56 protein-coding genes and 1 riboswitch (2 of these 57 only partly in view) are annotated in these 57671 nt (G+C 40.6%); of the genes, 33 read left to right on the top strand and 23 right to left on the bottom strand.

The features are described 5' to 3' along the window. Together RH061_RS12695 and ppc are read left to right on the top strand one after the other, a co-directional pair. Positions 1–7200 carry the 3' portion of a carboxypeptidase regulatory-like domain-containing protein gene (locus RH061_RS12695; RefSeq protein ID WP_311070643.1) on the top strand. It extends 1881 nt beyond the left edge of the window, so the window shows 7200 of its 9081 coding nt (coding positions 1882–9081); the start codon falls outside the window, past its left edge; it ends in the stop codon at positions 7198–7200. Positions 7201–7460: 260 nt separating this feature from the next. Continuing rightward, on the top strand, positions 7461–10223 hold the full coding sequence (gene ppc / locus RH061_RS12690) for a phosphoenolpyruvate carboxylase (protein WP_311070642.1): 2763 nt from the start codon (positions 7461–7463) through the stop codon (positions 10221–10223). 96 nt (positions 10224–10319) lie between these two features. Here the strand turns inward: ppc and RH061_RS12685 are convergent, their stop codons facing one another. Continuing rightward, positions 10320–10781 (bottom strand): hypothetical protein, encoded by a 462-nt coding sequence (locus RH061_RS12685; protein WP_311070640.1) that lies wholly within the window; start codon positions 10779–10781, stop codon positions 10320–10322. A 112-nt stretch (positions 10782–10893) separates the two neighbouring features. On the opposite strand from RH061_RS12685, the gene RH061_RS12680 reads away from it, so the two are divergent. The 3 genes from RH061_RS12680 (at position 10894) to RH061_RS12670 (ending at position 12235) form a co-directional block, all read left to right on the top strand. Next, on the top strand, positions 10894–11181 hold the full coding sequence (locus tag RH061_RS12680) for a hypothetical protein (RefSeq protein ID WP_311070638.1): 288 nt from the start codon (positions 10894–10896) through the stop codon (positions 11179–11181). A 53-nt stretch (positions 11182–11234) separates the two neighbouring features. Further along, a complete protein-coding gene (locus tag RH061_RS12675) occupies positions 11235–11840 on the top strand; it encodes a CBO0543 family protein (RefSeq protein ID WP_311070637.1) in 606 nt (201 codons plus the stop codon). A gap of 71 nt (positions 11841–11911) precedes the next feature. After that, the gene (locus tag RH061_RS12670) at positions 11912–12235 is read left to right on the top strand and encodes an MGMT family protein (protein ID WP_311070635.1); all 324 of its coding nucleotides are present in this window, start codon (positions 11912–11914) and stop codon (positions 12233–12235) included. 72 nt (positions 12236–12307) lie between these two features. On the opposite strand, the gene RH061_RS12665 is transcribed toward RH061_RS12670, so the two are convergent. Beyond that, a complete protein-coding gene (locus RH061_RS12665) occupies positions 12308–13318 on the bottom strand; it encodes a DUF3231 family protein (protein ID WP_311070633.1) in 1011 nt (336 codons plus the stop codon). A gap of 183 nt (positions 13319–13501) precedes the next feature. Between RH061_RS12665 and RH061_RS12660 the strand changes: the two genes are divergently transcribed. From RH061_RS12660 to RH061_RS12645, 4 genes are all read left to right on the top strand, one after another. Beyond that, positions 13502–14185, top strand: a complete 684-nt coding sequence (locus tag RH061_RS12660) for a Na-translocating system protein MpsC family protein (RefSeq protein ID WP_311070631.1) — start codon at positions 13502–13504, stop codon at positions 14183–14185. 629 nt (positions 14186–14814) lie between these two features. Continuing rightward, positions 14815–15210, top strand: coding sequence for a flavoprotein (locus RH061_RS12655; protein ID WP_311070630.1), 396 nt, complete (start codon positions 14815–14817; stop codon positions 15208–15210). A gap of 89 nt (positions 15211–15299) precedes the next feature. Further along, entirely contained in the window at positions 15300–15668 is a 369-nt protein-coding gene (locus RH061_RS12650) for a YbaN family protein (RefSeq protein ID WP_311070628.1), read from the top strand. A 169-nt stretch (positions 15669–15837) separates the two neighbouring features. Next, positions 15838–16443: an alpha/beta hydrolase gene (locus RH061_RS12645; protein WP_311070627.1), complete on the top strand. Its 606-nt coding sequence runs from the start codon at positions 15838–15840 to the stop codon at positions 16441–16443. A gap of 77 nt (positions 16444–16520) precedes the next feature. Here RH061_RS12645 and RH061_RS12640 read toward each other — a convergent pair whose 3' ends face one another. After that, positions 16521–16886, bottom strand: a complete 366-nt coding sequence (locus RH061_RS12640) for a cyclic-phosphate processing receiver domain-containing protein (RefSeq protein WP_311070625.1) — start codon at positions 16884–16886, stop codon at positions 16521–16523. 219 nt (positions 16887–17105) lie between these two features. Further along, positions 17106–18422: an FAD-dependent oxidoreductase gene (locus tag RH061_RS12635; protein WP_311070624.1), complete on the bottom strand. Its 1317-nt coding sequence runs from the start codon at positions 18420–18422 to the stop codon at positions 17106–17108. A gap of 125 nt (positions 18423–18547) precedes the next feature. Between RH061_RS12635 and RH061_RS12630 the strand changes: the two genes are divergently transcribed. Both RH061_RS12630 and RH061_RS12625 read left to right on the top strand, forming a co-directional pair. Beyond that, positions 18548–18916 carry a MazG nucleotide pyrophosphohydrolase domain-containing protein gene (locus tag RH061_RS12630; protein ID WP_311070622.1) on the top strand — a complete coding sequence of 123 codons (369 nt, stop codon included), beginning with the start codon at positions 18548–18550 and terminating at the stop codon, positions 18914–18916. Positions 18917–19001: 85 nt separating this feature from the next. After that, positions 19002–19607, top strand: a complete 606-nt coding sequence (locus tag RH061_RS12625) for a methyltransferase (protein ID WP_311070621.1) — start codon at positions 19002–19004, stop codon at positions 19605–19607. 45 nt (positions 19608–19652) lie between these two features. Here RH061_RS12625 and RH061_RS12620 read toward each other — a convergent pair whose 3' ends face one another. After that, entirely contained in the window at positions 19653–20570 is a 918-nt protein-coding gene (locus RH061_RS12620; protein ID WP_311070619.1) for an aldo/keto reductase, read from the bottom strand. 177 nt (positions 20571–20747) lie between these two features. Between RH061_RS12620 and RH061_RS12615 the strand changes: the two genes are divergently transcribed. Continuing rightward, positions 20748–21230, top strand: coding sequence for a PaaI family thioesterase (locus tag RH061_RS12615; protein WP_311070618.1), 483 nt, complete (start codon positions 20748–20750; stop codon positions 21228–21230). 524 nt (positions 21231–21754) lie between these two features. Here RH061_RS12615 and RH061_RS12610 read toward each other — a convergent pair. Beyond that, complete coding sequence (locus tag RH061_RS12610; protein ID WP_311070616.1) at positions 21755–22264, bottom strand: hypothetical protein; 510 nt, start codon at positions 22262–22264, stop codon at positions 21755–21757. 139 nt (positions 22265–22403) lie between these two features. On the opposite strand from RH061_RS12610, the gene RH061_RS12605 reads away from it, so the two are divergent. After that, positions 22404–23117 (top strand): nucleotidyltransferase domain-containing protein, encoded by a 714-nt coding sequence (locus RH061_RS12605; RefSeq protein WP_311070614.1) that lies wholly within the window; start codon positions 22404–22406, stop codon positions 23115–23117. Between the two features lie 87 nt (positions 23118–23204). On the opposite strand, the gene RH061_RS12600 is transcribed toward RH061_RS12605, so the two are convergent. Both RH061_RS12600 and RH061_RS12595 read right to left on the bottom strand, forming a co-directional pair. Further along, entirely contained in the window at positions 23205–23666 is a 462-nt protein-coding gene (locus RH061_RS12600; RefSeq protein ID WP_311070613.1) for a hypothetical protein, read from the bottom strand. A 29-nt stretch (positions 23667–23695) separates the two neighbouring features. Beyond that, positions 23696–24112, bottom strand: a complete 417-nt coding sequence (locus tag RH061_RS12595) for a hypothetical protein (RefSeq protein ID WP_311070611.1) — start codon at positions 24110–24112, stop codon at positions 23696–23698. A gap of 133 nt (positions 24113–24245) precedes the next feature. Here RH061_RS12595 and RH061_RS12590 point away from each other — a divergent pair, with 133 nt between their 5' ends. From RH061_RS12590 to RH061_RS12570, 5 genes are all read left to right on the top strand, one after another. After that, positions 24246–25010, top strand: a complete 765-nt coding sequence (locus RH061_RS12590; RefSeq protein ID WP_311070610.1) for a hypothetical protein — start codon at positions 24246–24248, stop codon at positions 25008–25010. 125 nt (positions 25011–25135) lie between these two features. Beyond that, entirely contained in the window at positions 25136–25381 is a 246-nt protein-coding gene (locus RH061_RS12585) for a hypothetical protein (RefSeq protein ID WP_311070608.1), read from the top strand. 28 nt (positions 25382–25409) lie between these two features. Then, the gene (locus RH061_RS12580; RefSeq protein WP_311070607.1) at positions 25410–25703 is read left to right on the top strand and encodes a hypothetical protein; all 294 of its coding nucleotides are present in this window, start codon (positions 25410–25412) and stop codon (positions 25701–25703) included. A gap of 22 nt (positions 25704–25725) precedes the next feature. Further along, the gene (locus RH061_RS12575; protein WP_311070606.1) at positions 25726–29406 is read left to right on the top strand and encodes a multicopper oxidase domain-containing protein; all 3681 of its coding nucleotides are present in this window, start codon (positions 25726–25728) and stop codon (positions 29404–29406) included. Further along, positions 29390–30298 (top strand): hypothetical protein, encoded by a 909-nt coding sequence (locus RH061_RS12570; RefSeq protein ID WP_311070605.1) that lies wholly within the window; start codon positions 29390–29392, stop codon positions 30296–30298. The genes RH061_RS12575 and RH061_RS12570 overlap by 17 nt, the downstream gene beginning before the upstream one ends. Positions 30299–30305: 7 nt before the next feature. Here RH061_RS12570 and RH061_RS12565 read toward each other — a convergent pair whose 3' ends face one another. After that, a complete protein-coding gene (locus RH061_RS12565) occupies positions 30306–30788 on the bottom strand; it encodes a hypothetical protein (RefSeq protein WP_311070604.1) in 483 nt (160 codons plus the stop codon). Between the two features lie 213 nt (positions 30789–31001). After that, a riboswitch (PreQ1 riboswitch) is annotated at positions 31002–31044 on the top strand. Between the two features lie 54 nt (positions 31045–31098). Between RH061_RS12565 and queC the strand changes: the two genes are divergently transcribed. Both queC and RH061_RS12555 read left to right on the top strand, forming a co-directional pair. Continuing rightward, positions 31099–31758, top strand: a complete 660-nt coding sequence (gene queC / locus RH061_RS12560; RefSeq protein ID WP_311070603.1) for a 7-cyano-7-deazaguanine synthase QueC — start codon at positions 31099–31101, stop codon at positions 31756–31758. A 37-nt stretch (positions 31759–31795) separates the two neighbouring features. After that, on the top strand, positions 31796–32335 hold the full coding sequence (locus RH061_RS12555) for a VUT family protein (protein WP_311070602.1): 540 nt from the start codon (positions 31796–31798) through the stop codon (positions 32333–32335). A gap of 16 nt (positions 32336–32351) precedes the next feature. Here RH061_RS12555 and RH061_RS12550 read toward each other — a convergent pair whose 3' ends face one another. The 3 genes from RH061_RS12550 to RH061_RS12540 all read right to left on the bottom strand — a co-directional run bounded on the left by RH061_RS12550 (position 32352) and on the right by RH061_RS12540 (position 35532). After that, the gene (locus tag RH061_RS12550) at positions 32352–33371 is read right to left on the bottom strand and encodes a hypothetical protein (RefSeq protein ID WP_311070599.1); all 1020 of its coding nucleotides are present in this window, start codon (positions 33369–33371) and stop codon (positions 32352–32354) included. After that, positions 33368–34294, bottom strand: coding sequence for an ABC transporter permease subunit (locus tag RH061_RS12545; protein WP_311070597.1), 927 nt, complete (start codon positions 34292–34294; stop codon positions 33368–33370). Before RH061_RS12545 ends, RH061_RS12550 begins: the two co-directional genes overlap by 4 nt. A gap of 404 nt (positions 34295–34698) precedes the next feature. Continuing rightward, entirely contained in the window at positions 34699–35532 is an 834-nt protein-coding gene (locus RH061_RS12540) for an SDR family oxidoreductase (RefSeq protein WP_311076392.1), read from the bottom strand. 133 nt (positions 35533–35665) lie between these two features. On the opposite strand from RH061_RS12540, the gene RH061_RS12535 reads away from it, so the two are divergent. From RH061_RS12535 to RH061_RS12520, 4 genes are all read left to right on the top strand, one after another. Then, entirely contained in the window at positions 35666–35965 is a 300-nt protein-coding gene (locus RH061_RS12535; protein WP_311070596.1) for a replicative helicase loader/inhibitor, read from the top strand. Between the two features lie 332 nt (positions 35966–36297). Beyond that, positions 36298–37332 carry a Delta(5) desaturase DesA gene (gene desA, locus RH061_RS12530; protein WP_311070593.1) on the top strand — a complete coding sequence of 345 codons (1035 nt, stop codon included), beginning with the start codon at positions 36298–36300 and terminating at the stop codon, positions 37330–37332. A gap of 245 nt (positions 37333–37577) precedes the next feature. Then, positions 37578–38717 (top strand): sensor histidine kinase, encoded by a 1140-nt coding sequence (locus RH061_RS12525; RefSeq protein ID WP_311070591.1) that lies wholly within the window; start codon positions 37578–37580, stop codon positions 38715–38717. Beyond that, a complete protein-coding gene (locus RH061_RS12520; protein ID WP_311070589.1) occupies positions 38714–39313 on the top strand; it encodes a response regulator transcription factor in 600 nt (199 codons plus the stop codon). The genes RH061_RS12525 and RH061_RS12520 overlap by 4 nt, the downstream gene beginning before the upstream one ends. A gap of 27 nt (positions 39314–39340) precedes the next feature. Here RH061_RS12520 and RH061_RS12515 read toward each other — a convergent pair whose 3' ends face one another. Then, complete coding sequence (locus RH061_RS12515; protein ID WP_311070588.1) at positions 39341–39715, bottom strand: nucleotide excision repair endonuclease; 375 nt, start codon at positions 39713–39715, stop codon at positions 39341–39343. A gap of 302 nt (positions 39716–40017) precedes the next feature. On the opposite strand from RH061_RS12515, the gene RH061_RS12510 reads away from it, so the two are divergent. Continuing rightward, on the top strand, positions 40018–41568 hold the full coding sequence (locus tag RH061_RS12510; protein ID WP_311070586.1) for a DEAD/DEAH box helicase: 1551 nt from the start codon (positions 40018–40020) through the stop codon (positions 41566–41568). A gap of 85 nt (positions 41569–41653) precedes the next feature. Here the strand turns inward: RH061_RS12510 and RH061_RS12505 are convergent, their stop codons facing one another. Further along, positions 41654–41773, bottom strand: coding sequence for a DUF4023 domain-containing protein (locus RH061_RS12505; protein WP_311070585.1), 120 nt, complete (start codon positions 41771–41773; stop codon positions 41654–41656). 125 nt (positions 41774–41898) lie between these two features. On the opposite strand from RH061_RS12505, the gene RH061_RS12500 reads away from it, so the two are divergent. After that, a complete protein-coding gene (locus tag RH061_RS12500; RefSeq protein ID WP_311070583.1) occupies positions 41899–42462 on the top strand; it encodes a GNAT family N-acetyltransferase in 564 nt (187 codons plus the stop codon). 11 nt (positions 42463–42473) lie between these two features. On the opposite strand, the gene RH061_RS12495 is transcribed toward RH061_RS12500, so the two are convergent. Next, on the bottom strand, positions 42474–43022 hold the full coding sequence (locus tag RH061_RS12495) for a histidine phosphatase family protein (RefSeq protein ID WP_311070580.1): 549 nt from the start codon (positions 43020–43022) through the stop codon (positions 42474–42476). Between the two features lie 126 nt (positions 43023–43148). On the opposite strand from RH061_RS12495, the gene RH061_RS12490 reads away from it, so the two are divergent. The 3 genes from RH061_RS12490 (at position 43149) to RH061_RS12480 (ending at position 46289) form a co-directional block, all read left to right on the top strand. Further along, the gene (locus RH061_RS12490) at positions 43149–43313 is read left to right on the top strand and encodes a hypothetical protein (protein WP_311070578.1); all 165 of its coding nucleotides are present in this window, start codon (positions 43149–43151) and stop codon (positions 43311–43313) included. Positions 43314–43439: 126 nt separating this feature from the next. Next, positions 43440–44453: a LacI family DNA-binding transcriptional regulator gene (locus tag RH061_RS12485; RefSeq protein WP_311070575.1), complete on the top strand. Its 1014-nt coding sequence runs from the start codon at positions 43440–43442 to the stop codon at positions 44451–44453. A gap of 153 nt (positions 44454–44606) precedes the next feature. Continuing rightward, entirely contained in the window at positions 44607–46289 is a 1683-nt protein-coding gene (locus RH061_RS12480; protein WP_311070573.1) for a glycoside hydrolase family 13 protein, read from the top strand. A 56-nt stretch (positions 46290–46345) separates the two neighbouring features. Here RH061_RS12480 and RH061_RS12475 read toward each other — a convergent pair whose 3' ends face one another. After that, positions 46346–46816 (bottom strand): DUF2062 domain-containing protein, encoded by a 471-nt coding sequence (locus RH061_RS12475; RefSeq protein ID WP_311070572.1) that lies wholly within the window; start codon positions 46814–46816, stop codon positions 46346–46348. 257 nt (positions 46817–47073) lie between these two features. Here RH061_RS12475 and pssA point away from each other — a divergent pair, with 257 nt between their 5' ends. After that, positions 47074–47769, top strand: a complete 696-nt coding sequence (pssA, locus tag RH061_RS12470) for a CDP-diacylglycerol--serine O-phosphatidyltransferase (RefSeq protein ID WP_102262929.1) — start codon at positions 47074–47076, stop codon at positions 47767–47769. 51 nt (positions 47770–47820) lie between these two features. On the opposite strand, the gene RH061_RS12465 is transcribed toward pssA, so the two are convergent. Continuing rightward, positions 47821–48015, bottom strand: coding sequence for a CsbD family protein (locus RH061_RS12465; protein WP_311070570.1), 195 nt, complete (start codon positions 48013–48015; stop codon positions 47821–47823). A 272-nt stretch (positions 48016–48287) separates the two neighbouring features. On the opposite strand from RH061_RS12465, the gene RH061_RS12460 reads away from it, so the two are divergent. Further along, positions 48288–49334, top strand: a complete 1047-nt coding sequence (locus RH061_RS12460; RefSeq protein ID WP_311070569.1) for an ATP synthase beta subunit C-terminal domain-containing protein — start codon at positions 48288–48290, stop codon at positions 49332–49334. Positions 49335–49582: 248 nt separating this feature from the next. Here RH061_RS12460 and RH061_RS12455 read toward each other — a convergent pair whose 3' ends face one another. Both RH061_RS12455 and RH061_RS12450 read right to left on the bottom strand, forming a co-directional pair. Beyond that, positions 49583–50071 carry a hypothetical protein gene (locus RH061_RS12455; protein WP_311070568.1) on the bottom strand — a complete coding sequence of 163 codons (489 nt, stop codon included), beginning with the start codon at positions 50069–50071 and terminating at the stop codon, positions 49583–49585. Beyond that, positions 50064–51605: a GGDEF domain-containing protein gene (locus RH061_RS12450; protein ID WP_311070567.1), complete on the bottom strand. Its 1542-nt coding sequence runs from the start codon at positions 51603–51605 to the stop codon at positions 50064–50066. Before RH061_RS12450 ends, RH061_RS12455 begins: the two co-directional genes overlap by 8 nt. 179 nt (positions 51606–51784) lie before the next feature. Here RH061_RS12450 and RH061_RS12445 point away from each other — a divergent pair, with 179 nt between their 5' ends. After that, the gene (locus RH061_RS12445; protein WP_311070565.1) at positions 51785–52792 is read left to right on the top strand and encodes a DUF3231 family protein; all 1008 of its coding nucleotides are present in this window, start codon (positions 51785–51787) and stop codon (positions 52790–52792) included. Positions 52793–53128: 336 nt separating this feature from the next. On the opposite strand, the gene RH061_RS12440 is transcribed toward RH061_RS12445, so the two are convergent. Together RH061_RS12440 and RH061_RS12435 are read right to left on the bottom strand one after the other, a co-directional pair. Continuing rightward, positions 53129–53494 carry a hypothetical protein gene (locus tag RH061_RS12440; RefSeq protein WP_311070563.1) on the bottom strand — a complete coding sequence of 122 codons (366 nt, stop codon included), beginning with the start codon at positions 53492–53494 and terminating at the stop codon, positions 53129–53131. A gap of 54 nt (positions 53495–53548) precedes the next feature. Next, on the bottom strand, positions 53549–54631 hold the full coding sequence (locus RH061_RS12435) for an AbrB family transcriptional regulator (protein WP_311070561.1): 1083 nt from the start codon (positions 54629–54631) through the stop codon (positions 53549–53551). Between the two features lie 135 nt (positions 54632–54766). Here RH061_RS12435 and RH061_RS12430 point away from each other — a divergent pair, with 135 nt between their 5' ends. Next, positions 54767–55387, top strand: a complete 621-nt coding sequence (locus RH061_RS12430; RefSeq protein ID WP_311070559.1) for a pyridoxamine 5'-phosphate oxidase family protein — start codon at positions 54767–54769, stop codon at positions 55385–55387. A 73-nt stretch (positions 55388–55460) separates the two neighbouring features. Here RH061_RS12430 and RH061_RS12425 read toward each other — a convergent pair whose 3' ends face one another. Together RH061_RS12425 and RH061_RS12420 are read right to left on the bottom strand one after the other, a co-directional pair. After that, positions 55461–56354 (bottom strand): glycerophosphodiester phosphodiesterase, encoded by an 894-nt coding sequence (locus tag RH061_RS12425; protein WP_311076391.1) that lies wholly within the window; start codon positions 56352–56354, stop codon positions 55461–55463. 119 nt (positions 56355–56473) lie between these two features. Then, a protein-coding gene (locus RH061_RS12420) for a MerR family transcriptional regulator (protein ID WP_311070557.1) crosses the window boundary here: on the bottom strand, positions 56474–57671 show its 3' portion. It continues 107 nt past the right edge of the window; 1198 of the gene's 1305 nt are visible here — the last part of the coding sequence; its start codon lies off the right edge, out of view; its stop codon occupies positions 56474–56476.

Raw genomic sequence — 57671 nt, 5'->3', positions numbered from 1 at the left:
GACAGCACAGAGGAACCTGTACCGTATGCTTTCATAAGAGTCAAAGGCGCACCGCTGCCAATATATCGGACAGATGCAAACGGAACATTTGAACTGAAGAATTTGCCTGCCGGTCAGTATGTCCTTCAGGTATCTGGCGAAGGCATAGATGGATTGGCAAAAGAATTGGATGTTAATGCGGATACTTCCATTGAATTTAAGGTGAAAAGTAACTCTGCCACTTTAAATAAAGAATGGTCAATGGCGAACGGCAACAATCAACGAAATGCTGTTTCTCCAAATGCAATTGACCTGGCTGCCTTAGAGGAAAGCTGGGAGTACGATACTGCAGGTAAAGGGAAGATTCTATTTTCCACCCCTACTGCAGCTGATAACAAAGTAGTCCTTGTTACGGACAGCGGGTACGTTGTAGCACTTGATGCGATTTCAGGCAAGGAGCAATGGTCTGTAAGAATTGGAAGCAATAACAGGTCATCGCCGACAATTGATGGTGATACTGTCTATCTTTCAGGAGGAGAAGACGGGAAGATTTACGCATTGGACCTTAAATCCGGAAGCGTTATTTGGACGACGGTTGTTGGAGCAATGGCAATCTATGAATCTCCATTACTTGTTGATGGAACATTATTTGTTTCATCTGATCTTTCAGAAGATGCAAAGATTACAGCGCTAAATGCAGAAAATGGAGAAAAGAAATGGAGTGTCGATCTTGGCGCGCCTACCTATTTCGGTCCTAGTGCCGGAGATGGGATGTTATTTATCGGAAGCTATGATAATCAAAAGTTAAGAGCGCTCAGGATAGAAGACGGAACAGAAGTGTGGAACAAAACACTAACAAATGAAGGTATTGCTTCAAAGCCGGTATTTGTTGACGGCACACTATATGTTGCAGGCACTAATTTTAACACTGAAGGCGGGACACTTTATGCCCTGGATAGCAGGACAGGCGTAGAGAAATGGAAGGCAGGCGGTATTGGTGATACTCAAGCTGGCTCACCAATCGTCTATGAAAATATTGTCGTTATTGGTTCAGCTGTTCAGCCAGTATTGCGGGCGTTCGACGCCAATAATGGCAAGGAGATTTGGAACAACCGCTCCGTGGGCACTACCTTGAACAGTGGTTCTGTTTCTGCAAATGGACTATTATTTTTTGCAGGAACTAGCGGAAATCTTTCTGTCATTGATGTGTACACCGGTGAGAGATTGAAAGATTTCGTTCTCCCGGTTTATAGTACATCGGGTATCCCTATTCTTTCAGGACAGGTTATTGTACCTTTCCAGACAGGTGTGAAGAGCTATAGCTCACCTGGCTCTGTAAAAGGAATAATGAAAGATAGCGAAGGCAATGCAATAGAGGGTACTGTCACGGTGGTAGAGACAGGGGAAACTGTCAGCACAGATAAAGAGGGAGCATTTTTGCTTAAGCATGCCCCAGGTGACTATACAATCAGAATTTCTGCTTATGGTAAAAAGCAAATCACTGAAAATGTGAAGCTTTCTTCAGGTTATCAATTCAAGAAAAATTATCAAATGGAAGAAGCTGATTACGGTTCTTTATCCATCCTTGTAAAAGACAAGCGTACTGGAAAGCCGGTAGAGGGAGTGACTGTCAGCCTCAATCAGTCACCTATTGAGGGGCAGACGGACAGTAAAGGAGTATTTTCCAGGGAAGAAGTATATGAAGGAACCTATTTGGCACAGTTTGCATTAAAGGGTTATAAAAGCGGGAGCATGGATATCGTTATTGAACCTGGCAATGATACAGAACTAACTTTCGAATTGCAGCCAATTGATATTGCTGTCCTAAATGACTATAAGAGTGAAATCACAACCCTGTTGAATGTTAATGGATTTATCGCTGAAGAACGCGGCTGGGATGTTGTCGAGGACATAAGCCGCTATAAATTGCTTTACCTGAATGGCGGTTATGGTTCGGAAGGGATCAAGCCAACTGAAGAGCAGTTCAAAGTTCTGGTAGATAATGCAAAAGCTAATCATGTCAGCATTATCTTCACAGATCAGTGGGGCGCGAACTATGGATCCATCCATCACTTGAAAGACTTTTTCCAGGATCCTAAAGAACTTGGTCATGACTATGATGGTGGTGAAGTAAGAATTCAGGTTGAAGCAGAACATCCGATCTTCAAGGACTATGAAATTGGGGACAGAATAAATGTTTTAGAGAATAATGCAGATTTTGCCTGGTTCAATCAGTATTCCGGAAGGACAATCGGTAAAATCGGCAACACAGATCAAGGATTTGTCGGATCGGGTATTGCCTATAACGCAGTATCTGAGGACAGTGCCCATTTATTGTTGTCAAGCCATGCGACTGTTCCTTGGGAAAGTTCAAAGGCCTGGCTTCGCGGCCAGCAGCAAATCCTTTTTAACAGTATTGAATATCTGTACAACGCTGAATTCGGAAAAATCACAGGTTCAGTAACCAATGCAGCCGGGGAACCTGTCGTGGCAAACATCGAAGTGCTAGAAACAGGAGTTAAAGTGAAGACTGACGCCGACGGAAACTTCACACTTTTCCATGATGAAGGCACATTCAAACTTGAAGTAAGATCGAAAGGACTGGGTTCCAGAGCAGAAACAGTTACTATAGCAAAGGAGACACCTGCAACAGTCCAAATCACTTTGGGTGAGTCAGAAAAAGGGCTGCTATCAGGTACAGTAACGGATTCCATATCAGGAATGGAGCTCGGGGGGGTCGATATTGCAGTTGAAAACTCAGCAGGCGAGACGATTGCTGAAGTTCAAACCTCTGCCAATGGAAGATATGAAGTTTCTGGGTTAGAGGAAGAAGTATATGAACTTGAATTCAGTAGAGAGGGATACATCACACAAACTCAAAGTGTGGATGTTGCACGTCTTTCAGGTGAGTTTGACATTCAGTTGCACACTATGCCATCAGTAGGTGTAGTAGGTGATTACTATTCTTCCGATAAAAACTTTAAAGCCCTCTTTAGGGAAATCGGAGTAAATGTTATAGATGTAGCACCGGCAGAATTAGTTCAGAGAATGCAAGAGTTTGATGTCATATTTTTCAATGACCCTAGCTCAGCAGCCATAACTGATGAAATGATGGAAGCTGCTGATAAAGCACAAACCAGCCTGATCTATGGTGATGCGGTCTGGGGTGGCGGCATTAAACAGCTGGTGAATTACAGAAAGGATCCGAAAGAGCTTAAGACAATAAGGAAGACAACTGAAGCTGCGCAGTACAAGATAATCGAGGAACATCCAATATTTGATGGAGCAAAGGCTGGTGAGGTGGTTGAAATCCTCACTCCAGCAGCCAGTTATGTTGGTTACTTCAAGGATTACAGCGGCTATCCTCTTGCGGAAATCAAGCATGAAGGATCGGACACCGCTCACGGCCTTGGGGTTGCTTATAAACCGAGATCTGCCGGCAGTGTTGAATTGCTGTTGAGCGGCCACGGATTTGCTTATTACCATGGTGCCAAGGACTATACTGAGGAGGGAAAACAGCTTCTCATTAATTCTGTGTTATGGGCAGCAAATGTAAAATACCCAGTAATCAGCGGGACGATTGTTGATGAAGAAGGCAATCCATTAAAAGCAGACATCAAGGTGAAGGGACAGCCGTTCCAAACTCAGTCAAGCAGTGAGGATGGCAGTTTTTCAATCGCGACGCTAGCAGGAGAATACGAGATTGAAATCAGTTCCTATGGCTATGCCAATAAAACGATGAAAGTAACAGCAGAAATGGACGGTGAGCCAAAGGAGATTCCAATGTCAGTAGCAGAAAATGTTGCCTCCATTACAGGCAGTGTGGAAGATTCCAAGGATGGAAATGCAATTGAGGGTGCGAAGGTTACACTGTTAGGTGCACCAAAAGAGGCAGAAACAAATGTGCAGGGCCTTTACAATCTTACAAAAGTGGAACCAGGGGACTATACAGCGAGGGTAGAAAAGGAAGGCTATGTACGCCAGGACATTGAGGTGAAAATCACAGACGGCCAAGAGGCAACCTTGAATGTGAAATTAAAGCCTTCACCAACGGTAGGAATCATCGTGGACCTGACAGCTTCAGGAACTACTTATAAGCAATATTTGGAGGAAAGAGGCTATAAGGTCATTTCCCTGGATTATAAAGATACTGATAAATTGGATGAAGTGGATGTTGTTTTCGCGAATTCTGATTATGCCAGGAATCTTGAACCGTCAAAAGAAGAGTTTTTAGCATTCCAGAAAGCTTTGGATGAAAACAGGAAATCAGTCATCTGGACAGGCCAGGCTGGAGGACGCGGTTCAATTAGATATTTGCAGGAATTTAATAATGATCCTAAAACTATTTTCGAACATAACAACAAACCAGGAGCACAGGGATCTGTAATGGGTGACCATCCTCTTACTGCAGGTTTTAAGAAAGGAGACATCATCGAAATACCTGGAAAGTCAGGTTATTACTATGGCTTTGACGGCTATTCGGGTAAAACCATCGTCGATTTCTCCCATACAGGAACAGGTGAGAAGGGAAGCATGATCGCCTACAAAGGCAGGACAGCCGATTCAGTGGAGATTCTTTTAGCAAATATGACTATCAGCCATGTATTCAAGCCGAATGAATCTTTCGATCCGGCAAGAGAACAGCTGTTGAATAACGCGCTGAACTGGGCACTAGATGAGAAAGAGGCTCTGGTCGGTGAACTTCATGGCGTGGTCCAAAATGTCAACGGGCCTGTCCAGGGCACTGTTACAGTAACTGAAACAGGCAAAACCTATGAAGCAGATGAAAAAGGGAAGTTCTTTGCTGCATTAGAGGAAGGGACATATACCTTGACTGTTGACGCTTTTGGACATGCTTCAAAAGAATTCACAGTTTCAATTGAAAACGGCGAAGCATTAAATGAAAACTTCGACCTAGAGCCTGTCGATTCCGGTATCCTGTCAGGAAAAATTATCGATGCTTCTACAAAAGATGCAATAGAGGGTGCAAGACTGGAAGTGATTGGCACACCAGTAGCTGTCACAACAAGTCTAGATGGAAGTTATCAGGCGACCCTTCCTGCAGGCCAATATGAAGTCAGGGTGATTGCGGGCGGATATAAGCCGATTTACCAGGCTGTAGAAATTACCACAGGCCAGAAGACAGACTTGAATGTCTCGCTTGTTGTTTCGGAAAAAATTGCCCTACTAGCGAACCCTTATCAACAGGACAAAATCATGCCATTCCTTGAAAACAATGGTTATGACGTTGATCTCCATCCATATAAGGAATTTGAAAATTTGATAGAGAACATCTCAAACTATAAATTGATCATTGTCAATGATTTGTACATGGAGGACGACAGATTTAAGGCATTGGTGGAAAAAGCTAATGAAAATGAAGTTAGTATTATATTCACTTCATTGTTCGGTGGATCAATAGGAGATTTGAGTGATGTATATGGGGATCCTGAAGAGTTCGAATATAGTTTTGTCGATAAGGAACTGAATCTTCGGGTCGATGAAAACCACCCAATCCTTAAGGGATTCAATAAAGGTGAAGAAATCCCATTGCTTCTCAATCCAAAAGGCAGCGTACAATATTCAGTGTTTGATAACTATAGCGGCACAACTCTTGGCAGCTTGACTAACCCAGTTAAAGGCGAACTTGGCAGCTCCATTGCCTATAAGTTCAGTTCATCCAATAGTGTCCATATTCTTCTATCTGCCCTGCAAATCAGCAACTATGGCCATCCGAATGACAGATGGACTGAAAATGCGAAAAAAATATATTTGAATGCAATCAACTATGCTTTGACTGCAAGCCAGGGTGAAATCAAAGGCTTTGTTAAGGATAGTCAAGGACAGGCGATTGCAAATGCCTTTGTCACCATTGAGGGTACAAACCAAAAAACAACTACCAACTCAGCTGGGCAATACAAATTTGGAATTGGTGTCGGTGATTATGAGGTCAAAGTCCGGGCAAGGGGCTTTGCTGAACAAACCAAAACGGCTAAAGTTGCAGAGCTAGGAAGCAGTGTCGATTTGAACTTTACACTGGAAGCAATCGAAGGATCAAACTTGCAGGGTGTGATTTCTGGAAAGAAAGAAAAAGAACTTGTGGCAGGTGCTTCATTGACGCTCGTTCCCAAGGACGAACCTGATTTTAAAATGGAAGGCTCCAGCAAGGAAAATGGTTCTTATGTTTTCCAGGATTTGCTCCCTGGCGAGTACACATTGAATGTATTGGCAGACGGATATCTCCAGGAATCTTTTGAGGTTGAGATCGGATCCGAGGATAAGGTATTCAACCTTGAACTGAATGCATTCGAGGCTGCAGTGTTAGGTGATGTCAGCGGTGCCCTTACATCTTTATTAAACGAGCAGGAGCTATTTGCTGAAGAAAAAGGCTGGGACATCCTCGGGAATGTCGGAAAGTATGATGTCATCCTGGTTAATACAAAAAAAGGAACAAAAGAGCAATTTGAACAGCTTATCAAAGAAAGTGATGAACAAAAGACTAGCCTTGTATTCACAGGAACTTGGGGTGTTGCAGAAGGTTCCATCCAAAGGCTAAATGAGGCAATTGGAAGTCCGGAAATGGATCAGCAGGGATATAATGAAGGTGCAATCTTTGTTCAAGCTGTCAATGGACATCCAATATTCAATGGACTCAACCTGGATGAAAATGGCCGTGTTAAGGTCCACAGTGCGAAAAGTCCGTATGCCACGTTTAAGGATTATACGGGCATTGCCATTTCGAGCCTTTCTGTTGACGGAAAGGAAAAAGGTGATTCAATTGGCTTTGAATTCAGGAGCAAGGAGCATATGCACTTGCTGATGTCTTCTTTTGCAGTTACAAATATCATTGGCCCTGACTATGGGTGGACTCAGGATGGGCGACAGCTATTCGTGAATGCCATCAAGTGGTCCAAGGATTCAGTTCAGGAAATGCCTGAAGCACCAGCCTGGGAATTGGAAGAATTGAAGGTGAAAGGTGAACCGGCAATAGTCAAAGGCTCAGCTGCACAGGGGACAACAGTGAACATTTATGAACAGCATGGGAATGAAGTGATCCTGATTGATTCGGCTAAAACCGGGCGAGACGGCACTTTCTCAGTGGAGTTGGATCTTGCTAATGGATCGCACACTTTGCTTGCAGAAGCTGAGAACTTCGCCGGTAAGACTAAAGCAGTGAAAACAATGAAAGTAATTGTAACAGGAAAACCAGAAAAAAGATAATGATAAAGCAAGCTAACAAAACGGATATGAGTTGATAAAGGCTTTCCTTTTTGGGAAGCCTTTTCTCTATAATGGATTGGATTGTGTAAAGAGGCGTTTAGGTAGAAATTTAAATAAAATGTACTTACACTACTTATTAGTTATTCGACTATGAATCACAGCTGAATCATTTATCAATATGCTTATTATTTCACATTCTATGTCCTTTTATGGTATATTAATATTTAAAATATTCTCACAAGTTTTAGGAAGGTGACAAAATGACATCAGGAATCGAAGTGAATGACAGCAGTTTGCCATTGCGCCGGGATGTGAAAATGCTTGGTAACATCCTTGGAGATATTCTAGTCTATCATGGCGGAGTGGAATTGTTTGAAAAAGTAGAAAAGATCCGTGCTATGTGCAAAACGCTTAGAAATGGAAATGACCGGGATACATATCCTGCTTTGAAACAGGAAATCGCTAGTTTGTCAGTTCCGATGAGGAAGAATATAATCAGAGCTTTTTCTGTATATTTTCATTTAATCAATGCAGCAGAACAAAATCACCGAATTCGCAGGCGTCGTGATTACTTGCTGGAGTCCGAGATCAGTACACAGCCAGGCTCTATTGAAGCAGCCATCCTTTCATTGAAAGACAATCATATATCCTCTGATATCATCCAAAATGTACTAAATACCATTTCATTGGAATTGATCATTACAGCCCATCCTACAGAAGCCACCAAGCGTTCAATCCTGGAGATCCAAAAAAGGATAGCAGATATCCTTAAAAGTCTGGACAATCCACTTTTATCCAAGAAAGAGCGTGAAAGGGTCGAGGAAAGCTTATTCAATGAGGTTTCCGTCCTGTGGCAAACGGATGAATTGAGAGATCGTAAACCAACCGTCATAGATGAAGTCAGGAATGGACTTTATTATTTTGACAAGACCTTATTTGATGTCCTGCCTGAAATCCATCAGGAAGTAGAAACTAGCCTAAAAGGCCATTATCCGGAACATGAATGGAAAGTGCCTCACTTCCTTCGATTTGGTTCATGGATCGGCGGTGACAGGGATGGCAATCCAAATGTAACTCCAGATATTACATGGGAGACATTGCAAAGGCAGAGACGTCTTGTGCTTAAGAAATATAAAGCTGTCTTGGTTGACTTGATGAAGCGTTTCAGTCATTCAACGACAAGAGCGGCTGTCAGTGAAGAGTTAATGGCATCTGTCATAAAAGATGAGGAAAAATATTTAACAGATGATCAGAAGTGGAATGTTGAAGGCGAGGCGTATCGCCGAAAATTTGCAGTCATCATTCAAAGGCTCAAGGAAGCAGGGAAATCAGAAATCGGCTATAAATCATCAGAGGAAATGCTTGAAGACCTTCTTATGATCAAAAGAAGCATCTATCAGCATCACCCTGTGCACCATGAGCTTAAAACCTTGCAGAAGTTGATCAGGCAAGTACAGTTGTTCGGATTCCATCTTGCAACTCTGGATATTCGCAATCACAGTGGTGAACATGAAGCGGCAATCGCTGAAATACTGAAAAAGGTCGGAATCACTCAGGATTATCCATCATTATCCGAGGATGAAAAGCAGGAATTACTGGTTAAAATTCTTGAGGATCCAAGGCCATTGCTTCTTCTTCATGAGGATTATTCAAATGAGACTCAGGAAATGCTTCAAGTTTTTCAGATGATCAAACGTGCGCACAAGGAGTTCGGGAAGCGATCGGTCTCTGTTTATCTAGTGAGTATGACACAATCTGCCAGTGATTTGCTGGAAGTTCTTGTCCTTGCTAAAGAGGCCGGTATTTACAGGCTCCATACTGATGGTACGTTTGAGACAGACCTGAATGTTGCTCCATTGCTAGAAACGATTGATGATTTAACGGCTGGACCAAAAATAATGGAAACGTTATTCAAGATGCCAGTTTACCGCAATCATTTGAAAAAGATGAAGGACCAGCAGGAAATCATGCTTGGGTATTCAGATGGAAGCAAGGATGGCGGAACGTTGACAGCCAACTGGAAGCTTTACAAAGCCCAGCTGGAAATCAATGAAATGGCGAAGAAGTATCAAATCGGGCTGAAGTTTTTCCATGGCAGGGGAGGTTCTTTGGGCCGTGGTGGCGGACCATTGAATAGAAGTTTGCTTTCCCAGCCTGTCGAGACACTTGGACAGGGAGTAAAAATAACCGAACAGGGTGAAGTTTTATCATCACGCTACCTATTGAAGGATATTGCCTATAGAAGCCTTGAACAGGCCACATCCACGATGATGAAGGCAGCAGCTAATGTCTTGAAGGAATCTGAGCAGGGCCATTTGCGTGACCAAAGATGGGTTGATGCAATTGAACAAATATCTGCTGTTTCCTTGAGGAAATATCAGTCACTTGTGTTTGAAGATCCTGATTTCATCACTTATTTCAACCAAGCAACACCATTAAAGGAACTGGCTGAGCTTAATATCGGTTCTCGTCCAATGAGCCGTAAAAACAGCAGTAAGTTTGAAAATCTGCGGGCTATTCCTTGGGTATTTGCGTGGACCCAGAGCAGACAGCTTTTCCCTGCATGGTATGCGGCAGGTTCTGGTTTACAGAGCTTTGCACAACAACGTCCTGAAAATCTGAAGGTCTTACAGGAAATGTATGCAGAATGGCCGTTCTTCAGGAGTACGATTGATAACCTGCAAATGGCACTAATGAAAGCAGATATCACTACTGCACAGGAATACACATCCCTTGTAGATGATAAAGAGATTGCTGATCGAATTTTTGGCAACATCTTAGAGGAATACGAAAGAACCAAGAATATTCTTCTGGAAATTACAGAAGATGAAGAACTTCTGGATCATACGCCAAATATCAAAGACTCAGTTCATAGACGAAATCCATATGTCGACCCTCTCAATTTCATTCAGGTTGAGCTGATCAAGGAGCTTCGTCAGGATGAAGATCCAGATGATGAATTGTTGACCCAGGTTTTATTAACAATTAGCGGTGTTGCTGCAGGATTAAGGAATACAGGTTGATGATAAAAGGAGGTCCCAAAAAGTGTTTTTCGGGACCTCTTTCTTTTTCTTCGATTGGAATGTTTGCCGGTCGGGTATATTTAAAGGTTGGAATTTTCATCCTGGCAGTTCCAATTGCCGCTGCAGGGTAATATGAGTTAAAATTTCATGGTTAAGTGATGAAGCCATTTTCATAGTAAGGTTGAGTATTTTACTGACGCCAACCATATGTCCATTTTTTATTGCAAGCCGATCACATTGGATTTCACTTTCAATGCTCATCTGCTGTTCTGGAACAGGGTATTCAATATGGCCGAGTTCGTGCCAGATAATCGCTTCCTTTATATCTTTGTCACTACAGAAAGCCATATAATCATATACAACAATGAACCAATCAAAATCATCTTCATAGGATTTATAAAATAAAGTCAGGACTCGAGAATCAATATCCCATATATCAAGCCATTTTTCACTTTTAAAACCAAATACCCTTAACACGGCCTCCTTATTTTCGATAATCGCTATTCTCCCGTAGACACGATACTTCTCCTGATCCAAGAGTTCACCAATGCATTTCAAAAAACTCCCCCTTTTTAAGAAGACCTGTTAATATTGTTAAATATATTAGTTATTACTAAACAACATGTGTAAAATAATTTGTAGGAATCTGATCAGAAGGGAGAAGCTGTGTATGCTTTGTTCACATAGATATTTGAAAGTGGATCGAAGGATTGAAGATAATGAACAAGTTTATGAAGAAAACGAACAAATGATACAAATGTTTCATGACAGGATTACCACAGCTTCTGACGTTTTTTATTTGCGTGATATCCTGGATATTACATTTAAGAAAATGTCAGGCATGACAGGGTTCCTTTATCTTCATACAACGAGAGGGGTTTATTCCTTCTTTACGAATGCAAAGCCGGATCAGCTCATTACGAAATATAAAGAAATAAAGCATCAAAAACTGACTTGATTTTACATATTAAGCAGCAAAAATCACACTCTATATACAAAGGGTGTGATTTTGTGCTTTTATCAACTTTGGGTGCAATTGGATACCAATTGAATGAACATTTGCTGATTTTAAGCTCCATCTCGCTTCAGGAACTATTAGATGCGGAAGCGAAATATCATAAGGTATTAAGGACGTACTGGTATGAGAATAACTTCCTGACCTACAAATGGTGGTTTTTGGTGGTTCTATCCATTGCCCCTGCAATTATCTGGTGGGTGCGAGTCGATAAAACGAGGCTAATTGAAAATACAGCGTTCGGTCTGTTTTATGGAGTAACAGCGATCTTCCTGGATTCTATCGGAAGCAACGCCATGGTATGGACATATCCGGTCAGGCTCACTCCATATCTAAATCCGCAGCTATATCCCTATGATGTGGGAGTTGTCATCATTCCTTTTATGTTCGTTTATCAAGCATTCAGCCAGTCATTCAAAAAGTTTTTTATTGCCACAGGTGTGTTGTCCCTTTTCCTGGCTTTTATAGCAGAACCATTCATGGTATACCTAGACATCTATAAAGAAATCACCTGGAAACATATTTATTCCTTTCCGATTTACTGGTTAATAGGGATCATGTGCTGGGTCATCATTAAAAAATTCAAATCATATTCAACTTAAACATGAAAATCCCTCGCCTAAGGCCAGGGATTTTTATGTTATATTAGGTTGGTAGAAAAGGGAGTGGAAATATGACGGACTTCACTATTAAAGTCATTGAAATCATACAGGGAATCCCAGCTGGAAAAGTAATGACATATGGCCAGATAGCAAAGAGTGCAGGAAGCCCAAGGGCGGCAAGGCAGGTTGTCCGGATCCTTCATTCAATGTCAGATAAATATCATCTTCCGTGGCATAGAGTGATCAATTCGAAAGGTGAAATCGGCCTGCGCGATGAAGAACTATTCAATACCCAGAAACTTATGCTGGAATCAGAAGGTATAAAATTCAGTACAGAAAGATCCTTGCCGCTTAAGGAGTATCTGTGGCACCATGAGGATATCGATACTTATTAATGAGGAAAGGGAATTAACTATATCAATTAATTCTCATTGTAAAAAACACCCATATGAAGTGCTTTTTTACAATTACTTTCTTTTAGTAAGTTTTTGCCTGTCAGTTGATAATGGCGGTTGCTCAAGCCATTCATTTGCAACCATGATATTGACTCCATCTTCAGAATATTTGAGGACCTCTGCATTCAATCGGGAATAGTCGATCACAAGATCACTTCTTTGACTCTCAGATATAGCAATCCCATAATTTCCGATTCCAGAATAAATCATTATGCTGAAATGGAACATCATTAATTTATCTGAAAAAACATATTCGGTCGATTCAGTTACTTCCTGTTGAATTCCAGCTGGCGCAGGAAGGGAGTTCTTTTCTAAATAATCCCTGAATACCTTTGCATGCTTGAGTGCTATTTCTTTTCCTCTTATGAAATAATTGCGCGCCTGCTTGGTATGGGCAACCTGGCTAAAGCCTGTCGATATAGCTGCACCTAATTGGTTCGTCTCAATATTGAAGTGAAGGTGGGTGACTTCGGTACCGGATAATGCTTCTCTGCGGCCTAATCCCTCAAGGAAAAAGGATTGTTTTTTGATAAACTCCACCTTATTGGGATAAGGAATGAATGGGGGACGTTTAGCCAGGCCTTTTTCTAATAAAAGCATGGTCACCTCTTTTTCAAGCTCGATTGAGGACGTCAATGCTTTAGAGTAAAAGCTCTTAACATCATTGCGATATATATTTGGCAGCATCCTGCTGTATCCGGCTAAACCGCCACTAGCCATGTTTTTTATGTATTGCAAGTAAAAGATATCCGAAAATAACCTTTTGGCTTTAAGGTTTACATCCTGGTCGGTAAATCCCTGTGGAACAGCTATTTCCTCTTGGACGAATATTCCTTTAATGATTTCCACATGCTGAGTTGATAAATCAAGGGAATGGTCTAAAAGTTCCTTAATATCAGGATCATCTATGTGCTGAAGATAATACTTTAATACACAGATGGACATCGAATCCGTTAAATATGTTGTCCAGAGATATGAAATTTCGGGTGCAGTCAGCTTGATCGATTCATGAGTACTCGCCATGGCAATTCCTCCTTCACTATAAAATAATATGCCTGAAGCCAGAATGAAATATAACGGCAAACCCACAAGAATCATACATAAATCTGCAATTTAGTCTTAAATTAAATACAGTGTATTGAGGGTTTTGGCACTCCTGCATAAGGGAATAGTAGTAGAGGAGTAAATTGCATTGCGAGGTATATTATGGAAGTATCATTGCTGGAAAAAGAAATAAGCGGATATATAGGACGGTTGTTAAGAGAGAATTTCGGGCGCGGTCCCGGTAACGTGTTTTGTACAATCTCGGGTCCTTTTGTATCCATCTACATTACCAACTTTTTATCCCCGATGGAGAATACTCTCCTTTCTAACCAACAAAGCGTCTATGTCCAAAAAACAAGAGACTTGATGATGGAAACGCTCGAAGAAGAAATAAAATCGTATATCGAATCAAATACAAAAGATAAAATAAAAGAATTTTACTATGACTGGAACCTAGACAAAAAATCAGGAATGTTCTTATTTATTTTTGAAAAAGATCAGCCTGACGATTCCCACTCATATGACAATAAAGAGCTTGTTGAAGAGGAAACAATTGAGCTAAGCATGGAGATTCAAAAGGCTCCTGAAAAAACTTATTCAAAGCTGCTTAACGAGCGGACGCTGATTGTTGTCCGCCACGGAATACTGATCAGCCTGGAAAAAGAATTCATTCATTTAGGCTTCCAAGAAACCTTGAAGATTGCAAAAAGAAAACTTGAAAAGAAAGTGATAAATAAACACCTAAGAGCTTATGAAACGTATTTAAACGCTAAGATTATTGATTACTTTGTTGACTGGAACTTCGACAAAGACAAGAGCTATACTTTATTTATATTGAAGCCATAAAAGAAAGTACCTCTTGATAAATCAATCACATGATGGTAATATACTCATTAGGGTAAAGGTTAAAACTCTTAACCTTGCTTAATTGAGAAAATATTTAACAAACAAATATATTAATTCTGATAGCAATGAATGGGCATAGAACCAAGTCATAAGTCAGAAAAGGATGAATGAAAAAATAGTCCTTTTCTGACTTTTTTTATTGTCAAATATTGGATTAATTAACTATAAAGGAATGATTATATATTATAATGAACATAAGCAAACACGATTTAGCTTCCTGTATTGATTCTTTTGTGTTGGAAAAACAACAATCTATATCGGAATCTCCTAGTACCATCAAGAAAAAAGAGCTCGAGTCGCATTTAGAGAAATTTGCAATTGAACAAGGAATTCCATACGAAAAACAATCGAAACCCACAAAAACCATTTATACTTTCTCTATTGAGGGCCAAGAGGCTCAAGTGGAATTTTTCTATAGATATAGCCATTATTACACTAGACATTCTATAACACTTAAATAATACGCTGTTCCTTCGGGAGCAGCTTTTTAGTTTTTTGCCAGTAAGGGTATTGAATTCAACGTGAGGTTATAGGATAATTTTGTCATTGTCGTGAAAAGGGGTGTGAAAATGGAAAATTCATTTAATCGTTTCCTGGAAAAATATCTTGATGCCTGGAATACTTCATCCCTGGATAAGCTTAAACCGTTGATTTCACCAGAATACCAGGCAAGGGAAATTACAGATGGGAAAATTTTTGATTTTGGCTATAATGAATCAATAAGTGGTTGGGAGCAAGGTTTCAATTTTGTAAAAAGCAACAAGGCAGAATGGGAATTAATTGAACTTAACAGGATCAAGATAAGGGAACACGAGGTAATGGCAATCATTATTGCTAAACTGACAGTTGACGGAAAAAACATGGAAACTTGTAATCTCTTTTTTCAGACATTTACTTATGACTTTGGATGGAAGCTAATCAGAAGTTACATAGAGGCTGGCATACCAAACAGCCAGTTTGAGTAAATCCATTTATATTTTGATTTCGGGAAAAACATTTCGTTAGCAACATGTTTGTGAAGAAATCGTAGAAAATAATTCTGGGGGAATATAAGGTGAACTTCGCAGTAAAAGCTTTGTTGATCATCATTGGGACACTTTCAATAACCCTGGGGGTGATTGGGATTGTTATTCCTCTCTTACCAACTACACCGCTGATCTTGCTGGGTGCAGTCTGTTATGTGAAGGCTTCAGATGAATTGTACCAAAAATTAATCAAGAACAAATGGTTAGGCGGGTATATAAAGGACTTCCGTGAGAAAAACGGAATCACACTTAAAAATAAGGTGCTTAGCCTTAGCTTAATGTGGATTTCGATTACGGGCACCATTTTGTTTTTAGACATAGAGTTTTGGCTTGCAGCCGTCCTCATTGTTGTTGCTGTCACGGTAAGCGCATATATTTTGTCTTTTGATACCATTTAAGATTGCAGCTACTGCGATTATATTTTGTATAGGAAAAACAAATTTGTTGGTTTCACGATTCTTCATCATGCGCTTCCTTGACAGAAAGGCCTTTAATTAATACAATTATCTTGAATTCGAGATATATACAAGGTGCTGAAGGTAACTTTGAAAAGTAAGGAGACTTGAAATGAAACATATTATTAAAAAAGGAACGGATTCATCTAAACCATCTTTATTGTTGCTGCATGGCACTGGGGGAAATGAAAACGATCTTCTTCCATTGGCGAATATGATTGACCCGGAAGCAACTGTATTAAGTGTTCGTGGGAATATCCTTGAAAATGGAATGCCTCGTTTTTTCAGACGGCTTGCTGAGGGTGTTTTCGATGAAAATGACTTAATTTTCCGTACTCAGGAACTTCATGATTTTTTGGATGAAGCTTCGGAAAAATATGACCTTGACAGGGGTAACATTGTTGCAGTTGGTTATTCAAATGGAGCCAATATCGCCGCTAGCTTACTTTTTCATTATAAGAATGCCCTTAAGGGAGCAATCCTCCACCATCCAATGGTTCCAAGAAGAGGCATTGAACTTCCTGAACTCTCAGGTACAGAGGTGTTCTTAGCTGCCGGGAAGAACGACCCGATTTGTCCAGCATCAGAGTCAGAGGAGTTGAAATCTCTATTGCTTAAAGCCAATGCTCATGTAGAAATGCATTGGGAGAACAGCGGGCATCAATTGACCCTAAGTGAGGTTGAAGCTGCACGAGAATGGTATGCACGCAGATTTTAAAAAAGGAAGAGCAATGTGTGAGAACATTGCTCTTCCTTTTTGCAATATCACACATTCAAAACTTGCTAATAGAATATTTATTTTTTATAAATGGACAACATTCGTGAAATAAAGGGATTCAGGGGCATGGGGCGCAAGTTAATATTTATCGACTGAGGCATAAGGTAGTCATGTTGGGCTTGTTTGAAACAATTATACATTGCTTTACCGCCCGCTGAGTTTGCCGAGTGGATTGTAATTCGATTGGCATACAATTGCTTTTGAATCATTATTTCTACAAGCATTAAGCCATTTCTCACATGGCTGGTTAGATCATGATCCAGTGAAAGATGGTCGATGTCGAAGTTTTTCAGCAGATAGAGGCATTCATCAATCGTTTCTGCCAAAACATAGCCCTCAGGTGGTTTGCGGTAGTCATCCAGGAAAACACTAATTTTCTCCATTTCTTCTCTCCTTCCGAAAAAAAGGGGTGACTAAGAAAAGTCGAATAGCCCTGGCGAATTTTGCTTATTCCCAAATGGTAACATACTTTTGGAGGTAAAAGGACAAAAAGGGATTGGGAAATACTTCAATTTTTAAAAACTTTCAGAATTATTGAAGACTCATTATAAAATAATGGCAAGGAGGGCCCCCGATTATCTGATAGTCGGGGGCAATTTAGTTTACTTAGAATCTTTAAACACTTTAGCTAGAATATAGGGGTTAGCAAGGGTGACTGGATGCTTTTTCAGATGCAGTACCTGGATGAACTGAGTGTATACATCTTCATTATAAGCGCTAGCTGCCACGACTTTCTTTACAAACCATTGCAAAATAGGCAGACCTATTGGTTTTCTTCCGCTGGTCGTTCGAAAACGAAAGTCTTCTGTTAAGGCAATCAGCCAAGGAATTTCAAGGATTTTCCCGACTTTTTCATAGTAGCTTTTTGTTAACCGTTTCTTGGTTGTCTGCATCATTAATAGCTCCTTCAAAGCCTTAGCTTCCATTGCAGCAAGGCTCATTCCCTGTGCGAAAACAGGATCAATCCGGCAAGCAGCATCACCTAACACGAGCAGGCCTGAAGGAAAATCCTTAAGCTTCTCAAAATGGTAACGGCGAAGGGCAGGGAAACGATAGACCTCTATATCCTCAGAGCAAGGTATTTCATTTTTTATCACTTTATAAAAATCAGGTTGTTTAAGTGTCTTTGCATACTGCATAAAACTGTCTAAATCATTAGGGATATTTTTCGTCCCATAGCCGATCAGGGTTACCAGCATTCGATTCCCTTCAATAGGGGAAATCGTTCCGCCGCGATCAATCTCCGGAGGATTAGGATAAGCGAGAAGACTATGCCAATCAATTGATCCAGGAGAGAATCCTTTATACACCATACTGGCATAAAATAAATTCACCTTAACTTCTGTTTTAGGAGGAACTCCAAATCCTAAGCCCCTCAGCCATTGGTTATGGAGAGCGGCAGCCCCTGATGCATCGATTATTAAGTCTGTTGATAGTTCCGTAATCAAGCCCTCTTCATCCTCAAAAACAACCCGTTTAACTTCATTTTTATCCATTAATATATTCTTCACTATGCAGCCGAATCGAAAATGAATATTCGATACCTTTTCCAGCCTTTTCTGTATCTGCTTCTCAAGTAATGGGCGGCTTTGCTGGCTAATGAACACGTTAGAATCAAAGCGGACCTTTTGGCTGCCGTGATGTGACCAAAGGAGATCTCCCGCAAAGTCAGATTTCCTCGCTCCTTTTTGGGATAATTCCTGAATGATTCCAGGGAAAAACTCCTCTAGGATCTCTTCACCACTTTTTAGCAGAACATGACCATGGACACTCTGCGGAACGCCTTTCCTGTTGGTGATAGAATCAGCATCTTTATCTTTTTCTATTATTATCACTTCATTGAAATACTCTGACAAGGCCCTTGCAGCAAGCTTGCCTGCAATGCTTCCGCCCGCCACTACTGCTCTATTTCTTTTCATTTTTCCCGATAACATCCTTTGCCCCAATTCCCCTCATGATAATAGTTATGTTGAAATATATAAGTTAAAATGTTTTATGAATGCCGAAATCACAACAGGATAATTTTACCGAAAGAGGTGCGGAAATGAAAGAGTTACAGGCATATACAAAAGATTATCAAAAAGAAATGGGCTGGGAAATCAATAAAGAAAGCTATACTAAGAGCAGAGAGTCATTGTTGAATAACTATTTACTTCTGACTACTGAAGTAGCGGAAGTAGCGGAGGAGTTGAGGAACGCTTTTAATCTCACACAAATGAAGGTGATGGAGGGATTGGGGGAAGAAGAGGCGTTCGCCGCTGCGAAAGAGAGCATCAAACAGGATATGGGCAAAGAGCTGGCTGATTGCCTCGCGTATCTATTGAAATTTTATAACTACTTTGATATAGATTTGGAAGAAAGCTTTTATGAAAAGATGCAGGAAGTTAGATGTCGGAAAAACAAAGATCTATAATTTAACCGGTTTTTGGTGACAGGCAGCTTCTTAAAAATTGGGATATAGTTTTTAAACGGATGTATTAAGAATGGGGCTTAAGCTAATGAATGATCAACAATGGGATAAATGGCTGAATGTAAAAACAACAGGTGACCAAAAAGGATTCATGACTTCATTGCATTACCATCGGTATGAACCCACACCGTATAGTGCGCTTGAGAAGTTTTTCAATGAATATAAAGTAACCCGGGATGACCATGTAGTCGACTTTGGCTGTGGGAAAGGAAGGCTCAATTTTTACCTGAATGATCTTTTCAATAGCCATGTTGCCGGAATCGAAATGAATGAAGCATTCTACATGGAAGCCCTCGGAAACAAACAGAATTACTTAAAGAACTATCGAAACAGAGCGGATAGAATACATTTTTTTTGCGTTTTGGCGGAAGAATATGAAATTTCACCTTATGAAAATAAGTTTTATTTCTTTAATCCTTTTACGGTTCAAATCTTGATGAAAGTGGTAAAAAATATCCTTATCTCTTTTGAGCAATATCAAAGGGAAATCGATTTGATTCTATATTATCCATCTGAGGACTATATCTTTTATTTGGAGAAGCAAACACCATTTGAATTAGTCTTTGAAGTGAACTTACCAGAAAATAACCCGAATGAAAGGTTCTTAGTCTATAGAGTGAAATCTTATAAGTAATTATTAAATAAAGAAGCCCCAGCAATATGCCGGGGCAAAATCCGATTATTTTACACTCTGAGGATGGCTATCGTCGGCTAGCTGCGCTGCTTTAGCGTTTAGCTCCACCTGTTCTGGTGACTTGCAGCCTGGAATGACGGCAGTTACTGCAGGGTGTTTCAAGACCCAGGATAATGCCCAAGTGGCCATTGGAACACCTTCAGGGACCTCGTTTTGTTGGATCTCTTCCACCTGCTTGAGTAGGATTGCTGTTTCTTCGCTGTTATGTTTTGAGCGGACATCATCAGAGTTGAAGGTCGCACCTGGTTTGTATTTTCCGCTTAAATATCCACTTGCCAGCGGAACCCTGGCAAGTACCCCCAGATTTTGATTTTGGCTAGAAGGGAAGATCTGTTCTTCCGGCTTCCTGTCAAGGCGGTTATAGACGACCTGGATGGCACCTGCTTTTACGTCAGAAGCATGATCCGTTTGGTAGCTTTCTTCATTCGATCGCAGTGATATTCCGAGGCTGCGGATTTTTCCTTTTTCCAGTTGCTTATCAAGCATTGTCCATAGTTCGTCATTGTTGAATTCTTCGTCTGTACATGAGTGAGCCTGATACAAATCTATGTAATCTGTTTTTAGAGCTTTAAGTGAAGAATCAAGCTGCTTTATTACTTCATTTACACTCCAGTGCCGGGTCCTTTCGAAATTACCATGGAAATGATGTCCGAATTTTGTTGCCACAATCCAGTCCTCGCGCTTGCTGCGGCTCAAGTAATCCCCAATGAGACTTTCCGATAAGTGATCCCCATAACATTCTGCTGTATCGAGGAAGTTGATTCCTTCTTCTTTTGCTTTTTCCAGGATGGCATCAACTTCATATTGTTTGAAATTCTTGCCCCACTCACCGCCATATTGCCATGTTCCGATTCCGACCACAGATATATCAAGGTTTGTTTTTCCTAAACGTCTGTACTTCATTCCATCACTCCTAGAATATTTTACATCAATCTTATCATTTGGCTGTTTTAAATAAAAATGTGTTGCCCTAATAGAGCAATTTGTTTTCGCAATGATGTAATTCGATTAATTTTAAAGGAATTCAAACACTATTCGAAGAAACTTATATAGATAACGGATTGACAAGGGGGAGTCGCAATGGAAGAAAAAGTATTGAAGGCCATCCAGGATGAATACCCGGAGGATTTTGCGTGGTGTTACGGATGCGGAAGGATGAATGAGCACGGTCACCATTTCCGGACAGGCTGGGATGGAGAGAAAACTGTATCGATCTACAATCCCAAAAAAGAACATATGGCATTGCCAGGATTCGTATATGGTGGGGTGATTGGCTCTTTTGTGGATTGCCATGGTACTGGTTCAGCTGCATTATACCTTCATCGTAAAAATGGATTTGAACCTGGAGACGGGGCCGAACCGCCAAGATTTGTAACGGCATCCTTGCATGTCGATTTCATGAAGCCGACACCTCAAGGAACAGCATTAAAAGCCATAGGTACTGTGCATGAGATCCATCCAAAAAAATATCGGGTTGAAACAGAAGTATATGCTGGTCAGACACTGTGTGCTAAAGGAGAAGTCATCGCAGTTGTGATGCCGGATACATTTACATCCAATTAGGACAAAAAAAGAGGCTGACTCAAGAGGTCGAATAAATACAGCCTTTTGAGTCGCCTTTATTTTTATGAATTATCTTATCGAATGCAAGATACTCAATAGAAATTTGAATATCCATTGCCACATTTTATTGGCCGGTTAGACCAATGGATGCTCCATTTTTCAGTTCTCGCCCGATAAAGTGTCTCCATAAGGCCAATGGATGCTCCATTTTTCAGTTCTCGCCCGATAAAGTGTCTCCATAAGGCGGATGGGTGCCGCATTTTTCCGATCACACCCGATAAAGTGTCTCCATAAGGCCAATGGGTGCCGCATTTTTCCGATCACACCCGATAAAGTGTCTCCATAAGGTCGATGGGTGCCGCATTTTTCCGATCACACCCGATAAAGTGTCTCCATTAGGTCAATGGATGCTCCATTTTTCAGTTCTCGCCCGATAAAGTGTCTTCATATGGTCGATGGGTGCTGCATTTCTGCAGTCACATCCGAAAATATGTCATCATAAGGTGAATGGAAGCCAAATTTTATTATTCCACAGGTTCAAGCATTGTAGTAGGGAGGTATCCTTCTTCTCCGGAATCTTTCAGTTTCACTTTTGTTCGTCTAATATCTCTTTCCAGGATTTCGGCTTCACTGCCTTGCTTGATTTCCTCCACTTTATGATCCTGTACGATCTTGTCTACACCTTCTATATCATTGATTTCAATTAATTGATAGAGCTCGTCATATGCCTCGGGTGTGAGTGCGAGGTAGGCATCCTTTTTAACTGTTGCCATATCGCCGGCCTGAAGTGTATTGTCTTTCACTTCTTGTTCGCTTTCTTTATACGTATCTTTCATGTTCTGGATAATTCCGGGTGCCTCTGCTTTTACTTTCTCGACTGCCTCCTTTGATTTCTCTTCTGTCTCTTCAGCTGCATTCTTTGTTTCTTCCTCTATTTCTTTCACCCCTTGTTCTGCTTCATTACTTTTGCAGCCAGTGATGAGCACGATTGCCAAACTGGCAGGAATGAGCCATTTATTCAATTGTAACGACATAAGTAATATCCTCCTAAAACTACATTTTTATAATTTAGGATACCACTCCGGTTGTCTTATAAAACATTCGCAATTTTGTCGACAAAAGGTATTATATAATCAATAATGACTTTATATAGAAAAAATTGGGGGATTGCATATGAACAAGAAAGCAAGGTTAACACCTTTTGTAACAGCGGAAATGTTCGTTAAGGAACATTTTCCTGACTGCGACGCAGCGCTTTTAGCTGGGAGTGTCACAAGGGGAGAAGCAACGGACACCTCTGATTTGGATATCGTGATATTCGATAAGACTGTTCCAGCAGCATACAGAGAGTCATTAATTGCCTATGGATGGCCAATTGAGGTGTTTGTCCATAATTTCGTTTCTTATAAGCTTTTTTTCGAGAGTGATATTAAAAGAGCGAGACCAAGTTTACCGAGAATGGTTGCGGAAGGAATGGTTATCAAGGAAAGCGATTTTCTTCAAGGGATCATTGAAGAAGCAAAAAGAATGATTGAAATAGGACCAGAGGAGTGGAGCGAGAAGGAGATTGAATTTAAACGATATTTCATAACCGATACGCTTGATGATTTCATTGGGTCTGATAACAAAGCAGAGGAAATCTTCATTGCAGGTACGCTGGCTGAACAGCTTCAAGAATTTGTGTTAAGGACAAACAAGCGATGGGTCGGCAAGTCAAAATGGGTGGTGAGGGAATTAAATCGTTTTGACCCTGTATTCACACAACAATTTGTAGAAGCCTTTTCCCATTATTACAACACAGGTAATAAAAACAAAGTCACAGGATTGGCCGATCAGATTTTAGGACCCTTCGGGGGAAGATTATTTGACGGCTTTTCGATAAAATAAGCAAAAGCAGCCTGCATAATCCGGGCTGCTTTATCTGTTTCTGCCCAATTTCAATTTTCCCTGTTGCAGCTAAGTCTATTAAATACTTCAAGCCTTGAATGAAAATAGAAGCAATAAGGCAGCTATCCCCTGAATACAGAGGCTGAAAAGGGTAAAGAAAACCATCATTTCCTGTTCAGAAACGATATTTTCAGGCAGCCCGCAAATGGCCGGCTTTCTGACTACCGCCCCAAGCATGGTTCCCATTATCGCACTTATGCCGCCGTTATAGATACCTGCGATCAAGGATTGTTCATTCAACAATGAGCCATAAAAATAACCTATCGTGATGCCAAGCAATATGTTAAGCACTCCGACAATTTCAAATTGCGATGGGAAAAGTAGTGTAAGGTTCAGCGAAGCAACCAGTCCCGCTATGCTGCTAGTAAAATAGGAAGCTGAATAACCGAATCTGTCACTAAAAAGTAGTTTCGACCTTCGAAGTTTAAAATAAAGCCATGATCCTATGATGAAATTGATGAAAGTAACGGATATCAATAATATGGTCATACGATAGACGCACCCCCAATTTTACCAACTCAGGTTTTGTAGGCTGAGGAGGCAGCTAAGCAAAAACAGCTGATAATGAAAGCCTCGATCATGATTAAGAACATAACACCTTCCAATGCCGCAGCCCCTACCATAGGCGCCATGATTCCCATCATCAATCCAGTGATAAATCCAGTCAATAATGTTTGATAGTCAAAGAGTTTCCCAAACAAGACGCCTGAAAGACAACCAATAATCACTGATAATAATGTCGCTTCCAAAAAATAAAAAGGATATAGGCTGATAAAGATTATCCCGGTTCCAAGAGCCAAACCGCCACTGGCGACCATGGTTATGTTCATTCCTAAATGATAGCCTATTCGCTTCCTGCGATTGTAGAGAAAAATATATAGTACATATGCAGATAAGAAATTAATTGGGTAAAAAATCACAATCCATTCTGGCATGACGCATCACCTCTACTGTTCAATGTATTCATAATTAAAAATGAGGTGTTTGAATTTTTTGCCAATTATAATGACATTTATGATATTTGCCTCATAAGATAATGGGAAAATCTGTTCGAAAGGAGGCAATTTGTTGAAAACGGGTATGCGCCATTCGGATTATTTGAAAAATCTTTTAGAGCAAAGAAAACATGAAGCCGGGAATATTGATCCAATCCATGAAGTGGGAGATCGCATCACATCCCCGCCTGGTGCGACTTCACTTGAAGAGAATAAAATCATTTCGGAGTACCTGGAACAAAAAAACCTTCAGACATTGGCGAATGCAGTTCCCCAATTTAAAAAATCATTGATTTTAAAGAAATTTTTTAAGATGAAAAGGAACCAGGAAGTAATAGTCTATATGGACCACCAAGCTCATATAAAGGAGATCTTCGGAAAGGTTAGTGCTATCGGAAGGGATTTTGTTACATTGACGAATTTAAAGGAGCGGATATGGATCCCATACAAATCCGTTAGATCAGCAAACTCTCCATCCGGTGTGCCGACTTACGAAGGCGAGCACCAAAATTTCATTTATGATAATGATCTGAAGCGAAAACTGACTACCAATTTTGGTGAGACCGTTGCCAAACGGGAGGTCTTGATTCAGCAATTTTATGAAGAGTCACTTAAAGGAAATCTTGAGAGATATCAAGGAGTTTGGGTAAAGGCGGTTTTACCTGATGAGACTGTAATAGGGAGAATCGCTTCAGTCTCTGACGATTGTTTTTTACTGCAATCCTATGGTTCAAAAAGGGAAATTGCCTTCAGTGATCTTACGTATATTTGTTCTGCCCGCCTTTTTGCACAGTTGATTTTATTGGGGAAGAACATGATTAAGAGTATGTTTAAATAACGATATAAAAAGTTTTATTTACGAAAGGGTGAAGCGGCTTGCATGAGTCACAAATTAAATCTTTAATGCCAACATCCAGTGCTGTAGAGGTAAATGATCCTCTATTTGATTTTTTTAAGGGAGAAATGGGCAATCAAATTCTGATCATTACGGAATCATCACAATTAAATATCCTGGGGCAAACCTTCAGGCCGATTTTTTGCGGCAAAATAGCAGAAGTGGAACCTGGCCATTTAACATTATCTCCTGTTACAGTCAAAATTCTGAATGCACCGTTCCATAAGTTCCCGGTTCCATTATCCATCCCTTTTGAAAAAATCGCCCATTTTACACCAGACATTGATTGCTCGATGAGAATACCGCTAGTTTAATCACTGAGACCAAGGAGGCATTTTTCTTATGTCCACAGATTACTCAAAAATGACAAATGTGAATGAAATCCATGACTCTGCCATTCTAGAACATTTCAGAAATGGAATAGGCCACAAGTCGCTGGTCATTTCGCCATCCTATCCCTATATGTTTGTTGGCACAATCAAGGAATTAATCGGTGATACAGTCAAGATTGATGTGGAAACCACTCACTTTGCACAGTTAGAAAACAGGGAGTGGTACATCCATATTCATAATATTGAGGTTTTCTATATTGAAAGACCTGGTGCACCTGCCATCCCGGAACTTAAAGACTATTAAATCCTAAGAAGGGGGGAAATCCATGTTAAGAAAATATCATGTTGTGGGGATATCTACGAGAATCGTAGTAAATACCTTTGGTGATCACAACCCTAATGGCAGAATATATGTGCTGAAGGAAAATGAAACAAAGCTTAAGGAACTCGTAGGAAAAAACCCATTCAAGCCAATCGACCTTGTTCAACCGTTAACGATTCGCGCGAATGAGGGAGATGTTGTAGAGATCCTCTTTGAGAACCAGCTTCCTTTTTCAGCGGGAATGCACTTTCAGGAAGCTGATTACTATGTTTTGACTTCTGATGGTGCGGATGCTGGCTACAATCCGGATACAACCGCAGAACCCGGTGAGAAAATCCTTTACAGACTCAATGCTAGTCAGGAAGGAATTCATTTCTTCACTGACCTGGGGAATATTTCAAGCACCGAGCAAGGATCCAGTGTTCAGGGTTTGTTCGGAGCACTGCTTGTCGAAAAAAGGGGATCCTCCTGGACAGATCCAGTTACTGGGGGGCCAATCAACAGTGGCGTCTATGCCGATATACACCATCCTTTTCTTCCGTCCTTCAGGGAATATGCCTGGTTTTTCAATGACGAAATGGAGATTAAGGACCTGACCGGAAACCGTCCTTTGAATCCGATGACAAACCAGGAAGCTGAGTCCTTCCATGGAGTGAATCTACGCTATGAACCTATGACAAATCGGAAAAAATTAATAGATGCCGGAGTTGTATGCCCAGACTGTGATTCTGAAGAAGTGCATCATGACTCGTGGGTATTTGGTGATCCAGCTACACCGATTCTCAGGGGGTATGTCGGTGATCCTGCAGTCATAAGGCTGATTCATGGCGGTGTCAAAGAAACACATGTTTTTCATTATCATGTTCATCAGTGGCTGGGGGATTCCAGCAATATGAATGCTGAACTAATCGATGCCCAGTCCATAAGCCCCCAAACTCATTATTCCATTCAACCGCTCTATGGTCTCGGGAGCCTTCACGGTGCAATCGGTGACTCCATCATCCACTGCCACCTGTATCCCCATTTCGGCATAGGCATGTGGGGAATCAACAGGGTTTTTGACACACTGCAGGATGGAAGCCAGTGTTATCCAAATGGTGTCCGAATTCAGGCATTAAAGCCTTTACCAGACCGACCCGCACCGACAAGACCTACTGCTGAAAAACCGGGCTTCCCTAATTTCATACCTGGAAAAGTTGGCTACAAAGCCCCAAGGCCGCCGCTGGGTATTGTCGGTGGCAGGGAAATGACCGAACTGGAGCGGAATGCAGGGATTGAAAACCCTCGTCCGGGGGCTGTTTTCGTTGACCCATGCATTGACCAGGATCCAGTTGTCGTGGAGTTTAATGTCTCTGCAATTGAAATGCCAGTAGTCTATAACAAACAGGGCTGGCATGACCCGAAAGCCAGGTTTTATGTGATGGATGAAGACCTTGACGATGTCCTTTCAGGCAAGAAAGAGCCTGAGCCGCTTGTATTCCATGTTCCTGCTGGTACATGTATACGGATGAATTATACAAATCGCATGCCCCATATTTTAGATGGCGATGCTTTCCAGCTGGTGACAAGGACATATGAAAATGGTTTCCATATTCACTTTGTAAAATTCGATGTTCTCGCCTGTGACGGAGGAAATGTAGGTTGGAATTATGATAGTGCAGTCCTTCCTGGCCAGACGATTCGTTATGAATGGTATGCCGAAACCGAGTTAAAAGCGTTTTTCTTCCATGACCATTTATTTGCCAACTCACACCAGCAGCATGGAGTTTTTGGAGCAGGCGTAATCCAGCCGCGTTTTTCGAAATTCCTTGACTCAAGAACGGGTGAAGAGGTGGATCGTGGTACTCAGATTTCAGTTGAACACCCATTGATTCCGGATTATCGGGACCAAACCCTTTTTGTCCATGACTTTGCCCTTTTATTTGACAAAAACGGTCGACCCATCCAGCCGCCAGATTATCCTGGATCAGAGGATGACCCAGGTGTCTTTGGTGTTAACTTTAAAAATGAACCGCTGAAATTCAGGCTTGGTGAAGATTGCGATCCTGCTTATTCCTTCAGCTCTTATGTTCACGGGGACCCTGTGACACCGATTTTAAGGGCGTATGAAGGAGACCCAATCAGGATCAGGCTATTGCAAGGAGCCCATGAGGAATCGCACAGCTTCAATATTCATGGTTTAAGATGGAAAGAAGAGCGGCCTGACCTGGGTTCATCCATGAAAGCGCAGCAGCATATCGGGATTTCGGAATCCTTTACATTTGAGACTGAAATACCAGGCTCAGGTGATTATCTATGGGCATTTGAGGATGAGGAAGATGTATGGCTCGGGACATGGGGGTTAATCCGAGCGTACAGCGGGAAAATAGACGATTTGATCGTATTGGCTGACCGCGAGCCGCCAAAAGGGCCAGGTGAAACTCCAAAGCCTACGGGTAAACCGCCTGAGAAAGCAAATCCTCTGTCCAGTCTCCCTCCAGGCGCTTATCCTGGTTCACCAGTCAAGAAGTTCGAGGTAGTCGCATTCCAGACACCGATTAAATATAATTCTTATGGCGATCATGACCCATATGGAATTATTTTTGCATTAAAAGAGGATGTGGAAGATATCCTATCAGGCAAAAAGAATCCCGTGCCACTTATCCTGAGGGCGAACGTGGGTGACCTTGTTGAAGTAACCCTGACAAGTGAGTTAAAGAAGGAACTCTTTCCTTTTCCAGACGGAATCCATCCGTACCCGCCTGTTAAAGAACAATCCTATTATCCTCCCTCACTAAGGATTTCACTTCATACCAGCTTGTTGAACTATGATGTAAAGACTTCAAGCGGAGATACTGTTGGATACAATCCTGACCAGACAGTTGGTCCTGGCGAAACAATCACGTATAGATGGTTTGTAGACGGACAGTTCGGAATGTGTTCGATGTGGGATATGGCCGATCTCCGGAATCACCGTTCATTTGGGACATTCGGTGCATTTATTGCTGAATCGAGGTTTACATCTTACCTTGATCCTCACAGCATGGAAAAAATAAATACAGGCGAAAATGTGATTCTTCGTCATCCGTTACTGCCGGCAACAAGAGAATTTGTCCTCATATTACACGATGGTGTAAGGCTGGAGGATAAGAATGGTAAAGTCATCATTGATCCGATGGATGGAGTGATACCAGATACTGAGGTACTCGAAGAGGTCGATACGTACGATTATGGGTCAAGGGGATTTAATTATCGAAGTGAGAGGCTGATCAATCGATTCAGGGAACACCCAGTAATGCACGAACTCTTCTCTTCAGAAATTTTCGGGGATCCCGCTACCCCTCTATTCGAAGCTTATCCGGGTGAGCCAGTGGTAATACGAATTACCACACCAGCAGAAAGGCGAAGATCGCATACCTTCCACTTGCACGGACATTATTGGAAGTTCGATAGTAAGGATCTTGATTCACGAATCCAGTCTTTTTTGGGTCATATGATAACGGGGCATACTGATGATTTGCGTTTGATTGGTGGAGCAGGAGGACTATTCAATTTACCTGGGGATTACTTGTACCGCTCTGGCAATATCCGTTGGGACATAGAATTGGGAATGTGGGGAATCTTCCGGGTCCATAAGGATTCGAAAGAAAACCTGCCCCGTCTTGAGGAAGTTGAAGGGGAGTGGGACGATGAAAAAGAGGCATAAAATTGAAATCCCGGCCGAAGAGTCTTCAAGCCAGGAAGTATTGGAAAGCAGTTCCTCATCGAGAACCGGTCCTAAAGACGATTTTTGTCTCCCGGACGATTGTCCTGACGTAATCGAAACTCCGAGATTCCCATCTCCAACATCTTGTTTGCCGGAAGGAAGGCTGCATGAACTGGAAGAAAAAATTGACGGAGCCAATCGCATGCTTTTAGATCTGGGTCTTTCAAATGAGCAGTCCGAACTCGGGCGCAGGATTTTATTTGATGGCCTGGCAGGGGAAATGGTAAAAATCAAGATCAGGTGTTCTGATTCAGATGGGAACCAATCAGGTGAAAGTACAGAATCTATCGAAGAAGTAATAAACAAGAAGTCATCGACGAAAAAAAGGCCCAAAAAGAAACGGCTGGCGAAGAAGAATAACTTGAAGCGCAAGCATAGGCTGAAAAAGAAAAAGTTGAGCAAGAATTTTCTTGAAGGATTTGTACAATTAGTTGGCAGTGATTTTGTTCAGATCCAGAAGAATGGAAAGATGTATCTAATACCGTTCCGAAGTACATGTCTCGTCTTATCTAAAAAGCCATATCAGCCTCCAAAATCCCATACTCCACTAGCAGATATTGAACCATGTTTTCGAAGGGAACTGACTTACAATTTTGGAGAAACCGTCGCTGGAGATCCCGAATTGGTCCAGATTTTTTTCAGGATTAAGTTATCGATGTACCTTAAGACATTTGCAGATCAAAAAGTTACGATTTATACAAATACAGGCAAGGAAACAGGACTTTTAAAAGGTTGTGAAAACAGCAAAATCCATCTAGTCAGCCAAAGTGACCAGGAGATCGAAATACCTTTTTCCTCGTGCTGCTACCTGAAAAAAATGAAAAACGCCTGAGTTCTGCTCAGGCGTTCTCTTCTTGATCCATTTCAAACCAGTTGATTGTATCGAAAGGTATCATCCTGTATTTCTTTTTAGAGTGTTGTTTGCATTTATGGAGAGCCATCTCCACAAAATCAGTTCCTACGAAGGTCAGCCTGCCGTGAATCTTATTAAAGTGATCGTCACAATCCGTCCCAATGACAACATTGCAGCCGATATATCCTCGCAAGACTGCAGCCATTTTATTGCGCAATCCACCCAAACGAACGCTGAAATGCCTGCTGCATAGCTCCCGGTCTGCGAAATTATAGCGACGGTCAAATATTACGGGTACACAATCATCTTTATAGCTATGGCAATATTGATTCGAACTGGATTCCAGCTGTTCATTTTCCGCTGACCCACAAGAGACAGGAAAGTCAGGATTTTGGCACTCTGGGTGATCCTCATCATGATGCTGCTCAAATAATTCACGGCTTCTAGAAAAATAAGCCTCAATATCCATCTGTATCCTCCTTTTTGATTTTACGTAGGTGCCTGTATTCATTTTATTCCTGCAAAATTATTTTGAATGAGCAAGATGCCCTGTTAGAGAACTTGACCATATAAACTATCTTGTTAGGGCCTTGTAAAAGTAAAAAGTAATGGAATAAAAATATCTTTTAATCTATAAAATGTATGGTAAAATGAAAATGTCAAAATTACATATTCCGTTCTTGCGGAAGAGGTTCTAGCTACCCTCTCAAAAAAACTAAGGGAAAACAGTACTGCTGTCTTAGTGGTGCTGTTTTTTCTGTTGTAAAGGAGTTTTTTTAATGAAAAAGGAAAAAGCAGTTGTTGTGTTCAGCGGCGGACAGGATAGTACAACGTGCTTGTTTTGGGCCATGAGGGAATTCGAAGAAGTTGAGGCAGTTACTTTCGATTACAACCAGAGGCACAGGACAGAAATTCAATGCGCAAAAGAAATCGCAAGCGAGCTCGGGATCAAGCATCATGTTCTGGATATGAGTTTGCTTAACCAGCTTGCGCCAAACGCGCTTACCCGGAATGATATTGAAGTAAAGGAAGGGGAAGATGGAAATCTGCCTACGACCTTTGTGCCGGGGAGAAATTTATTATTTTTATCCTTTGCAGGCGTGCTAGCTAGTCAAGTGAACGCTAAACACATCATAACAGGTGTGTGCGAAACGGATTTCAGCGGCTACCCGGATTGCAGGGATCAATTCATTAAATCGTTGAATGTGACTCTTAATCTATCAATGGACCAGAACTTTGTCATTCATACACCATTGATGTGGCTGAACAAGGCTCAAACCTGGAAGTTGGCTGATGAACTGGACGCTTTTGAATATATCAGGACAAAAACACTGACTTGCTATAACGGAATCATTGCAGAAGGATGCGGGATATGCCCATCTTGTCAGCTAAGGAAAAATGGTCTTGCCGAGTACCTTGAGACAGTCGGAAAAAAATGAATAATAGATAAAGATTTTAATAGACGGAGGTAAAATCATGAGGATCTTTTTATACTTAATTTCAATTATAACGGCAAATGTGATTACAGCTGCGCTTGCACCGCTTCATTTCGGCATGTTCATCGTACCGATGGGAACATTGCTAATAGGGGCTACATTCATTTTTCGAGATCTTGTACAAAATAAGTATGGGCGTAAGAAAACTTATATGTTCATCGGTCTGGCTCTTGTCCTGTCAGCCATCGTATCTTTTCTTCTAGGCGATACACTTAATATAGTCGTTGCCTCTGCATTAAGCTTTGCTGTCGCCGAAACGACTGACACAGAGATTTATACACGGCTCAAGCTGCCAATGAGCTGGAGAGTATTCTACAGTGGTTTGGTCGGCGGCCTGCTTGATTCAATCATTTTCGTCATAATTGGCCTTAGCCCGCTTGGTGCAAACTTCCTTCCATGGGAAGCGGTACCCGCGGCAATTCTAGGCCAGGTTATCGTTAAAACCATCATTCAGGGAATGGGAGCTGTTTTGCTTAACCCGATTCATAACATTTTTAATAATAAAGCGATGTCTAACTAGGATAAAAGGTGCCGATCTATTGATCGAGCACCTTTTGTTTGATTGGGATGAATTTTGCAGGAGTTATGTTACCCGCGTCTCCTTCGAGATCCCGTTGCTTTATTTTAGGAACAGATATGCCGGATTGGGTTGTTTGGCTTTCCATATTAGTGATTATTTCATTTTTAATTACAATAACAAGAATGAAAATAATCAGCAGCAAGCCCAGGGAACTGAATGCTACCCATGGTGCACTCTTAAGAGTCCAGAAATTTTGTCCTGTAAGGCCCGCAAGTTCATTGGTAATGCTTTTAGGATAATGCGTATTATATATCTTTTCCTCATGACGTCCACCGAGAAAGAGCTGGAATAGAGCTAATCCCATCAAAATCTGCAATGTTTGTAGAACCTGTTGGACAATTAATAAGACCAAATGCGGTTTTAAATGAGGCAGGATTTGTATCTTTATAATATGAAATTTACTTCCCCCTAACAGTGCTGAACTTGTCACGTATGATTTCGTGCTGATTTCTTTCACTAAATCTGCGGTGAAGAAAAATACCGCCGGAAAGCCGAGAAGGAATAATACAATCAACTGGTATTCGATTTTGACGATAACGGGTATTTCGTTAAAAGTAAATATGACAGCATCCATTAAAATCACAGCGAGCAGCAGTAAAGGAATATATTGAAACGGCAGGAAGAAAGCCTGGACAAATGGTTTAATGAAGGGTGCCCATGTTTCCGTGATTATTCCCATTGCTGCACCGAGTGCTACTCTTGCTAGAGATACAATCAATACGGCCGCGATGGTATATTTTAAACCATCAAGGATCAATAGCAAATTATCCCGTCCATCACGGTCAGTCCCCAGGATATATTCTTTACTAGGTGGATAAGGCGGATTTTCCAGGACGTTTCCGTTGTTGTCATATAGTTGGTCAAGCATCGAGCGATAATCCTCCGGACCGATATAATCGTATAAAATACTGGCGATCAATAAGACCAGCAAGATCCCAAGGCTGATTTTCGTTCTTTGATATGTTCGCAATCTCATAACTGGAATTCTCCTCTTTTCCTGATCACAGTCTGTCTGACTACTAGTTTCATAAGAGACTCGAATATGATTATTGGGAGAATCAAAATGCCAATTCCATAGATTAGCGGCAATACATGTTCACCCCTGAAAACCTGATAAAGAATCTGGTTTGTAAGAGTCATCTCATAATGGTACATATGCTCAACCAGGATCAGGTTGGAGAGCAGCATATAAAGAATGATCCGGAATTTAAGAGTTAAAACTGGCAGGATATTCCGAAGTATGTAAGCAAAATATAAGTAGGACCTGGATAAACCCTTGGAAAATCCTAAATGAACGTAATGAGCATGTTCCTCCTCTTCCATACATTTTATGAGATATAAGCCATAAAGGATGGCAGGCAAGAAAGATGTAACGATGACAGGAAATGCTATTGGTTGTGAAGATCCAAAGCCGTACATAGGAAAAATTTTAAAGTTAAATTCCTTCAACAGATAGATATTCATCATATTTATAATGAAAATAAACAGAAGATCGGGAAGCCCTTCAAAATGATCCAAAAAATGATGCAATCTTTTCCTTAGCTTTATAGGCGATAGTATGACCAGGAATCCGATCATACTACCCAGTAGGATGATTGTAGCCAGTGATATGCCAAGTACCTGATAAGAATTCACAAATCCATCCAAAACATTAGGGTTTTTTGCGTAATCTAAAACACTGTTGAAGCTGAAATCTAATAATTGACTGAAGATCATTTGAAATTGCTGCAGAAATCCATCAATCGATAGTGCTAAATGTTCACCATTCTTTCTATCAAAGTTAAATAATGCTGTGAAAGAAAGTAGAGACGCTATACCAAGCAAGGAAGTTCCTATCAATGCCAAACTATAAAGTGCTTTAGTTATGGCTTTCTTTAGTAGCCAAAATCCATTTTTCATAGTTATTCTCCTTCCAGACTTATTAAATTTCTTCCTTGTGGTAAAAAAATCCTTTTTTCGCAATGAGATTTTTTTTGATATAAAATGCCTTTAAATATCCCCACTTTGACGTTGTTGGCAAATTAAGCACTTGTTCGGCAAGTAACTTCTCGGATTTCCAGTTCCTGTTAAATAGTAACTCTGTTAACAATCTGTGCTGATTCTCGATTTCATTAGCGGAGAATTTCCGGTTGTTGTATATAGAGGATGCTTAAGAAGCGGAAATAAGCGGATATATTCGGTTAACAGCTATAAAAAAGACAAAATCCAATGTTTTGGATGAAATAAACGGAAAAACGACCCTTATTTTCAAGGAATTAAGGGTCGTTTCCAAATTAAGCGGAATTTCTCCGTTTATTATCACATTATATCTTCAATTTTTTCAAAAGGATTCTTTCGATTGTTTTCCAAGGAAGGAAGTTCTTTAACTGAATCATGTTCTTGACACCTTTTCCAATAGGGTATCTTAGGGTTGGTGTGTTTTCGTTTGATGCAATTTGCGCTGCAAGCCTTGCAACATCGTGCGGATTTCCATAAGAATCTTGGCCGGTTGTTAGTATTTTTAAGATGGAGTCTTTCATTAACTCATATGGTGACTCATTGGATAATGATACATTTTCGATACTTTGCCATATGTTTGTTTTGTATGAACCGGGTTCGATAAGGACTACATCTATTCCCAAGGGTTTTAGCTCTAGCCTTAAGCTTTCACTGTAACCCTCAAGAGCATGTTTTGAAGAAACATAGGCAGACAATCCTGGGAATCCAAATCTTCCGCTGATGCTGCTCATATTTATGATTCTACCTGATCCTTGCTTACGCATGTAAGGAAGGATTGCGTTTGTGACGGCAATAACCCCAAAAAAGTTCGTTTCAAATTGTGTTCGATATTCACCCACTGAAAGTTCCTCGGAAAATCCCCCCTGAGCATAGCCAGCATTGTTAACGAGCAAATCCACAGAATCAAGGCATTGTATGTACTCTTTGAATTTCTCGATCGTTTCGTGCCTTGTTACATCCAATTGATAAATGGTAATCTTGTCTTTCACTTCTTCAGCTTCTGCAAGTTTCAGCAAGTGTTCTTTTTTATTGAGGTTTCGCATAGTTGCGATTACCTGGAAACCGGTTTTAGCCAGTTCGATGGCAATCAATTCTCCGAAGCCACTAGAGGAGCCTGTCACAATTGCTGTTTTCACAATTTTTCACCTTCTTATGTCTCTTTTGACCAATATTACAGGTAAAAGGTTAATTTGAACATGAATTAATGTATCTTTCCAGCGATCATGGAAAAAATCTAATATTGTGGATTTTCCTAAAAAAGGAGCATGGCCTATGACAAAGTTAGACACATATAAGCTTTTAAATCTTATTGAAAATGTATATCCGCTTGTAACATTCAAAAATGATACGGTACTGAGGTGGATGGCCTGCTGTGAATTGATGGATTATGGCATCGTATTCAAGAAACTGGCACTGCATATGAGGAAGAACCCTTATCCTCCTACTTTTGATGAGATCCTCATTAACTCAAGTGGCAGTGGCAGCTATTTTGGATGGATGGATGAGTATTCAATCAGGGCTAAAAATGTGGCTCCAAGAAAAAACGCCTGGTTTAAAGAAGATAAATTCTAAAAACATGAATTTCGTGTTTAATTTTGAATTTTAAGTGGTACTTTTTCAGGTGAAAAGTGATTACTTCAGTAAAAGGGGGGTTAACTATCTTTAAGAAGACTTTACCTACATATCTCTTTTTTATCGAATAAATGGCTGAATAAAAAAATATCAACAAATATTATTACCTGGTCACAAAAGAAAAACGTTGTTAAATCAAGGATTTAAAGAAGAAAATTATCAAAACATGACATTTATCATGTGTCATACATGACACCTGCTACTGCACAGAATCCTTTCCCTTATTTATAATTTGGTTAACTAACAAATCCGAAAGGGGAATTAATATCAAGATGGCAACTCACAACGCAAAAGAACTTAGAAAACAGGTCGCCCCTTATGAAAGTTCTAACATTAAAGATAGTATCATTCAAATAATCAATACGGTCATTCCATTTTTAGTTTTATGGTTTCTGGCCTACCAAAGCCTTGAGATTTCCTATTTGTTAACTCTTGGAATCGCTGTTCTTGCAGCTGGTTTCATGATCCGGATTTTCATTATCTTCCATGACTGTACGCATCATTCATTTTTCAAAAATCGTACAGCAAATAAAGTGGTTGGTACGCTCACCGGTGTTCTGACATTGTTCCCTTATAGCCAGTGGGGCCATGAACACTCTGTCCACCACGCAACAAGCAGCAACTTGGACAAGCGTGGGACAGGCGACATTTGGGTATTGACAGTTGACGAATATATGGCTGCTCCAATGTGGAAAAAACTTGCATACAGAATGTACCGCAATCCATTTGTGATGTTTGTACTCGGGCCGATATATATCGTTTTGATTACGAACCGTTTCAACCGGAAAGGTGCGAGGATGAAGGAGCGCTTGAACACCTATCTAACGAATGTGTTGATCTTTGGAATTTCTGGTCTTTTGATATGGGCTATTGGCTGGAAAGCATTCTTAATGGTAGAAGGTCCAATCTTCTTCATCGCTGGAATGTTTGGCATCTGGTTATTCTATGTACAGCATACTTTTGAGGATTCATATTTCGAAGCCGATAAGGATTGGGAATACTTGCGGGCTGCTGTCGAGGGTAGCTCATATTATCAGCTTCCTAAAGTGCTTCAGTGGATTACTGGTAACATCGGCTACCACCATGTGCACCATTTAAGCCCTAGGGTTCCAAATTATAAGCTTGAAGAGGTCCACAAGAATACTAAGCCTTTGCAAAATGTGCCGACAATCACACTTTCTACAAGCTTAACTTCATTGAAATTCCGTTTGTGGGATGAAAAGAATAAGCAGTTTATCAGCTTCAAGGAAATGAAAGCCTATAAGCACAATGGTAAATTAACTGCTCAGACAAAGCCTGAACTATAATCACAACTCCCCTTGGTCCAGTATGATTCATACTGGAATAAGGGGAGTCATTTTTTGTAAGCTGTCAGATTTTACATATGTTAAAATAAGAGCAGATACGTATAAAAGGGCTATTTTCCCATTAATTATTGTTTGAATATTTTTCTTCTCTCGCCGTTAACAAGAGGTGGATGCTCTTTTTAAGGTGATATTAGGTGGAGGAAGCAACAGGGTTTGCGGAAAGAGCCATAAAAAAGAGGTTTGATATGATCAAAAAGTTTTTTAATTCGCTTAGGATTACGGGGATTTCTCCATACATCTGGACCATTCTAGGAATACTGCCTTTTTACTTCATTTGGCAGATGCCAACGACGGTAGGCAAAGTTGTCGGTATCATTCTGACTCTTTTGTTCTTTCTCGTCTATTGGCTCGCCTTTATTTCAAAAGGCTGGACGGTATATCTTTGGACTTGTATTTTGATAGGTATTTCAATTGCGTCAACAAGTTTGTTCAGTTACATATATTTCGCTTTTTTCATTGCATATTTCATTGGGAACATCAAGGACCGGATTCCATTCCTGGTTCTGTATTTCATCCATCTAGTTGGGACTTCGATTGTGATCAATTTTGAAATTGTCCTGCAAGAAGACTTTTTCATCAGACAGCTGCCGATCATCGTGATTGTATGGATTGGTGTCATCCTTCTTCCGTTCAGTATCCATAACAAAAACGAACGAGGAGAGCTGGAAGAAAAGCTTGAGGATGCGAACAAGCGGATCTCAGAGTTGGTTAAACTGGAAGAGCGGCAAAGGATAGCCCGTGATCTGCACGATACACTCGGCCAAAAGCTGTCTTTGATCGGACTGAAAAGCGACTTAGCGAGGAAGCTGATCAATAAAGATCCTGAACTGGTAAAAGAAGAATTGAAAGATGTCCAGCAGACTGCCAGGACGGCTTTGAATGAGGTAAGGAAAATGGTTGCTGAAATGAGAGGAATCCGGGTCCGTGACGAACTGGTTCACGTCAGGCAGATGCTAAAAGCAGCTGAAATCGAGTTTATCGGCAATGAAGAGGAATTCAATCTCAATAATGTGTCTTTGCTATCTGAAAACATCTTGAGTATGTGTTTAAAAGAGGCCGTGACGAATATTGTTAAGCATAGTAAGGCATCAGCGTGCAGCATATCCATAAAGCAAAGTGAACAGGAATTGTTTGCGCAAGTAAGCGACAATGGCGTGGGGAATATTGCCGACGAAGACTTATATAAAGGGAGCGGTCTTCAGGGAATGCGGGAAAGACTGGAATTCGTGAATGGCACACTCGAGATTCTTTCTGAAGATGGAACAACTCTAGTAATCAAGATACCAAAAGTATTGAAACAAACTGGCAGGGAGGATCTGATATGATTAAAATTGTCATTGCGGAGGACCAGCGCATGCTCCTGGGGGCATTAGGCTCTCTGTTGAGTCTTGAGGATGATATGGAAGTTGTGGGCAAGGCGAGCAACGGAGAGGAAGCTGTTGCTCTTGCAAAAGAGCTTAAACCGGACGTATGTGTCATGGATATTGAAATGCCTGGGAAAACAGGGCTGGAAGCAGCGGAAGAATTGAAAGGCCTGGGATGCAAGGTGATTATACTGACAACTTTTGCGCGTTCTGGATATTTTCAGAGAGCGTTGAAAGCTGGTGTGAGCGGGTACTTATTAAAGGATAGTCCATCTGAAGAGCTTGCAAGCTCGATTCGCAGCGTAATGGGGGGAAGACGGATATACGCCCCTGAACTGATGGACGATGTATATAGCGAAGAAAATCCGCTGACTGACCGGGAAATGGAAGTGCTTGGGCTCGTTGCCGACGGGAAGAATACGAAAGAAATTGCAGGAGAATTAAGTATTACGACAGGTACCGTCCGTAATTATATCTCAACGATCTTAGATAAGCTTCAAGTGACCAACAGGATTGAAGCAATCACTCAATCAAAGGAAAAAGGATGGTTTAAGTAATAAGAAGAGCCTGTAATCAGGCTCTTCTTATTTATAGAATACCTTATCGACATTATACTTGGCTTTAAGTACGTTGATGGCATAGGTTTCATAAATTTCTCTGTCTACCGGATCGACCACTGTAATGACAGCAATCTTGTTGACTTCATGACGATGGTTTTTGATAGGGGATACATTATCCTCAAAATGTTTTTTTACGCGTGGTCTAAGCTTGCGGGCTTTCCCTACGAACATCAATTCGTCGTCCGCGTTGAAAAACAAGATGATTCCGCCTTTATCCCTGGGAATACGGTGGTAATCGGTAAAACCATATTCGCTGCTGATGACCGCTTCAACCTTTTCTCCTAATTGCTTGCTTCGTGTGATGACTACATCTGGTGCTGGCAGTTCAATTTTAATCACTTTTAATCACTTCCTATTCTTCAATTAGTAAATCGTACCACAGGCAAAATTTAAAATCCACATAATAATATTATTTTACCCAAACAGACAAAGCCTGACGCATAATGTACAGGACGGACGGTCGAACGGAAGACTTATGAAGAGGAATCAGCCCGCATAAGGGTACGATACCGAAATTTCTTGATCAAGAGACTTCTTTAGGTATATGAATCAATCCAGGCTTGATATTTTCCTTCACTAAAAGCAATAATGATAAGGATGGTCGGTAAAATTCGGCCTTTTAAAGAAAGCAGGGATTAAATTTGAATCAGTTTAGATCACTAGGCATATCAGAACTACTTGCAGAAACACTTAACCAGCAGGGAATTTCCAATCCAACACCAATACAGGAAAAAGCAATACCGCTATTGCTCGATGGCAACGATGTTATTGCACAATCCCAGACGGGTACCGGAAAAACCTTTGCTTTTGTTCTGCCTATACTGGAAAAAATCGATATTAACCAATCTAATATACAGGCCCTGATTGTAACTCCTACTAGAGAGCTTGCATTGCAAATTACACATGAAATCAAAAAACTGATTGAGGGAATAGAAGGAATGAATGTGCTTGCTGTATATGGCGGGCAGGATGTAGAATCACAGCTTAAAAAGCTTAAGAAGAATATTCATATTGTCATCGGTACTCCCGGCAGATTGCTTGACCATATCCGCAGGGAAACGGTTGATTTTTCAAATGCAGCTTTTCTTGTACTGGATGAGGCTGACCAAATGCTTCACATTGGTTTCCTGAATGAGGTTGAAGAAATCATCAAGCAGACCCCTAAAACTAGGCAAACCTTACTTTTTTCAGCGACAATGCCGGATGAAATCAAACGGTTAGCAAAAAAACATATGTTCAAACCAGAATATATCCAGGTTCAGAAAAACCAGGCCCCGCTGGAAAATATTAAACAAATTGCCATTAGTACAACTGACCGGGCAAAACAGAATGATCTAATCGAATCACTTAGATTATATCAGCCTTTTTTAGGCGTGATTTTTTGCCGTACGAAAAGAAGGGTTAGCAAGTTGAATGACGCTCTGAAATCGAACCATTTTAATTGTGACGAGCTTCATGGGGACCTTTCACAGGCAAAAAGGGAACAGGTGATGAAAAAGTTCCGTGAAGCTAAGATCCAGTACCTGATCGCAACAGATGTTGCGGCAAGGGGGCTTGATGTTGAAGGTGTAACACATGTGTTTAATTATGACATTCCCCTGGATACTGAGAGCTATATCCATCGAATCGGGCGAACCGGCAGGGCCGGCAGTGAAGGGCTTGCTTTAACATTTTATTCGCCAAAGGATAGGCCCTTGTTGGACCAAATCGAAACAGAGCTCAACTTAAGAATTGAAAAGAAAAACATGGGGAACGCCAAGAGAAGTGATTCCCAAACGGATGATGATCGTACCGGCAAAAAAAGTAAACAGAGATCGGGTGATTATAAGGGTAAGAATACTCGGTCAAGAAGACGGGATGATCACAACCCTGAAAGGGATCACCGGGGTGAAAAAATAAGTAAAGATCCAGGTTCGAGAAGAAGGTCGGAAGATAGACGCGAAGCTCGATATGATGGTCCAGGCCGAAGAGAGAGGGAGCAGCCTTCATCAAGACGTGAACGTAGAAACCATACTGAAGGGCAGCAATCTAGTCTTTCTCGTTCAGGTGGAAGGATGAGTGATGAAAAAGCAAGAAGAAGTACTGGAGAAAGACCTACCCGGGAAAGACAGGGCAGAGAGCGACAGAGTTCCAGCTCTCCAGGAGGCCGAACAGCCAGAAGAGGCGGTTCAAGCAGCCGCAGAAGCAGGTAGCAGATATAAAAACAGACCGCAGGTAATTTATCTGCGGTCTATTTGTTCTGCATTTTTCCAACCGGATTTTTTAGGATCGTCTTGTTTAATGCTGCTTATTTGGAAGCTTGTCACTTGGGTTATCTTTTCCCTGACGCTTTCTATTCTGTTCGTCTTTCCTTTGTTTATCATGAAGTTTCTGAACAAATTCGTTGGTATTCTCCATTCATATACCTCCTGTTATAAATGACTCGTCGTTACTTTTTCCATTACTGAATCAAATCATTCATGAAAATAGACTCCGATAGGGTAAAATAGGAGTTATAAATTGCCTTGTAAGGAGGGACATCTGTGGAAATAAAAGATATTTACGGCAATTTACCAGGGCTTGAAACGGAGCGTCTGGTCTTAAGAAAAATCAGTTATGAGGATATTGACGATATACATACATATGCTTCCAACCCTGAAGTATCGAAATATGTTTTCTGGGAGGCGCATGAAACAAGAGTGGCGACTGAAGACTATGTAAAGATGATTCTAACTCTTTATGCAGAGGGGAAAATTGCTCCATGGGGCATTCACTATAAGGAGGATAACAAACTGATCGGCACGGTAGACTTTGTTTCCTGGTCGACGCAGCATAAGACTGCAGAAATTGGTTATGCTCTGTCCAAGAATTATTGGGGAAGAGGAATTGCTACTGAAGCAGTTAAAGAACTGATCCGGTTTGGAATGAGTGAAATGGATCTAGTCAGGATACAGGCCAAAAGCCTTGTAGCCAATATAGGTTCTGAGCGTGTAATGGAAAAGGCTGGAATGACATTCGAAGGCATCTTAAGGAAGTTCATTTATGTGAAAGGCGCCCATTATGACGTGAAAATGTACGCAATCATAAAAGAAGACGTTCAAAGTTGAGCGCCTTTTGATTAACTGTTGTGGTTATCTTTGCTAAAGATATACACTCTTGCGTTTTCGGCTCTATTAAATTTAGGGCCTGAAAACCCTCTCTTCATTAACTCCTTCCTCATGAACATCATGATTCCTCCGTGGCCAACTATCAGAATGTCTTCACCGTGAACCATTGCTTGATCAAGAACCTTGTTGATTCTCGTGATAACTTCTTGTTTACTTTCCTTTTGTGATTTATGTCCCAAAAACCAGGCTATCCTAATTAATGTGACATGAAGCCAGAGGGGCAGACGAATTTCAGTATGAATGACAGGATAAAGCGTCATCTCCCGCAGGTCCTCCATGAAAATGATATCTCCTTCAAACGCTTTGGATGCAGTTAATTTAGCTCTTTCCAAATCACTTGAGTAACATTTAAGCCACTTTTCATTCTGATGATGTATTTCAACTTCCTCCACTCGGGATTGATCATATTCCTTTTGCCAATTCAGAAGCTCCTGGGAAGTGACGAGCTTATTTGGATACCCTAATGTCACTTTAAAATGCCGTAACAATCCAATTTTCATATTGTTCACCCTAAACAATGTAGTATCTTACTTTAATTCACCAAATACCTTCATAATACCTTCCTGAAATTTTTGTGTTAGTTCTAGAGAAATTGAGGAACTTTAAAAAATAAGGAGGTGTCTGCATTGCCAAGAGGAAAAGAACTTGAACAGTTGCCTATGGCTAACACTTTGCCCGGTATGGGAGAAGACCGCAGTAAATTTGACCGTGATATCCTAACAGGTATCACCACTGATGTAAGACCAAAGCCTTCAAAAGTAAAGGAAGAACAAAAAGGTAAGAATTATTAAAGTGAACTTGAAGGCATTTTGCCTTCAAGTTTTTTGTGCTTTTCTCAGAAACCGGTTGATAATAAACGGAAAGCATACTATTATGGAATGGGTAACGTAAACGTTTACGTAAAGGGTTTGATTGAAATGAGCTATACAATTAAAGACGTAGCAAAACATGCAAATGTCTCGATTGCTACCGTATCAAGGGTCCTCAATGGACTGAGCGGCTATTCAAAAGCAACTGAAGAAAAAGTCCTTCAAGCGATTAAAGAGCTTGAATATCAGCCCAACGCAATCGCCCGCGGGTTAATCAGTAAGAAATCCAATACGGTTGGAATTTTATTTCCTGAAGTGTCGAGCCAATTTTCAGCAAAGATCTTGCGGGGCGTGGAAGAAGCGGTCCATCGTCTTGGTTCGAGTGTAATTGTCTGCAATACGGCATCACATGGACAGAGAACAATGAAATATTTACAGCTCTTATCCGAAAAAAGGGTGGACGGGATTCTGTTTGTCAGTGAAAGCATCACAGAAGAGTTTTATAAAACTCTTGATTCGATGAAAATACCAGTTGTGCTTATCTCAACTGAATCTTATCAATATCCTTTCCCTTTCGTGAAGGTCGATGACAAGCACGCAGCTTTCACTGCCACTGATTATTTAGTAAGAATGGGGCATAGTAAAATCGGGATGCTGGGCGGAAATAAAGAAGATCTCATAGCCGGCCAGCCGAGAATAGATGGTTATAAGCAAGCGTTGGCACAAAGTGGACTTCCTATAAATGAGCAAAGCATCATCCATTCACTAGGGTTTTCGTTTAAAGATGGTTTTACAGGCCTGCCCAAACTCCTTGAACAGTCCTCCGATTTGACTGCAATCTTCGCTGCAAGCGATGCATTGGCTCTGGGCGCCATATCTGCTGCATATAAACTTGGTGTTAAAATACCGGATGAACTTTCTATTATTGGCTATGATAATCTGCCGATCGCTGAAATGGCGATACCGCCACTTACTACCGTAGCACAGCCTTTGGAAGAAATGGGGATGGTCGCAACAGAAATGCTTTTTTCGATGATGGAACAGGGCAGAAGGGTTGAAAGTCGGATCCTGCCACACTGTGTGATTGAGCGGGAAAGCGTAAAAGAAATAAAACCCATATGATACGTAAGCGTTTACCTAGGCAAATATCGCATAATTTACTCCTTTTCATAGTTATCCTCTATTTTGAAGAGGTCGCTTAATTGAAATGGAATCGAGAATGCGGAATTTTAAGAAGAGAGTCTTTATAAATAAAACTAATTTGGAGTGGTTTTTTTGAAAAAGCATTGGTGGAAGGAATCAGTCATTTATCAGATTTACCCTAGAAGCTTTATGGATTCCAATGGAGATGGGATAGGAGATATCCCTGGCATTATTTCAAAACTTGACTATTTAAAAGACCTGGGAGTAGATGTTATCTGGCTTTCTCCAGTATATAAATCTCCTAATGATGATAATGGATATGATATCAGTGATTATCGCGAAATCATGGATGATTTCGGAACGATGGAAGACTGGGAGCTTTTATTAAAAGAGATGCATGACAGAGGACTGAAACTGATTATGGACCTGGTTGTTAACCATAGCTCGGATGAACACCATTGGTTCGTAGAATCTAGAAAGTCTAAAGACAATCCTTATCGAGACTATTATATTTGGAGACCTGGGAAGGATGGAAAGGAGCCAAATAACTGGAAATCTACATTTAGTGGTTCTGCCTGGCAGTACGATGAAAATACAGATGAGTATTTCCTGCATATCTTCAGTAAGAAACAGCCTGATTTAAACTGGGAAAACCCAAAACTTCGCCAGGAAATTTACGATATGATGAAATTCTGGCTGGACAAAGGCATTGATGGATTCAGGATGGATGTCATCAATTTCATTTCAAAAGTAGATGGCCTTCCTGATGCACCTAATCCTGATGGGAAAAAGTATGTTTCGGGCAGCAAATACTTTATGAACGGACCGAAAATACATGACTTCCTTCAGGAAATGCACAGAGAAGCTCTTGCTGATTATAACGTAATGACAGTAGGCGAAATGCCTGGGGTTAATGTAGAGCAGGCTAAGCTATACACCGATGAATCCAGAAATGAAGTGAACATGGTTTTTCAATTCGAGCATGTGGATCTGGATTCCGGCCCTGGCGGTAAATGGGACCTGAAGCCGCTGAGGCTTACAGATTTAAAGAATAATTTTACAAAATGGCAAACAGGTCTAGAGGATATAGGTTGGAACAGCCTTTATTTGAACAATCACGATCAGCCAAGGATGGTTTCAAGATTTGGCGATGATCAGCAATACCGGGTAGAGTCAGCAAAGATGCTGGCTACATTCCTCCATATGCTAAAAGGAACACCATACATTTATCAGGGCGAAGAGATTGGGATGACAAACGTCCGATTTGATTCTATTGCTGATTACAAAGATATTGAAACCCTTAATATGTATAACGAAAAAGTGAAACAAAATGGGGAGGATCCTAAGAAGGTAATGGAGTCCATCTATGTAAAAGGACGGGACAATGCCCGTACTCCTTTCCAGTGGGATGATACTGAGAATGGAGGGTTTACGACCGGCACCCCATGGATCCAGGTAAATCCAAACTATAAAGAGATTAATGCGAAGCAGGCAGTTGAAGATGAAAATTCCATTTATCACTATTATCGGAAATTAATCCAGCATAGGAAAGAGCAACCGGTTATTGTCGATGGCAGATATGATATCCTGGTGCCTGAGGACGAGAATATCTATGTTTATACTAGAACTCTCGAGTCTCAAAAATTACTTGTTCTTTTGAATTTCACGAATGAAGAGCAGGCCTTTGAAGTTCCTTTAAATCTGCAAGGAAAGAAGAATGAAATACTGATCTCAAATTATAAAACAAGTGAAGGATACGGCTCTCAAGTATCTTTAAGGCCGTACGAAGCAATTGTATATCTGATTGAGGAATAAGTAATGAAAAAAGGCTGCATAATTTGCAGCCTTTTCTATAACAGAAAATGAATTTGTTATTTTTTAATATCCCATTTCTTTACTAAAGACAGGAAGTTTAGGCGGTATTTCCTCATGATTGTATAAATGAGATAGTAAACGAACATCCCAAAAAGAATGATATTAATGATCATACCCATGAAAAAGACAGCCCCTAAATGAATTCCGGCATCTAAACCATGGGAAGGCATACCCGCTGCAGAAGGGAAGATCCCATAAGGAAACAGGGTTTCACCAACAACTACATTCAAATAAAATAAGAATGGGAAAAGCCAGATAAGTGCGACACCGCTTATGAAACCAGCTACCGGATTTCCTTTAAAGAGTTTTGCACTAACGGTCGAAATCACAGGCCCCAAGCCGAAAGATGGGATAAAGTGGATTAAAAACCCAAGAGTAAACCCTAAGCTCACATTATGTGCATTTTCTTTGATTCTCAATAATTTTATAAGAAGGAATTTTAACCTGCGCAAGTTTTTATTGATCATAATTCACCAACCCCAGATTAGTATACAATTTGATGAATCATTTGAATAGCCATTTTGACATATTTATTCCATAGTTACGTATTCTGCGTTTTTCGTATAGGAATTTCTTGCTTACCTCTATCCAGAAGAAGAAAAAATGATATAGTTAAACTATATTTTCGGCTATTCTTCAGTAAAATAAACATGATTATGAGGTGGCTGGGGTAAAAATAGGCATAGGCAAAATAAGAATAAGTTTCGGAGAGTGATGATAACTGATGCGGTTTACAAAAATGATCCCCAATATGTTCACACTTGGGAATCTATATTGTGGTTTTTTATCAATCGGGTTTGCGGCTAATGGCCAATTTAACAATGCAGCTATTTTAATATTGATCGGAATGATGCTGGACAGCATGGACGGAAGACTGGCGAGAATGTTGAAAGCAGACAGCCAGCTTGGCAAGGAACTCGACTCCCTTGCGGATATTGTTACATTTGGTGTAGCACCTTCTTTTCTCGTTTATTATACATATTTTTATCAATTTGGATTGTGGGGCTTGATGGTAGCAGGTCTTTTTCCGTTATTCGGCGCTTATCGACTGGCAAGGTTCAACATCAGTACTGATAAATCATCTCTTAATTACTTTATTGGAGTCCCTATAACAGCAGCAGGCGGAATCATGGCCATCCTTACCTTATTTGGAGACTTGATTCCCAACATCGTCACTACTGTTGTCTTTACAGCGCTAAGCTTTCTCATGGTCAGCAGGATCAGGATTCCAAGCTTCAAAGAAGTACCACTTCCGAAGTATGGAACAATTGTAACAATATTTCTTGGTTCTTTGCTGTTCGTCATCTGGAAAGGCACCTACAGTCAGTTCCCATACTTGATTTATATTGCAACACCTTTGTATGTCGCCTATTTAGCCTATCGTTTTGTGAAGGGTAAAAATAAGAATAATATTGATTAGCATATAAAAAAGCCTTTGCTGTCTAGCAAAGGCTTTTTACATAATCTGTAATTAATCTCTGGAAGAGTCGTTAAAGGCACGAGATACTTCTTCTTTCATATCTCCAGCTGTTTCTTTCAGTTTTCCTTTTCCTTTATCAAGGCGGCCTTCAGCTTCCATTGATTCATTGTCGGTAAGCTTCCCGAATTGCTTTTTAGCTTCACCTTTAACCTGGTCAAATGCGCCTTTTGTTTGTTTGTCATTCATGATTATGGCCTCCTTTAGTTGTTATATTTTTATATACCCTGAACCACTCAAAACAAACTTTTAAGGTTCGGCATCTAAGATTTTACAGCTAAAGTATTCTTTCTTCAGTAACTCCTCAAATAGTACAACCTTTTAGCACGATTTGTGAACATGTACGAAAAGCAACAATCGAGGGGAAAACAGCCTTAAAGAAAAAAATAACTTTCAGAAGTGATTTTTATTGCTTTTTAAAGTAAATTAGATTACTGTTTAAAGTAAGGAGGTGGAAGTAATTGGAGAATATTAGATTGAACGTAGCATTACTTAGAAAAAAAGTGCCAAACCTGACATCAGCCGCTAAGTCTGTTGGACTTAGGCCGGCGACCGTTTCAAATTTGTCTACAGGTAAAATACCGGTCGGCAGGGCAGAGGTAAGGACAATTGTCGCTCTGGCAGAGCTTGCTGGCTGCAGTTTGGATGAACTGATTTTAAGAGGGGAGAGTGTAGAAATGATTCAAACAGGCATTAAAACCTTGGATTTGTTTGCACCTATTTCGAAAGGTGGAACCGTTGGACTTGTTGCCCGACCTGGCATGGGGCAATTGGTGGTACTGGCCGAGATGTTACATCGATTGAAAAGAGAAGGATATGTGACTATTCTCATTAATCCGAAAGGGGATCATCCCGAGCTTGAAGATGTTCTCCAAGACATTGATTTTGTCACAAACAATATCGAAGAGACAGAGAAGATCATTCAAAGAGAAGTTATAGGAAAAGATTACGTTCTTACAGCCGACCGATCTTATGTCATTTCAGGCGAGATGTTCACTTTGCAAGAATCTTTCGATGCCAAAGGAGCCGGCAGGGTAACGACTTTCTTGATAGACTTAAAGGGAGAGGCTGTCGATGAAGACCTTCCCTATGGTCCACTTGATACTTTGTGGCAATTTGATGCTGATCTTGCTGCGCGCCATAAATACCCAGCGATCAATCCAATCTACTCTACTTCCTCCATCTTAGAGGGGTCCTATTTAGACCCTATTCACCATAGTATTCAACAAAGAGCTCAAAAGCTTTTACGCAGGTATAGAGAATTGCGAGCAATCGTTAATGTACATGGCCTCGAACGTCTGCCAGCCTCCGAGTCACAAATATACACGCAGGGTGAAAAATTGGAGGCATATTTGACTCAGCCTTTCTATGTGGCCGAAGCATACACTGGAAAGAAGGGAGAAAATGTAAAGCTCCAGGAAACATTATCTGATGTTAAAAAAATTCTTGATAACCCTTCAAGTATATCGAACGCTGAGGAACTTAATTTTATTGGAAGTATAAAGTGACACGTGGGCCCAGTCAGGAGAAGTAGACTGGGCTTTTCCTGTTCCTTTCCTTTTGAATATTACATTCTGAATCAGTTAATACCATACATTTTTTCGTGATTTTTTGGGCTGTCTTTTTAAAAAAGTGGAATTATACTAGAGAAAAACGGGACAGCTAATGCGGAGGAAACCATCGAGCTGACACATAAGAAACCCAAAGGCTTGACTCAGCCTTTGGGTTGAAGTGCATATTAGCAGATCTTTCACATTTAGTAACGACCCACCTGGAGTTGTTTGTATACTTCTTCGCGCACTTCCTGCAGGGTGTCACGATGGAGCAGCTTAGTTGTACTTATTCGTAAATAGGTTTGTTCATCGATTGTACCTTCTTGCTGCAATTTATCAAGGTGAGGCAACCGGAAATTGCCGATAGGCAGGTAGGCAAGGAACATTTTCTTCCCATTTTGTTTTAATGAAATCTTAATCCCTTTCAGAAGAGGGAAAAAATAAGATGAATAATCTTGTTCAATAATCAAATCTTCCTTCAGCGCATCCCTTATATAAGGTAACGTAGTAGGGAGGGAAATAAAGTAGACCATTTGATCATAGGAATAATGCAGGTCTGAAACTTTGAACCCATAATGCGAGGTTACCTTTTTGGAATAATACTTCTGTGATAGGATGTACAGTGGCCTGCTAGTCAAAGCGGAAGCCAGGAAGAAGAAAAGGGCAGCTAGAATCAATGCCAGTTCAATCAATGCTAACGAACTCCTTAAAAGAAATTACAGTATTTTTGCCTGCGTTTTTAGCTTTGTAAAGGGCCTGGTCGGCAGCTTCTATTAACTCATTTTCACTGTGTATGTCCCTATGGTCAGTACAAGCCGTTCCAACACTCACAGTTAAAGTGCCATTTGGCTGTGTTTTTTCACCGGGAAAGCTTGTCCTTTCAACATTTAAACGAATTGTTTCGGCTGTTATCTCAGCTTGTTCCAGATCGGTATCAGGCAGAAGAACAACAAATTCTTCTCCGCCAAAACGGAAGGAATAATCTCCGGGTCTTATTGACTCCACAATGACTCTCGCCAACTTCATTAATACTTCATTTCCGAGCAGATGGCCATTTTTATCATTGAAAACCTTAAAGAAATCGATATCCAAGATGATAAGCGAAAGGGGAGCAGCTCTATTTCCTTTAGAAGGGAAGTGTTCATTAAGTATTGTCTGGAATGCCCGTTGGTTTAGAAGACCTGTCAAACCGTCCCGTAAAGCCATTTCCTCAATCTGCTCATAGAGATTGGCATGATCAAGGGCAATTGCCGCCTGGTTCGCTAAAGGCAGGATATTCTCTGTATCCATCAGTGTGATAGGTTTCTTATTTACAATATTATCAATGAAAAGGATTCCAATATTTTTTCCCTGGTTAATGAGTGGAATAACCGCAAACTCCTCAGTTTGGAACAAATCATAAATTAAAACCTGTGAAGAATCCTCTTTCTCGATGCCTCTGACAATTACTGGTTTTTGGCTTGATAACGCTAATCCAAAGACATTATGTTCATCAATCGGGATTTCCAACGAATGCAATAGAGCATTCAGTTCCGGATCAGTGAAATTGCTGTCAAAATTATGTTCGATCAAGTCGCTGAGTTTGAGCCTGTCTTCAGAAATTTTTTCCCATACTTCATAACCTTTCTTCACATCCATTGGCCCTACGCCCACTATGCCTTTCAGCGACTTTGACTCATTGGAAGCAAGGAAAATCATCGCTCTGTTAAAACCCAGACCATGACCAGCGGTAACCGATGTCAAGATTACTTTCAAAAGCAGATCCTGCTGCAGCGTGCGCTGCATCGTAGTACTTACTTCGCGAAAGACTTGTAGATGTTTTGATTGTTCCATAAGCATGTTCAGCCAGCGATGGTGATTTTTTTTCTTATTCAGTAAATACTGTGATAAATAGCCTGCACCAGACCCGATTAGCAAATATACCGGCAGAAGAACCAAAGGGATTCCTTCTGTCTGTAAATAAACAAGAAATATGCTGAAAATGGCTCCAATGATACCACCAATTAATTTAAAAGAATAGCCCGCTGTAGTGATAAATAATAAAATACTCCAATGTAAATGATTGCTTCCATAAAAATAAACTGAAAGCTCAACAAGGATCAATGTTGCAACAGAGAAGATCAATTGATTCAGAAAAGCGCTTACATGAAATCTGATTAAATTTGCTGTCAGTGATAGCCCAACAGCAGCAATGATTAATAAAATGATGGCACCCAGCTTGCTCACTCCTAATTTGAATCCTACATCTATTTTACTATTTTTTTCAAAAATTGATAGGCTGTTTTATCTGTACTACGACAAAATTGTTTTGCTCTTGAACCAAAAGGAAAAATTCAAAAGAGCCTAAATAAAATTTGGCTTCTTATGGAATGCTACTGATATCATCAGTAAACTGAGGTGTGCAGATGGAGGACAAGACTAAAATACGCCTAACTTCGGCAGAGATGTCCAGTATGTGGACGCAATATATAAATGATTCAGTATCCATTTGTGTATTAAGTTATTTTATGAACAACATAGACGACAATAAAATAAAAGAAATCGTTGAGTTTGGGATTGGAGCTTCACAAAAAAACATTTCTATTTTAAAGGAGATATTCGATCGTGAAGATTTTCCGTGCCCCGTTGGTTTCACTAAGAAAGATGTGAATATACACGCTCCCCGACTGTTCTCTGATACATTTGTCATGATGTATTTAAGGCATATGTCAATTCTCGGAATGGCAGCAAATAGTGCAGCAATTGGCCTGGGAACTCGCCCTGATGTTATATCATTTCATAAAAGTGTTCTGAAATCTGCAGTCGGGCTGCAGGATTTGACGAGGGAGTTAATGCTGGAGCAAGGGACTTATATTAGGCCTCCTTTCATATCAGTGCCGGATAAGGTGGATTTTGTTGAGAAACAAAAGTTCCTGTCAGGACTTAAAAGCAGGAGACGTTCACTAACATCAGTAGAAATGACTCATTTATTTATGAATATACAAACAAACCAAATCGGGAAAGCACTAATCATGGGATTTATACAAGTGGCACAGAACAAAGAGGTCAAGGAGTATTTGCAGAGAGGGAAGAAAATCGCTCAAAAACATGTCGATTTATTCAGTGATATCCTAAAGAATAATGATATCCCTGCTCCAATGTTTTGGGATGCTGCCGTAACAGATAGTACAACGCAGGTTTTTTCAGACAAGCTGATTTTATTCCATGTTTCAGCGATGATTGCCGCAGGGATTGGTAACTATGGAGCCGCCATGGCCGCAAGTCCGCGAAAGGATATAGGGGTGAAATATGCTTCCCTGATTCCAGAAATAGCTTTGTATGCGGAGGACGGCGCTAATATCATGATCAAAAATTCCTGGCTTGAAGAGCCTCCAATGGCGGACGATAGAGACCAGCTGTCAGGGTTGAAATAAATTGAAGAAGGGTGTCCCGTATTTGAGTACATATGGGACACCCTTAATTTATGGCTCTGTTATCATTCATTGTTGAGCTTCATGTAGGCATGAAAATTCCTAAGGGGAGAACTTCCGTCTATTTTATATAGATGAGGCTTAGAAGTTGAAATAAGTGGAGATATTCCGGTTAATTGCTAAAAATATTCCAAAATCCAACGATTTGGTTTAAATAAACGAAAAAATGCCCCTTAATTTTAAGGAATTAAGGGGCGTTTCCAATTTAAGCAGAATTTTTTCCGATTATTTTTCACAAATATTAAATCTTTAACTAACAGAGTCAATGAGGAATACTCTCTATTTGGCATCTTGTAAATCCGGGAATTTCACCGGGGTATTTACCGATAAATGATCACGATAGGAACGGTACGCTATGACTGAATGATTATGGGAATGGACGTCAAGCTGTAAAATTTTTGCGTTGTTTGTTTCTAAATAGTATCTCATTTCACCCTTACTTAGTTCATAAAATGAAATGGTAATTCCCAGGAACTCTTTTCTGGTGACTCTAGTATCCGGATGATTCCTGACATAATCAGCTATTTGCTGGACAGTTGCTGAGGATGTACTCGTTATGGAATACAGAGTTTCCTTGGCGTGGCCAAATGCTTGATTCAAACCTATCTTTGCCTTATTGAGCAAATTATTAAAAGATATGTTCAATTTCATTCCTCCAACTAAGCATTTTCCATGATGTTAGTAATATACCCGGGAAGATTATAGAGAATCCATTTTATTGTTTATTTTTCTTTTGAAATACCATCTCAAAATCGGGGGGACTGCAAAATAGATGAAGAATAGCCTGAACAGCTGAAAGCCTGAAACTATTGATAAATCAGCATTGACCTCATGTGCAATGATCCCCATCTGATCCATTCCGCCTGGCGCAAGGCTGAGAAAGCTTGTAACTATATTGATGTTTAAAGCGTCTGATAATAAGAAACTTAACATTAGTGATTCCATCACAAGCAAGAAACCACTCAATAATGCGAGGGTGATCGTTATTGATTTCCTCTCTAATTTCTCAGGTTTTAACAGCATGCCAATATACCCGCCGATCATCAGCTGTGATGCATCCATTACCGATGACGGCAAGGCTGGGCCAGTAAATCCAGCATAAGACAAAATGCCTGTTCCTAATATTGGCCCGAGTAAAAATGGAGTAGGCAGCTGCAGCTTTTTAGCGATTATCACTCCAAGGATACATACTATTAAAAAAGATAAAGAATTGATTGGATCTGAAACAAATTGGTCTGAGCCTGCCAATCCATTATTCGCTGTATGGCTGAAATTGAACACAGGACCGAATATGATAAAAGGGACGACAAAAACAATCATCAATAATCTGGAGACCTGAAGGAAGGTAACCGTTGTGATATCAATCCCCTTCATTTCTTCAGCAAATATGATCATTTGTGACAGCCCGCCTGGGATGCTGCCGGTCAATACAGTAGGATAGTCAACTTTGGATAGCTTTGATATCACTTTAGAGATCAAAGCAGCAGAACTCACCAGAATCACAGTCATTATCAACATGGCCGGAAGGTTTTCTGCGATATTCTGTACTGATGAACGAGTAAAGGAAAGACCGATCGAGTATCCGATCAGAACCAATGCTGAATCCCTTAAAGCTCTTGGCCAGTAGAGTGTTAAGCCTTTATAGCGGTCAGCAATCAAAATTGCCGACATCGGCCCGAGGAGCCAGGGAACGGGAATTGACAGGGATGAAAAGATCAGGCCGCCAGTTAAAGCGATCCAGAAAGCCGAAATAAATGATTTTGCACGTAAGTTTTTTTTCAAATCTGCACCTTCTAGTTATTTTGTTGCTCCAAATTGTGGTAATACAATCCTAGCATAATGTATGTATCTGTTAAAAGTAACATAGGTCAATTTACGATATAGTAAAGATTATAAACTGCTCGGGGAGATGATTTTATGAGTCACGATATTAATAGCTTTGAAGAATTGAGAGCTTTATTTGGTGAGCCAAGTGATTTGGCCAAACGAAAGGTTATTCCATTGGTGGATGAACATTGCAGCAACTACATATCTCAATCACCATTTTTAGTCTTATCCACCTCAGACGAGAATGGGTGTACAGATGCTTCTCCAAGGGGTGATGCACCTGGATTTGTCCTTGTTCTTGACAATAACAGAATCGTGATTCCTGAGAGGCCAGGGAATAAAAGAATGGATTCTCTGAAAAATATCTTATCAAACGCAAGAGTAGGGCTGTTGTTCCTAATTCCAGGGATGCTGGAAACATTAAGAGTCAATGGAAAGGCCAGCTTGACACGGGAACCAGAACTGCTGGGTAGGATGAAAGCCGGCGGGAAGGAACCACTGCTTGGCATCGTAGTGGAAGTTGAGGAATGCTATATACAATGCGGGAAAGCATTGAAACGGTCAGGCCTATGGAATCCCGAAAGCTGGGCAGACTCATCAACCTTGCCAAAAGGTGCAGAGATACTGGCAGCACACTCAAAAATGCCTGAATGGTCCGAAGTTGAGATACAGCAAAGATTGGAAGACGGATATAAAAATAGACTTTATTGATGATGTGTTATCCCGGAATAAGACTAAAAGCTGCCAAATGGCAGCTCTTTTAGTCATTCATTCATTCATTCATTTACGAGTTCCCGAGTGAACTCATTTGGATCACTTCGTCCAACCGGTCGGGGTAATTAGTAAACATACCCGAAACTCCCCATTCCAGCAGCATTTTCATATCTTCTTTTTCATTGACCGTATAAGGAAAAATCATCAGACCAGAACCAGTCACTTTTTGGATGTAGCCAGGACTGACTGCCGTGTAATGCAATCCTACTCCAACAGCATATTCCTTGATTTTCCTTACTTCCTGGTCAGTGATGACTGCTGGGGCATAGTAGGACAACAGCTGGACCAATGGAATCGAATCATCCATTTGATGTATTTTTCTTAAACTCTCAGCACTGAATGATTGAACAATAACATTTCCAAATGGCTGGGCACCGGTAAGATTGTATTCATTCAGAATATCGATTAGCTTTTCTTCCATGCCAGGATAGACTTCAGGTGATTTGGTCTCAATGAAAAATTTTGAGTTGGAACCGAACCTAGAAAGCACTTCACGAAGGGTTGGGATCTGGAGCCCCGTAAACACGGTATTCTTTTTATCAGGGTAGTCTTCATTAAACCATGATCCTGCATCCAGTTTCTTGATTTCTTTAAGCGTAAGATTTTTGACTAGTCCTTTTTTGTCCGTGGTCCGGTCTATGGTTTCGTCATGCAGTGCAATTAATTCTCCATCCTTTGTCATTTGAAGGTCGATTTCAATGTAATCTCCATTCATGCTATTCCCCAGCTCATATGCGAGAAATGTATGTTCAGGGACATAGCCTGAAGCACCACGGTGAGAAATGTTTAAGGCCCTGACTTGCGCGTTATCCGAGGAGATTTCCGCTAAAACAGAATCTGGTGTGGCACCTGATAGGAAAATGATCATTGCTGCGATTGCCATCCTGCGAAAATATCCAACCATCTCCAACTTTTCCCTCCCAAGAGTATTCATGCATTTCATTATGGAGACTTTTACAAAAGTGGTACTTAAGTGTGAATATTATTTACATCTTTGCAAGTAATATGTCAGGAATATGAAAACTACTTCCAAAACTTCCACCAATTACGTTTGGATTGTTTAGAAGCTGCTGTTTCCCTGAAGCTATCGACCATATTCTTGAACATCTCATCACGTATCCTGATTTCACGGCGCAATTCCTCTCGTTCAGACTGGAGAGTGCGGACAAGATATTCTCGTTCCTGATTGATGACCTGATTTAAATTGGAGAGCTCCTGATTTGTTGTCTCACGGCTATTGGACACATAATCAGCAAGTATTTTAAATTCCTCGGAAACCGTCTCAGTGGTCTCGTTCAAGCGTTTTGCCAATAGGGATAATTCCTTATTCGTACCTGAGGATAGCTTATCCACCGAATTTTCAAGCTTAATGATTTTTTCATTTGTCCCTTTTGATGTTTTTGTCAAACTGGAGGTTAAAGATGCGATCCGTTCGGAAGTCCCCTTCGAAACATTCGAAATGCTTCCGGATAAGGCATTTATTTTTTCGGAAGTACCTTTTGAAACCTTCGCAACACTCTCAGTCAGCTTGGTGATTTTATCAGTGGTCCCTTTGGAGCTCTTTTGGATATTTTCAGATAGCTGGGCTATTTTTTCAATCGTGCCCTGTGAAGCCTTCGTTACACGATCAGTAAGCTTGCCGAACATTTCTGTTGTGCCTTTTGATACCTTTGCAAGATTCGTGCTGATTTCGGAAGTGCCTTTCGAAACATTCGTAAGCTCTGATGAGATGGTTCCGAGTCGTTCGGAACTTTCTTGCGAGCTTTTGGCTACTGTTTGAGAGAGGTCCATAATATGTTCATTGGTTCTTTCACCTGTTTTATAAATTGAATCAGAAAGGGTTTTTACTGTTGTAAAAGTACCTTTAGAAATTTCTTTCTTTACTTCCTCCAGAACTTCTTTTCGAATGCCATTTCTGATTTCTGCCTTAACTTCCTCAAGCAGAGATTCCTTATATTGTTCCATTGCCATCATAAAGGCAGCATACTCATTATTACTGTCTGTCTGGGGTGCGGACGGCATATTCGTCTTTACAGCAAGGCTGTTGTCATTTGGAGCTTGTTCTGAAACAGGGTCAGTACCCATATGTCTCTGCAAGAGCTCCCGAATCATTTCTTTGCTTAAATTCTTATCACGCATTTGTTTTATTTTCATCAATTGGTCTATTTCAATATCCGTATAAAATCTGGCACCTTGTTTCGTTCTTGGGATTACCAGCAAA

The sequence above is a fragment of the Mesobacillus jeotgali genome, from assembly GCF_031759225.1.
GTDB lineage: Bacteria > Bacillota > Bacilli > Bacillales > Cytobacillaceae > Mesobacillus > Mesobacillus jeotgali_B.
Note: the sequence above shows the minus strand (reverse complement) of the source record. Positions and strands in the feature narration are given on the sequence as shown.

What these genes read in the sequence shown, in the direction of transcription:
- RH061_RS12430 (WP_311070559.1), top strand. Translation starts at nt 54,767, where the DNA reads ATGAGTCACGATATTAATAGCTTTGAAGAATTGAGAGCTTTATTTGGT.
- RH061_RS12565 (WP_311070604.1), bottom strand. Translation starts at nt 30,788, where the DNA reads ATGGATATTGAGGCTTATTTTTCTAGAAGCCGTGAATTATTTGAGCAG.
- RH061_RS12570 (WP_311070605.1), top strand. Translation starts at nt 29,390, where the DNA reads ATGAAAAAGAGGCATAAAATTGAAATCCCGGCCGAAGAGTCTTCAAGC.
- ppc (WP_311070642.1), top strand. Translation starts at nt 7,461, where the DNA reads ATGACATCAGGAATCGAAGTGAATGACAGCAGTTTGCCATTGCGCCGG.
- RH061_RS12670 (WP_311070635.1), top strand. Translation starts at nt 11,912, where the DNA reads ATGACGGACTTCACTATTAAAGTCATTGAAATCATACAGGGAATCCCA.
- RH061_RS12640 (WP_311070625.1), bottom strand. Translation starts at nt 16,886, where the DNA reads ATGGAGAAAATTAGTGTTTTCCTGGATGACTACCGCAAACCACCTGAG.
- RH061_RS12545 (WP_311070597.1), bottom strand. Translation starts at nt 34,294, where the DNA reads ATGAAAAATGGATTTTGGCTACTAAAGAAAGCCATAACTAAAGCACTT.
- RH061_RS12625 (WP_311070621.1), top strand. Translation starts at nt 19,002, where the DNA reads ATGAATGATCAACAATGGGATAAATGGCTGAATGTAAAAACAACAGGT.
- RH061_RS12575 (WP_311070606.1), top strand. Translation starts at nt 25,726, where the DNA reads ATGTTAAGAAAATATCATGTTGTGGGGATATCTACGAGAATCGTAGTA.
- RH061_RS12520 (WP_311070589.1), top strand. Translation starts at nt 38,714, where the DNA reads ATGATTAAAATTGTCATTGCGGAGGACCAGCGCATGCTCCTGGGGGCA.
- pssA (WP_102262929.1), top strand. Translation starts at nt 47,074, where the DNA reads ATGCGGTTTACAAAAATGATCCCCAATATGTTCACACTTGGGAATCTA.
- RH061_RS12620 (WP_311070619.1), bottom strand. Translation starts at nt 20,570, where the DNA reads ATGAAGTACAGACGTTTAGGAAAAACAAACCTTGATATATCTGTGGTC.
- RH061_RS12680 (WP_311070638.1), top strand. Translation starts at nt 10,894, where the DNA reads ATGCTTTGTTCACATAGATATTTGAAAGTGGATCGAAGGATTGAAGAT.
- RH061_RS12475 (WP_311070572.1), bottom strand. Translation starts at nt 46,816, where the DNA reads ATGATCAATAAAAACTTGCGCAGGTTAAAATTCCTTCTTATAAAATTA.
- RH061_RS12550 (WP_311070599.1), bottom strand. Translation starts at nt 33,371, where the DNA reads ATGAGATTGCGAACATATCAAAGAACGAAAATCAGCCTTGGGATCTTG.
- queC (WP_311070603.1), top strand. Translation starts at nt 31,099, where the DNA reads ATGAAAAAGGAAAAAGCAGTTGTTGTGTTCAGCGGCGGACAGGATAGT.
- RH061_RS12645 (WP_311070627.1), top strand. Translation starts at nt 15,838, where the DNA reads ATGAAACATATTATTAAAAAAGGAACGGATTCATCTAAACCATCTTTA.
- RH061_RS12580 (WP_311070607.1), top strand. Translation starts at nt 25,410, where the DNA reads ATGTCCACAGATTACTCAAAAATGACAAATGTGAATGAAATCCATGAC.
- RH061_RS12445 (WP_311070565.1), top strand. Translation starts at nt 51,785, where the DNA reads ATGGAGGACAAGACTAAAATACGCCTAACTTCGGCAGAGATGTCCAGT.
- RH061_RS12660 (WP_311070631.1), top strand. Translation starts at nt 13,502, where the DNA reads ATGGAAGTATCATTGCTGGAAAAAGAAATAAGCGGATATATAGGACGG.
- RH061_RS12655 (WP_311070630.1), top strand. Translation starts at nt 14,815, where the DNA reads ATGGAAAATTCATTTAATCGTTTCCTGGAAAAATATCTTGATGCCTGG.
- RH061_RS12635 (WP_311070624.1), bottom strand. Translation starts at nt 18,422, where the DNA reads ATGAAAAGAAATAGAGCAGTAGTGGCGGGCGGAAGCATTGCAGGCAAG.
- RH061_RS12615 (WP_311070618.1), top strand. Translation starts at nt 20,748, where the DNA reads ATGGAAGAAAAAGTATTGAAGGCCATCCAGGATGAATACCCGGAGGAT.
- RH061_RS12465 (WP_311070570.1), bottom strand. Translation starts at nt 48,015, where the DNA reads ATGAATGACAAACAAACAAAAGGCGCATTTGACCAGGTTAAAGGTGAA.
- RH061_RS12595 (WP_311070611.1), bottom strand. Translation starts at nt 24,112, where the DNA reads ATGCCAGAATGGATTGTGATTTTTTACCCAATTAATTTCTTATCTGCA.
- RH061_RS12555 (WP_311070602.1), top strand. Translation starts at nt 31,796, where the DNA reads ATGAGGATCTTTTTATACTTAATTTCAATTATAACGGCAAATGTGATT.
- RH061_RS12525 (WP_311070591.1), top strand. Translation starts at nt 37,578, where the DNA reads ATGATCAAAAAGTTTTTTAATTCGCTTAGGATTACGGGGATTTCTCCA.
- RH061_RS12610 (WP_311070616.1), bottom strand. Translation starts at nt 22,264, where the DNA reads ATGTCGTTACAATTGAATAAATGGCTCATTCCTGCCAGTTTGGCAATC.
- RH061_RS12630 (WP_311070622.1), top strand. Translation starts at nt 18,548, where the DNA reads ATGAAAGAGTTACAGGCATATACAAAAGATTATCAAAAAGAAATGGGC.
- RH061_RS12535 (WP_311070596.1), top strand. Translation starts at nt 35,666, where the DNA reads ATGACAAAGTTAGACACATATAAGCTTTTAAATCTTATTGAAAATGTA.
- RH061_RS12505 (WP_311070585.1), bottom strand. Translation starts at nt 41,773, where the DNA reads ATGGAGAATACCAACGAATTTGTTCAGAAACTTCATGATAAACAAAGG.
- RH061_RS12585 (WP_311070608.1), top strand. Translation starts at nt 25,136, where the DNA reads ATGGGCAATCAAATTCTGATCATTACGGAATCATCACAATTAAATATC.
- RH061_RS12605 (WP_311070614.1), top strand. Translation starts at nt 22,404, where the DNA reads ATGAACAAGAAAGCAAGGTTAACACCTTTTGTAACAGCGGAAATGTTC.
- desA (WP_311070593.1), top strand. Translation starts at nt 36,298, where the DNA reads ATGGCAACTCACAACGCAAAAGAACTTAGAAAACAGGTCGCCCCTTAT.
- RH061_RS12495 (WP_311070580.1), bottom strand. Translation starts at nt 43,022, where the DNA reads ATGAAAATTGGATTGTTACGGCATTTTAAAGTGACATTAGGGTATCCA.
- RH061_RS12600 (WP_311070613.1), bottom strand. Translation starts at nt 23,666, where the DNA reads ATGACCATATTATTGATATCCGTTACTTTCATCAATTTCATCATAGGA.
- RH061_RS12485 (WP_311070575.1), top strand. Translation starts at nt 43,440, where the DNA reads ATGAGCTATACAATTAAAGACGTAGCAAAACATGCAAATGTCTCGATT.
- RH061_RS12665 (WP_311070633.1), bottom strand. Translation starts at nt 13,318, where the DNA reads ATGGCGAGTACTCATGAATCGATCAAGCTGACTGCACCCGAAATTTCA.
- RH061_RS12425 (WP_311076391.1), bottom strand. Translation starts at nt 56,354, where the DNA reads ATGGTTGGATATTTTCGCAGGATGGCAATCGCAGCAATGATCATTTTC.